The following is a 57671-nucleotide window of genomic DNA, read 5'->3' as shown; positions in this document are numbered from 1 at the left end:
GCGGCAAGATCCTGAACGTCCAGAAGTCGTCGGTCTCGGACATGCTCAAGAACGCCGAGTGCGGCGCGATCATCCAGGTCATAGGGGCCGGGTCGGGCCGCACGTTCGACATCGACGCCGCCCGCTACGGAAAGATCGTCCTGCTCGTCGACGCCGATGTGGACGGCGCCCACATCCGCTGCCTGCTGCTGACCCTCTTCCAGCGCTACATGCGTCCGATGGTCGAGGCGGGCCGGGTCTTCGCGGCCGTGCCGCCGCTGCACCGGATCGAGCTGGTCCAGCCCAAGAAGGGCCAGGACAAGTACGTCTACACCTACTCCGACAACGAGCTGCGCCAGACGCTGCTGGAGTACCAGCGCAAGAACATCCGCTACAAGGACGGCATCCAGCGCTACAAGGGTCTCGGTGAGATGGACGCCGACCAGCTGGCGGAGACCACGATGGACCCCCGCTTCCGCACGCTGCGCCGGATCAACATCGGCGACCTGGACTCGGCCGAGCAGGTCTTCGACCTGCTCATGGGCAATGAGGTGGCGCCCCGCAAGGAGTTCATCACCAGCTCGGCGGCGACCTTGGACCGCTCGCGCATCGACGCCTGATCCGCGGTCGGGCCGCCGCGCGGCCCGACCGGGCTCCCGCCACCGCTTCTCTTCGCTCCCTCGTCCGTCCATCACCTGATGGAGTGAAGAGAACCCGGACACCGGTGGCGAACCCTTCCTTCCGCACATCCTGGGCGGTACGCGGCCACTGAGGCGGCGGACAAGGAGAGCCCGGTGGACAAGCAAGAAGGGCGCGATGCCGGAACGATAATCCGGTACGACGATCCCTGGTACGAGGCCCTCGCCGCGGGCTGGGGCGAGGGCGAGGGCGAGACGGGGGAGGGCGGAGCGCAGGCGTCCGGCCCGCGCCCGGCCACCGCATCCGACGACGACGGCCGGCGCGACCCCCGCGCCGCCGACATCTACCTGGAGGTGCAGCGCAGCGCGGCCTTCCAGGAGGTCCGCAGCCGCTACCGGAGGTTCGTCGTCCCGGCCACCCTCGGCTTCTTCCTCTGGTACCTCGCCTACATCGTCGCGGCGACCGCCGCGCCGGGGCTGATGGCCCGACCCGTCGTGGGCGCCGTCAACGTCGCCCTGCTCGCCGGGCTCGGCCAGTTCCTCAGCACTTTCGTGCTCACCTGGGCCTACACGCGCCACGCGCGGCTGCGCCGGGACCGCGCGGCCCTCGACCTGCGCTGGACCGTCTTCGAACAGGAGCGGGGCCAGGCGCGCACCCGGGGGGCGCACCGGTGAGTACCGAACACCAGACGCTGGCCCTCATCCTGTGCAGCCTCTTCATCGCGGTCACCCTGGGCATCACCACCTGGGTCAGCCGCAACCGGCACGGCTCCGCGGAGGAGTTCTACGCGGGAGGGCGGCTGTTCTCCCCATTGGAGAACGGTTTCGCCATCGCCGGCGACTACATGTCCGCCGCGTCCTTCCTGGGCATTTCCGGCCTGATCGCCCTCTTCGGCTACGACGGCCTGCTCTACTCCGTCGGGTTCCTCGTGGCCTGGCTGGTGGTCCTGTTCCTGGTCGCCGAGCTGGTGCGCAACTGCGGCCGGTTCACCCTCGCCGACGTGGTCGCGGCCAGGATGAGCGAGCGGCCCGTCCGGATCGCCGCAGGCGTCTCCTCCGTCACCGTCTCGGTGCTCTACCTGGTCGCGCAGATGGTCGGCGCGGGCAGCCTGATCGGGCTGCTGCTCGGCAGTTCGAGCACCGGCGCCCGGACCCTGACCGTGATCGGCGTGGGCGCGCTGATGGTGATCTACGTGTCCTTCGGCGGCATGCGCGCCACCACCTGGATCCAGATCGTCAAGGCGGTGCTGCTGATGGGCGGGGCCGTCGCGCTCACGGTGCTCGTCCTGCTCCGCTTCCACGGCGACTTCAACCACCTGCTGACCAGCGCCGCCGCACGCAGCGGCCACGGCAAGGAGTTCCTGAACCCCGGACTCAAGTACGGCGGGGACTGGACCGCCCGCTTCGACTTCATCAGCCTCGGACTGGCGCTGGTCCTCGGCACGGCCGGGCTGCCGCACATCCTGTCGCGCTTCTACACCGTGCCGACCGCGCGGGCGGCCCGCCGCTCGGTGGTGTGGGCGATCGCGCTCATCGGGGGCTTCTACCTGATGACGATCGTGTTGGGGTTCGGTGCGGCCGCACTCTTGGGCCCGGACCAGGTGCGGGCCTCCAACGCCTCGGGGAACACGGCCGTTCCGCTGCTCGCGGCCCAGCTCGGCGGAGGGGCCGACTCCACCGGGGGCGCGGTGCTGTTCGCGATCGTCGCCGCCATCGCGTTCGCGACGATCCTCGCCGTGGTCGCCGGGATCACGCTGGCCTCCTCGGCCTCCGTCGCGCACGACCTGTACGCCTCGCTCAAGCGGCGCCACGCGCGGCAGCGCAGCGAAGTGACCGTGGCCAGGGCGGCGGCGGTGGGCATCGGGGCGGTGGCGATCGCCCTCGGGCTGCTCGCCCAGGACCTGAACGTGGCCTTCCTCGTGGGGCTGGCCTTCGCGGTCGCGGCTTCCGCGAACCTGCCGGTGCTGCTGTACTCGCTGTTCTGGCGGGACTTCACCACGAGGGGCGCCGTCTGGTCGGTGTACGGGGGGCTCGTCCCGGCCGTGCTGCTGGTGGTGCTCTCGCCGGTGGTCTCCGGCAGCCCCGACGCGCTCTTCCCGCACGTGAACTTCCAGTACTTCCCGCTGCAGAACCCCGGGATCGTCTCGATCCCGCTCGGCTTCCTGGCGGGCTGGCTGGGCACGGTCACCTCGGCCGAGGTCCCCGACGCGGCCCGGCACGCCGAGACCGAGGTCCGCTCGCTGACCGGCGCCGGAGCGGTGTGAGCGCCAGGGGGTGCACGCCCTAGGGGCGCGCGGTCGGGAGCCAGGTGTAGCGGTGTTCCGGGCGGCCGGTCTCCCCGTACCGCAGGGAGAGCCGGACGCGGTCGCTGCGTTCGAGGAGCTTGAGGTAGCGCTGCGCGGTCTGGCGGCTGATGCCCGCCAGGTCGGCGATCTGCTGGGTCGACAGGGGGCCGTCGGCGCTCCGCAGGACCTGGCGGACCAGGTCGGCGGTGGTGGGGGAGTGGCCCTTGGGGAGCTCGTTGGGCGTGGCGGCCCCGGCCAGGGCGCCGAAGATGCGGTCCACCTCGGCCTGCTCGGCCTCGCCGCCCCCGCCCAACGCGCGGCGCAGGGCCCCGTACGCCTCCAGCTTGGCGCGCAGCCCGGCGAAGGTGAACGGTTTCACCAGGTACTGGAGGGCGCCGAGGCGCATCGCGGCCTGGACCGTGGCGAGGTCGCGGGCGGCGGTCACCATGATCACATCGGTCTGGTGGCCGAGTCGGCGCAGCGAGCCGACCAGGTCGAGCCCGCTGCCGTCGGGCATGTAGTGGTCCAGTAGGAGCAGGTCCACCGGCCGGTCCGGCGGGCGGGCGGTGATGAACTCCAGCGCCTCGGCGGCCGAGTGGGCCCGCCCCGCGACCGTGAAACCGGGCACCTTGGCCACGTAGGCCGCGTTGATCCGGGCCACCCGGGGGTCGTCGTCCACGACCAGGACCTGGAGCGGGGAGCTGCTCATCGCAGGGCCTCCGGCAGTTCGACGGAGAATTCGGCCCCGCCGTCGGGCGCCTCACCGGCCCGCGCACTGCCGCCCTGGCGCTGCGCGAGACGGCGTACGAGCGCGAGCCCGAGCCCGCGCTCGCGGTGCCCGCTCGGCAGCTTCGTGGACCAGCCTTCGGTGAAGATCTCCTCGCGCCGCTCGGCGGGCACCCCGGGGCCGCTGTCGCGCACCCGCAGCACGGCGGTGCGGCCCCGGGCGCACAGTTCCACCTCGACCCGGGGATCGGCCGAGCCGACCGCCGCGTCCAGGGCGTTGTCGACGAGGTTGCCGACGATGGTGACGAGGCCGCCGGGGTCGACGAGCCGGTCGGGCAGGAGGGTGGCGGGGGCGAGGCGCAGCGCGACGCCGCGTTCGGCGGCGACGGTGGCCTTGCCCACCAGCAGTGCGGCGAGCAGGGGATCGTGGACCTTCTCGGTGACCTGCTCGGCGGTGCTGCGGTGCACGCCGACGACCTCGGTGAGGAACTCCGAGGCCTCCTCGTGCAGGCCCAGTTCGAGCAGGCCGAGGAGGGTGTGCAGCCGGTTGGCGTGTTCGTGGTCCTGGGCACGCAGGGCATCGATCAGGCCACGGGTGGAGTCCAGCTCGCGGCCCAGGTGTTCCACCTCGGTGCGGTCGCGCAGGGTGGCGACGGCGCCGCCGTCCTCGGTGGGCATGCGGTTGGCGAGCAGGACGCGGGAGCCCTGCACGGTGAGCAGGTCGCGCCCGGTGACCCGGCCCGCCAGGACATCGGTGGTCCGGCCGGGGCCGAGCAGCTCCTCCAGGGGGCGCCCGGCCGCGTCCGGGGCGCCGGGGGCGAGGCCGAGCAGCCGTGCGGCCTCGTCGTTGACCAGCCGGACGCGGCCCGTTCGGTCGAGGGCGACGACGCCCTCGCGGATGGAGTGCAGCATCGCCTCGCGCTCGGCGAGCAGCCCGGCGATATCGGAGAAGGCCAGGTCGCGGGTCTGCCGCTGGATCCGGCGGGAGAGCACGAAGGCGGCGAGGGCGCCCACCGCCAGCGCGCCGCCGGCGTAGGCGAGCAGGCCGGGGATGGCGCCGACCAGCCGGTCCCGGACGTTGTCGTAGGCGATGCCGACGGAGACGGCGCCGACGATCTCGCCGTCGGTCGCGAGCAGCGGGACCTTGCCGCGGGCGGATCGGCCGAGGGTGCCCTCGTCGATCTCCATGACCTCGCGGCCGGCCAGCGCGTCGGTGGGGTCGGTCGAGACGGGCAGCCCGATCAGTTCGGGGCTGGGGTGGGAACGGCGGATGCCCCGGAGGTCCACGACGACGACGTACTCGGCTCCGGTGGCCCGGCGGATGCGCTCGGCGATGGCCTGGACCCGACCTTCCGGGGCGGGCGGGCCGGACAGCAGGGCGGTGGGCAGGTCGGGGTCGGCGGCGGTGCTCTGCGCGATGGCCAGGGCGCGGCGCATGGCCTGGTCGTCGAGCTGGGAGCCGAGCGGGGCCAGGAAGAGGCCGGTGGCCAGAACGGCGACCCCGGCGGCTATCGCCAGCTGGGTCAGCAGGATCTGGGAGACCGCCCGTCGGGGGCGGCCGAAGCGCCGGGCGCTCGTCGCGCCCGTGGCGCTCGTGAGGTGGGACCGCATGAGTACGAACCGTAGGGCGGCTTCCGCTTTTTAGGAATTTCCATAGGGCACGCAAATTCCTTGCGCTGCTTGCGTGCTGCTTGCGCAAGTGTTTCAGCAGGAAAAGTGTGGTCGTGGCGGTAGACGACTGACCAAGGCTCTGCAATTCTCGCACCGCAGTACGCAAATTCCTATGTCACCTGGTTCAGAAAACTCATGTCGAGGGACGAGGACGTATGAGAAGGCACAGCTGGAGATGGCGGGCCCTGGCCGCCCTGATCAGCACGGCCCTGCTGATGCTGGGATGGCCGGCGCTGACCGCCACGGCCGCGGGCGGTCCGAACATCGCCGCGGGCAGGCCCGCATCCGCGAGCAGTACCAACGGCTCCCTCACGGCCGCCACCATCACGGACGGCAATCAGTCCACGTACTGGGAGAGCGCCGGCAGCGCCTTCCCGCAATGGGTGCAGACCGACCTCGGCGCCACCACGCGCGTCGATCACGTGGTGCTGAAGCTCCCCGCGGGCTGGGAGAACCGCAATCAGACCCTGTCCGTCCAGGGCAGCGCCGACGGCACCGGCTTCAACACGCTGGTCGGCTCGGCCACCTACACCTTCGGCCAGGGCAGCGGCAACACGGTGGCCATCGGCTTCCCGGCCGCCCAGACCCGGTTCGTCCGGATCGAGATCACCGCCAACACGGGCTGGCCGGCCGCCCAGCTCGCCGAGCTGGAGGTCCGGTCCCCCGGCGAGTCCTCGGACAACCTGGCCCTGGGCAAGACCCTGACCGCGAGCAGCAACACGCAGTCCTACGTCGCCTCCAACGCCAGCGACGGCAACCGCGCCAGCTACTGGGAGAGCGTCAACAACGCGATGCCGCAGTGGCTCCAGGCCGACCTGGGTGCCTCGCTGCGCGTGGACCGGGTGGTGCTGCGGCTGCCCGAGAACTGGGGGCCCCGCACCCAGACCCTGAAGATCCAGGGCAGCGCCAACGGGGCCGACTTCACCGACCTGACCGCCTCCAAGGCCTACGACTTCACCACGGTGGGCGGCAACACGGTGACCGTCACCTTCGACGCCGCCACCACCCGCTACCTCCGGGTCCTCATCTCGCTGAACAGCGTGCAGCCGGGCGGCCAGCTCTCCGAACTGGAGATCTACGGGCCCGGGTCCGGGGACACCCAGGCGCCGAGCGCCCCCACCGCACTGGCCTTCACCGAGCCCGCCACCGGCCAGGTCAAGCTCAGCTGGCAGGCCTCCACCGACAACGTCGGCGTCACCGGCTACGACGTCTACGCCAACAACCAGCTGCGCACCAGCGTGGCCGGCAACGTCACCACCTACACCGACACCCAGCCCACCGGCGCGAGCGTGACCTACTACGTCCGCGCCAAGGACGCCGCCGGGAACCAGTCCCCGAACAGCAACACCGTCACCCGCGCCGGTGACACCGGGGACACGCAGGCGCCGACCGCCCCGGGGTCCTTGTCCTTCACCGAGCCCGCTGCCGGGCAGGTCAAGCTCAGCTGGCAGGCCTCCACCGACAACGTCGGCGTCACCGGCTACGAGGTGTACGCGAACAACGCGCTGCGCACGATCGTCGCGGGCAACGTCACCACCTACACCGACACCCAGCCCACCAGCGCGAGCGTGACCTACTTCGTCCGTGCCAAGGACGCGGCGGGCAACCGGTCGGCGGACAGCAATTCCGTCACCCGCAACGGCACCGGCGGCGGCTCCAACCTCGCCGTCGGCAAGGAGATCGCCGGCTCCTCCGTGACCAACGCCTTCGTCGCGGAGAACGCCGACGACAACGACACCGCGACCTATTGGGAGGGCGCGGGCGGCGCCTACCCGAGCACCCTGACGGTCAAGCTCGGAGCCAACGCGGACCTGGACCGCCTCGTCCTCAAGGTCAACCCCGACAGCAGCTGGGGCACCCGCACCCAGCGCATCGAGGTGCTCGGCCGAGAACAGGGAGCGTCCGGCGTCACCAGCCTGGTCGCCGCCAAGGACTACGTCTTCAACCCGACCTCGGGCAACACCGTCACCATCGCGCTGAGCGCCCGCGTGGCGGACGTGCAGCTGCGCTTCACCGCCAACAGCGGGGCCGGGAACGGCCAGATCGCCGAGTTCCAGGTCATCGGCGTCCCCGCGCCCAACCCCGATCTGGTGATCACGGCGCTGGGCGCCGCCCCGGCCGCACCGGTCGAGTCGGACCCGGTGACCCTTTCCGCCACGGTCAAGAACAGCGGCCCGGCCGCGGCGGCCGCCACCGCGGTGACCTTCCAGCTGGGCGGCTCGAAGGCGGCCACCGCCAACGTCCCGGCCCTGGCCGCGGGCGCGCAGGCGAACGTCACCGTCTCCATCGGGCCGCGCGACGCCGGCAGCTACCCGCTGAGCGCGATCGTCGACGAGGCGAACACGGTCATCGAGCAGAACGACACGAACAACACCTTCACCGCCCCGCCGCTGGTGATCCGGCCGGTGGACAGCTCCGACCTGGTGGCCGCGGCCGTCAACTGGAGCCCGAGCGCGCCGGCCGTCGGTCAGAACGTCGACTTCTCGGTCACGGTGAAGAACCTGGGCACCGTGGCGGCCGCCGCCGGGTCGCACGGCATCACGCTCACCCTGCAGGACGCGAACGGCGCCACCGTCCGTACGCTGACCGGCTCCTTCAGCGGGGCCCTCGCGCCCGGCGCCTCCTCGGCCCCGGTCGCCCTCGGCGGCTGGACGGCGGCGAACGGCAAGTACACCGTCAAGGTGGTGCTCGCCGACGACGCCAACGAACTGCCGGTCAAGCGCGCCAACAACACCAGCACCAAGGCCTTCTTCGTCGGCCGCGGGGCGAACATGCCCTTCGACACCTACGAGGCCGAGGACGGCGTCGTCGGCGGCGGGGCGAGCGTGGTCGGCCCGAACCGCACCATCGGCGACATCGCGGGCGAGGCCTCCGGCCGCAAGGCGGTCAGCCTCGACGCGACGGGCGAGTACGTCGAATTCACCACCCGGGCGGCCACCAACACGCTGGTCACCCGCTTCTCCATCCCGGACGCCCCGGGTGGCGGCGGCATCGACGCCACCATCGACGTCTACGTGAACGGGACCTTGAAGAAGGCCCTCCCGCTGACCTCGAAGTACGCCTGGCTGTACGGCGCCGAGGCCTCCCCGGGGAACTCGCCCGGCGCCGGCGCCCCGCGGCACATCTACGACGAGGCCAACGTCCTGCTGGGCGAGACCGTTCCGGCGGGCAGCAGGATCCGCCTCCAGAAGGACGCGGCCAACACCTCCACCTACGCCATCGACTTCGTCAGCCTGGAGCAGGCCACGGCGATACCCAACCCGAACCCGGCGGCGTACGCCGTGCCGACCGGGTTCGGCCACCAGGACGTGCAGAACGCCCTGGACAAGGTCCGCATGGACACCACCGGCAAGCTTGTCGGCGTCTACCTGCCGCCCGGCGACTACGACACGGCCAGCAAGTTCCAGGTGTACGGCAAGGCCGTGCAGGTGGTCGGCGCGGGCCCGTGGTTCACCCGCTTCCACGCCCCCACCACGCAGGACAACACCGACATCGGCTGGCGGGCGGAGGGCACGGCCAAGGGATCCTCCTTCTCCGGCTTCGCCTACTTCGGCAACTACACCTCACGCATCGACGGCCCGGGCAAGGTCTTCGACTTCTCGAACGTCACCGACATCACCATCGACAACGTCTGGAACGAGCACACGGTGTGCCTCTACTGGGGCGCCAACACCGACCGGATCACGATCAAGAACTCCCGGATCCGGGACACCTACGCCGACGGCATCAACATGACCAACGGCAGCACGGACAACCTCGTCTCCAACAACGAGGCGCGCTCCACGGGCGACGACAGCTTCGCGCTCTTCTCCGCGATCGACGCGGGCGGCGCCGACATGAAGAACAACGTGTACGAGAACCTGACCACGCTCCTGACCTGGCGCGCGGCCGGAGTCGCGGTCTACGGCGGCTTCAACAACACCTTCCGCAACATCCTCATCGCCGACACCCTGGTCTACTCGGGCATCACGATCAGCTCGCTGGACTTCGGGTATCCCATGAACGGATTCGGCACCGACCCGACGACCTTCGAGAACATCTCGATCCTGCGCTCGGGCGGCCATTTCTGGGGAGCGCAGACCTTCCCGGGAATCTGGATCTTCTCCGCCTCGAAGGTGTTCCAGGGGATCCGGATCAACAACGTCGACATCGTCGATCCGACCTACAGCGGCATCATGTTCCAGACCCAGTACATCGGAGGCCAACCGGTCAATCCCATCAAGGACACGATCCTGCGGGACATCACCATCACGGGTGCCAAGAAGAGCGGCGACGCCTACGATGCCAAATCGGGCTTCGGGCTCTGGGCCAACGAGATGCCGGAAGCGGGCCAGGGGCCCGCGGTCGGTGACGTCGAGATCCACAACCTGAGGACGAGCGACAACGCCGTGGACGTGCGGAACACGACCTCGACGTTGAAGATCAACCAACTGCCGTAGAACGCGTGGGACGGCCCCGCCAAGAGGGCCGAAGGCTAGCGCAAGCGACTTGCGTCGCTTGCGCTAGTCTTGCGCTCATGACGCGACGACTTGCTCAGGTAGCGAAGAAGGTGGGAGTCAGCGAAGCCACGGTCAGCCGGGTGCTCAACGGCAAGCCGGGCGTCTCGGACGCGACCCGCCAGTCCGTGCTCACGGCCCTCGACGTCCTCGGCTACGAGCGGCCCACCCAGCTGCGCGGCGAGCGCGCCCGGCTGGTGGGCCTGGTCCTGCCCGAACTGCAGAACCCCATCTTCCCGGCCTTCGCCGAGGTGATCGGCGGAGCCCTGGCCCAGCAGGGTCTGACCCCGGTGCTCTGCACCCAGACCACGGGCGGGGTCTCCGAGGCGGACTACGTCGAGCTGCTGCTCCAGCAGCAGGTCTCCGGTGTGGTCTTCGCCGGCGGGCTCTTCGCCCAGGCCGACGCCCCGCACGAGCACTACCGGCTGCTGTCCGACCGCAAGGTCCCGGTGGTGCTCATCAACGCCTCCATCGAGGACCTCGGCTTCCCCTGCGTGGCCTGCGACGACGCCGTCGCGGTCGAGCAGGCCTGGCGCCACCTGGCCTCCCTGGGGCACGAGCGGATCGGCCTGGTGCTCGGGCCGCCCGACCACATGCCCTCGCTGCGCAAGCTCGTCGCCGCCCAGGCGGTCGCCGCGGCGGCCGGCACCGAACTGCCCGCCGCCCACGTCGAGCGGGCGCTGTTCTCCCTGGAGGGCGGCCACGCGGCCGCCTCCCGGCTGCTGGACCGGGGGGTCACCGGCATCATCTGCGCAAGCGATCCGCTGGCCCTGGGGGCCGTACGGGCGGCCCGCCGCCGGGGTCTGGACGTACCCCGGCAGGTCTCCGTGGTCGGCTACGACGACTCGGCCTTCATGAACTGCACCGAACCCCCGCTGACCACGGTCCGCCAGCCCATCGAGGCCATGGGCCGGGCCGCAGTGGAGCTGCTGACGGCGCAGATCCAGGGCGCCGCCGTCCAGCCCGGCGAGCTGCTCTTCGAGCCGGAACTGGTGGTGCGCGGCTCCACCGCCCAGGCCCCGCGCGACTAGCGCGCCCCTCCCCGGCGCAGATCGACAGGGCCCCCGTACGTCCACGTGACGTTCGGGGGCCCTTTTTTTGCGTCTGATGACGCACTCGATCCGGTCTGCCCTGTCAATGTATTACGAAATCTGCGCGAGATCTTGCGTTCATCTGTGGCTGGTGGTTGAGTGTGCCGCGCTCGCCCCCACGCACTCCTGCTCGATGCTCGAAGGGGTCCATCGATGAGAAGCAACACCCGCCGCACCGTCGCGGCAGCCCTCGTCTCCGCGCTCGCCGTCACCGCCCTCGCGGCCTGCGGTACGAGCGGCAGCGGCGACGGCAAGCCGGACAAGGCGGCGCCCGGCGCCCCCGCCGACGCCTCCGCGCCGCTCGACCCGAACACCAAGGTCGCCCTCACCATCGACTGCATGCCGCCCGCGGCGAAGGCGGCCGAGCTGAAGGAGTGGAAGGAGGACGTCGAGGCGTTCAAGAAGATCTACCCGAACGTCACGATCGACGGCCGTTCCACCCCCGGTCAGTGCCTGGAGCCCCCGCGGTTCACCGCGATGCTCAAGGCCAAGTCCCAGCCGGACGTGTTCTACACGTACTTCACGGACCTCAAGCAGGTGCTCGACAACAGCGGGGCCGAGGACATCTCGGCGTACGTCACGCCGAAGTCGGTCCCCGCCCTCGACACCATCGACAAGAACGTCATGAACGTCCTGAAGCAGGACGGCAAGCTCTACGGCCTGCCGACCAGCAACTACACCATGGGCCTGCTGATCAACCGCAAGCTCTTCACCCAGGCCGGGCTCAACCCCGACACCCCGCCGCGCACCTGGGACGAGGTCCGCGCGGCCGCCAAGAAGATCGCGGCGCTGGGCAACGGCACCGCCGGCTTCGGCGAGTACAGCGTGGAGAACACCGGCGGCTGGCACTACACCGCGACCCTGTACGGCATGGGCGGCGACGTCGTCGGGGCCGACGGCAAGGCCGCCTTCAACAACCCCACCGGGCGCCAGATCGTCGAGAACCTCAAGGCGATGCGCTGGGAGGACGACAGCATGGGCAAGACCCAGCTGCTCAAGTGGGGTGACCTGCAGAAGCAGATGGCCTCGGACAAGCTCGGCATGTTCCTCGCCGCCCCGGACGACATCACGTACATGGTCCAGCAGCTCGGCGCGAAGTACGACAACTTCGGGATGGGGCCGCTGCCCGGCGGCGCGTCCACGCTCTTCGGCGGCAACAGCTACATGATCAAGAAGGGCAGCTCGCCCGACAAGATCAAGGCGGCGATCGCCTGGCTGAACTTCAAGACCCTCACGGTCGGCAAGGGCCAGTTCGACTTCGCGCGCAGCAAGGCCGACGGCCTCCCGGTCGGCCTGCCGCAGCCCGCCTTCTTCGTCGGCGCCGCCAAGGAGCAGAGCGACGCGCTGAAGGCCGCGAGCGCCACGATGCCGGTCGCCAACTTCAAGTCCTTCCTGGACAACCCGGTGCCGCCCAAGGCCGAGCCGGCCAAGGCCCAAGAGGTCTACAAGGTGCTCGACAAGGTGATGTCGGGGGTCCTCACCAACAAGGACGCGGACCCCGCACAGCTGCTCGGCGACGCCGAGAAGGCGGTCGACCAGGTGCTGGCCAACCAGTAGGGCGCCGGGCGGGCCCGGGGCGCCTCCCCGGCCCGGTCCCGCCCGCCCCGCCCCGCCGTGTTCAGCCCTGCGACCCACCAAGGAGCGGCGATGTCGGCCCCCACCCTGCCCGGATCCCGAGAGGCCTTCGTCCGGGCGTTCAAGCGGAACGTCTCCGCCCACGGATTCCTGATCGGCGCGATCCTCTGTTTCGCCTTCTTCTCCTGGTACCCGATGGTCCGGGAGTTCGTCCTGGCCTTCCAGAAGACCGAGAACGGCGTCACCCGCTGGGCCGGCCTCGACAATTTCCGCTACGTCTTCAACGACCCGAATTTCTGGCAGGCGTGGCGCAACACCCTGCTGTTCACGGGACTCGCACTGATCCTCGGCTTCGTGGTCCCGTTCCTCGTCGCCGTCGTCCTCAACGAATTCCGCCACGCACAAGGGTTCTTGCGGCTGCTCGTCTACCTTCCGGTGATGATGCCGCCGGTCGCCTCGGTCCTGCTGTTCAAATACTTCTACGACCCGGGATACGGCCTCTTCAACCGGATCCTGGTCTTCCTCCACCTCCCCGCCCAGGACTGGCTCCAGTCCACCGACACCGCCATGCTCTCGGTGGTCCTCGCCGCCACCTGGATGAACATGGGCGGCGCGACGCTGATCTACCTCGCCGCCCTCCAGGGCATCCCGGGCGAGCTCTACGAGGCCGCCGAACTCGACGGCGCGGGGCTGCTCCGCAAGATCTGGCACATCACCATCCCGCAGACCAAGCTCATCCTCTCGCTGATGCTGCTCATGCAGATCATCGCGACCATGCAGGTCTTCGTGGAGCCGTTCCTGCTCACCGGCGGCGCCGGCCCCGAGGGGTCGACGACGACCGTGGTGGTCCTCATCTACCAGTACGCCTTCAACTTCAACCAGTACGGCGGCGCCGCGGCCCTGGGCCTGTGCCTGCTCGTCCTGCTCGCCGGCTTCTCCGCCGCCTACGTCCGGCTGAGCCGCGACAACGAGGACTGATGCGAGGACCGACGCGAGGACCGACCCGAGAACTGACCCGACCCGAGAACGGACCGGAGCCCGAAACATGGCAGAGCGCACGCTGATCTCGCCGGCCCAACTCGGCCGGACCCGGGGCAAGGTCCTCTACTGGACGGTCCTCGTCCTGGTCGTCGTCGGCTTCACCCTCGTCTTCCTCGGCCCCCTGTACTGGATGGTCGCGAACGGCCTCAAGAGCACCGAGGAGTTCGCCGAGGTCCCGCCCACCCTGGTGCCCGGCTCCCTGCACACCGCCAACTACACCAGCGCCTGGAAGGTCATGGACCTGGCCAAGCTGCTCTTCAACACCCTCTACTACGCCTTCGGCGCGCTGGCCTTCCAACTCGTCCTCGACGTCGCGGCCGCCTACTCGCTCTCGCGGCTGCGCCCCGTCTTCGGCAAGGCCGTCCTCGGGATGATGCTGGCGACCCTGATGATCCCGGCCACCGTGCTCGTCGTACCGCAGTACCTGACCGTCCTGGACATGCCCCTCATCCAACGGAACCTGCTCAACACGCCCTGGGTGATCTGGCTGCCGTCCGTCACGAACGCCTTCAACATCTTCCTGCTGAAGCGGTTCTTCGACTCGATCCCCCAAGAGATCCTCGACGCGGCCTCTATCGACGGGGCGAGCGCCCTGCGCACCCTGCGCTCCGTCGTCCTGCCGATGTCCCGGCCCATCCTCGGGGTCGTGTCCATCTTCGCGATCGTCGGCGTCTGGAAGGACTTCCTCTGGCCGATGCTCACCCTGCCGGACCCGGCCCTGCAGACGCTCAACGTCGGCATCTACTCGCTGTCGACGGGCGTGCCCGAGAACCACCTGATCGCGGCGCTCGCCATGGCTTCCGCGCCCACGCTCATCGTGTTCCTGATCTTCCAGCGCAACATCATGAGCGGCCTCACGGCGGGCTCCCTCAAGGGCTGACCACCCTTCTCCCGCCCCGTGCGAAAGGACCACCCCTCGTGGCCGACTTTCCCCTGCCCGCAGCCGCCGCCGACTGGTGGCGCACCGCGGCGATCTACCAGGTCTACCCGCGCAGCTTCGCCGACGGCGACGCGGACGGCACCGGCGACCTCGCGGGCGTCCGCGCCAAGCTGCCCTATCTCGCCGAACTGGGCGTCGACGCGCTGTGGTTCACGCCCTGGTACCTGTCGCCGCTCGCCGACGGCGGCTACGACGTGGCCGACTACCGCACCATCGACCCCGCCTTCGGCACCCTGGACGAAGCGGAGAAGCTCATCGCCGAGGCCACCGGCCTGGGCATCCGCACCATCGTCGACATCGTCCCGAACCACGTGTCCGACCAGCACGCGTGGTTCCGCGCCGCCCTCGCCGCCGGACCCGGCAGCCCGGAGCGCGAGCTCTTCCACTTCCGCCCCGGCCGCGGCGAGCACGGCGAACTGCCGCCGGGCGACTGGCCCTCGCAGTTCGCCGGGGCGACCTGGACGCAGGTACCGGACGGGGAGTGGTACCTGCACCTGTTCACGCCCGAGCAGCCCGACCTCAACTGGGCCCACCCCGCCGTCCGCCGCGAGCACGAGGACGTCCTGCGCTTCTGGTTCGAACGCGGCGTGGCGGGCGTACGGATCGACTCCGCGGCCCTGCTCGCCAAGGACCCGGCCCTGCCCGACCTGGCCGGCCGCCCCGGCGAGCCCTGGCCCGGCGAGACCCACCCCTACATCGACCGGGACGAGCTGCACGACATCTACCGCTCCTGGCGCGCCATCGCCGACGAGTTCGGCGCGATCTTCGTCGGCGAGGTCTGGTTGCCGGACTCCGAGCGCTTCGCCCGCTACCTGCGCCCCGACGAGCTGCACACCGCCTTCAACTTCTCCTTCCTCAGCTGCCCCTGGGACGCGGCGCGGCTGCGGAAGTCCATCGAGGAGACCCTCGCCGAACACGCGCCGGTCGGCGCCCCCGCCACCTGGGTGCTCTGCAACCACGACGTGACCCGCACGGTGACGCGCTACGGGCGCCACGACACCGGATTCGACTTCGCCGCCAAGGTCTTCGGCACCCCCACCGACCTGGCCCTCGGCACCCGCCGGGCGCGCGCGGCGGCCCTGCTGACCCTGGCCCTGCCGGGCGCTGTCTACGTCTACCAGGGCGAGGAACTCGGCCTGCCGGAAGCCGACGTCCCGCTCGACCGGATCCAGGACCCCATGCACTTCCGCTCCGGGGGCCGCGACCCCGGCCGGGACGGCTGCCGGGTGCCGCTGCCCTGGTCGGCCGAACCCTGGCGGACCCCGTGGCTGCCACAGCCGGAGCACTGGGCGACGTACGCCGCGGACCGGCAGGCCGGCGACCCGGAGTCGATGCTCAGCCTCTACCGGCTGGCCCTCGGCCTGCGTCGGGCGGCGCGCGGCTTCGGGGCGGGGTCGATGCGCTGGCTGCCCGCGCCGGAAGGCGTACTGGCCTTCGCCCGCCCCGACGGCCTGGTCTGCGCGGTCAACCTGTCCGACGCGCCGGTGCCACTGCCCGGCCACACCGAACTCCTGCTGGCCAGCGCCCCCTTGGACGGATCCGGGCTGCTCCCGCAGGACACGGCGGTCTGGCTGCGGACCTGACGCCACGGCCGGACCGCCGGTACCACCGGCCCCCACACCCCCCGCACCCCCCACACCCCCCGCACCCCCCGCACCTCCTCGTAGCCGCCCCTGTACGTCCCCACCCAGGGAGAGGTCCCGACATGAGCCCCACGAGCCGCACGACCCCACCGCGGGCCCGGCCGGTGAGCGCCGCCCTCCTCGCCGCCCTGGCCACCGCGGCCCTCGCCGCGACCGCCGCCCTGCCGGTCCTCACGTCCGCCGCCCCGGCCGCGGCGGCCACTCCCGCCGCCCTGTCGCCCTTGGACGTCCAGGGGCGCGGGGCCACCGTCCCCTTCACCGAGCAGGAGGCGGAGCGGGCCGCCACCAACGGGTCCGTGATCGGCCCCGACCGCACCTACACGACCCTGCCCGCAGAGGCCTCTGGCCGCAGCGCGGTCCGTCTGGACGCGGCGGGGGGGCGTACGTCGAGTTCACCCTGACCGGACCGGCCAACGCGATGAACGTCCGCTACTCCGTCCCGGACAACGCGGCCGGTACGGGCATCACGGCCCCCGTGGAGTTGAAGCTGGACGGGGCCAAGCTCAAGGACCTCGACTTCACCTCGAAGTACAGCTGGTACTACGGCAGTTATCCCTTCACCAACCAACCCGGCGAGAAGCCGCACCACTTCTACGAGGAGACCCGGACCCTCTTCGGCCGCACCCTCCCCGCGGGCGCCAAGGTCCGGCTCACGCTGGCACAGACCGCGGCCACCCCCTGGGCGGTGGTCGACCTCGCCGACTTCGAGCAGGTCGCCGAGCCGACGGCCCGTCCCGCGGGCTCGCTCTCGGTGACCGACTTCGGTGCCGACGCGGGCGGATCGGCCGATTCCACGGCCGCGTTCCAGCAGGCGGTGGACGCCGGAGCGGCCCAGTCGAAGGAGGTGTGGATCCCCCGGGGCACCTTCAAGCTCACCGACCACGTGGTCGTGGACCAGGTGACGCTGCGCGGCGCCGGTCCCTGGTACTCCGTCCTCACCGGCCGCAGCGCCACCGACCGGTCCCGCGCCGCCGGCATCTACGGCAAGTACGTGCGCGGCGGCGGGTACGGCGGACAGATACGCCCGTACGAGGACAACGGCCCCAGCCGCGGTGTCACGCTCAAGGACTTCGCGATCATCGGCGAGATCGCCGACCGCATCGACGACGACCAGGTCAACGCCATCGGCGGGGCGATGACGGACTCCGTGGTCGACAACGTCTGGATGCAGCGGACCAAGGTCGGGGCCTGGATGGACGGTCCGATGGACAACTTCCACATCAGGAACAGCCGGATCCTCGACCAGAGCGCGGACGGGGTGAACTTCCACTGGGGCGTCACCCGTTCCTCGGTGGAGAACACCTTCCTGCGCAACACCGGCGACGACGGGCTGGCCATGTGGGCCGACACCGTGGCGAACGTCGGGAACTCCTTCAGCCACAACACCGTGGTGGCCCCGATCCTGGCCAACAACATCGCGGTCTACGGCGGCAAGGACATCAGCGTCACCGACAACGTGGCCGCCGAGACCCTGTCCAACGGCGGCGGGCTGCACGTCGGCAACCGCTATCCCGGGGTCACCGCGGGGCAGGGCACCGATGTCCGGGGGACCTTCACACTCGCCCGCAACACCCTGATCAGGACCGGCAACACCGACTACGGGTGGAACTTCCCGATCGGCGCGCTCTGGTTCGACAGCCGCAACAGTTCCATCGACAAGGCCACGATCGACGTGACCGACAGCGACCTCCTGGACAGCTCCTACGCGGCGGTCCACTTCGTGTCCGGCACCACCAAGGGCGTCCGCCTCGACCACGTGAACATCGACGGGACGGGGACGTTCGCGCTCCAGTTCAACGACCCGGCCGAGCTGTCGATGACCAACGTCAGGGCCACCCGGATCGGCTTCGGCGAGCCCGTCTACAGCTGCCTGGGCGCGCAGTTGAAGCTCACCCAGGGCGCGGGGAACTCCGGCTGGAACGGGAAGCTGCCGAGCACCTACTGCGGGCCCTTCCCGCCCGCCCAAGACCAGCCGGGACCGGACCCGACGCCCACGCCGACGGCCCCCACCTCCACGCCGACGCCGACCCCGACTCCCACGCCCACTCCGACCCCGACTCCCACGCCCACGCCCACGCCGACCCCGACTCCCACTCCGACCGCGGACCCGACGCGCAACCTGCTGCGGGGCAGCCCGGTGGCCGAGACCTCGCACACCCAGGTCTACGACGCGGCCAAGGCCGTCGACGGCGACCCCGGCAGCTACTGGGAGAGCGCCAACAACGCCTTCCCGCAGTCACTGACCGCCGACCTCGCGGCCCCCGCGCAGGTCCGGCGCGTCGTGCTCAAGCTGCCGCCGCCCGCGGCCTGGGGGGCCCGTACCCAGACCCTGGCGGTGCTCGGCAGCGCCGACGGGACGGCCTTCACTACCCTGGTGGGCGCGCGGGACTACCGATTCGACCCGGCCTCGGGGAACCAGGTGACCATCACCCTGCCCGCGGGCGCGGACCTGCGTCGGCTGCGGGTGACGGTCACCGGCAACTCCGGCTGGCCGGCCGGTCAGATCAGCGAGTTCGAGGCCTACGCGGGCTGACCCCGACGCGCGCCGCGCCCCGGCACCGGGCCCCGCCCGTCACGGCATCGGCCGTGGCGGGCGGGGCCCGTGGTACAGCCCGCTCGGCCGCATCCGCAGCGGCCGCTCCTGGTACTCCTCCAACGCGTGCGCGATCCAACCGGCCGTGCGGGCCACCGCGAACACGCTCTCCCCGGCCTCCGCCGGCATCCCGCAGGACACCGTCAGGGCGGCCAGCGCCAGGTCCACGTTCGCGTGCAGGCCGGGGCGGCGGGCCGCCGTCGTGGCGACCACGTCCCGGGCGGCCGCGAGCGCCGGTCCGGCTTGCGGCAACGTCTCCAGGCGGGCGAACAGCGCCGTGGCCCGCGGGTCCTCGCCCCGGTAGAGCCGGTGACCGAGCCCCGGCACCCGCCGGCCGGCCCGCAGGTGGTCGGCCACGACGGGCGCGGCCCCGCCCCGCTCGACCACCTCCACCAGCATCCGGTGCGCGAGCCGCCCGGCCGCTCCGTGCAGCGGGCCTTCGAGCGCCCCGAGCCCCGCCGACACCACCGCGTACGGATGGGCCCGCGCCGAGGCGGCCACCCGCACCGCCAGGGTCGAGGCGGCCAGGTCGTGGTCGATGAGCAGGGCCAGCGCCAGATCGAGCACGTCCAGCGCCACCGGATCGGCCTCCCGCGCGGTCAGTCGGCTCCACAGCTGCCAGGCGAGCGGGCCGGTCCCGCGGTGCGCCCGCCCCACCACCGGCAGGGCGCCGACGAGCGTCGGGATCAGGCAGCGGGCCGAGCCGAGCACGGCCTCCTCGGACAGGTCGAAGCGCAGGGGGTCCGCCACGGCGGCGGCCGCCGCCGCCACCCGCAGCCGGTCCAGCGGACCGGCGTGCTCCGGCAGGGCCGCCACGGTCCGCCGTGCGGCGGCCAGCATCGGCGCCGGGGCCTCGAACCGGACCCCGTGCTGCAGGACGCCGGTCCAGAGCCACTCGGCGACCTCCTCGTAGGAGTGCCGGGCGGCCAGCTCGGTGGCGTCGACGCCGCGGTACCAGTAGCGGTCGTCCTCGATCAGGGTGATGGCGGTGCGGACGGCGAGTTCGCCGCCGGCGGTGGCCTGGGGGAGCGCCGCCTCGCGGCGGGTGCGGCGCGCCAACTCCTCGACCTCCTGCGCGGCGAAGCTGCTGCCGCGCCCCACGGGGTCGCGGCGGCTGGTGAGCTGGCCGCGGCTGACGTACGCGTACACCGTCGCGGGTTTCACCCCGAGCAGCTCGGCGGCCTGCCGGGTGGTGAGCCGTCGCTCTTCGCCCCAGTGCGCGTCGGGAGCATCGTGATCCATGGATCCCAGCCTACATATATTGATCCGATCAATATTGACAGTGATTCGATCCATCATGGATGGTCGATCCATGGACATCAACGTCAGCACTGCCGCAGGGGCCGCCACCGCGGCCGCGGCCACCCTCGCCCAGGTACCCCAGGTACCCCAGGTACCCCAGGTACCCCAGGTACCCCGCGGCCTCGCCGGGGTCGTCGTCACCGACACCGCCCTCGGTGACGTCCGGGGTCGCGAGGGCTTCTACCACTACCGCCAGTACTCGGCCGTCGACCTCGCCGCGAGCCGCACCTTCGAGGACGTCTGGCACCTGATGTTCCGCGGCGCCCTGCCGGACGCCGCCGGGCGCGCCGCCTTCACCGCCGAAATCGCCCCGCTGCGCCACCTCCCCGCCGACGTCCGGGACGCACTGCCCGCCCTCGCCCGGGCCACCGCGCTCTCCGGCCCCCTCGCGGGCCTGCGCACCGCGCTCTCCCTGCTCGGCGCGTCCGCGGGCCTGCGCCCGGTCTACGACCTCACCCCCGAGCGCCGGGCCGCCGACGCGCTGGCCGCCTGCGCGGCCGTACCCACCCTGCTCACGGCGCTGCACCGGCTCGGCCGAGGACGGGAGCCGGTGGAACCGCGCGACGACCTCCCGTACGCCGCCAACTACCTCTACATGCTGACGGGAGAGGAGCCCGATCCGGTCCGGGCCCGGGCGGTCGAGCGGTACCTGATCTCCACCGTCGACCACGGCTTCAACGCCTCGACCTTCACCGCCCGCGTCATCGCCTCCACCGGCGCCGACGTCGTGGCCTGCCTGACGGGTGCCATCGGGGCCCTCTCCGGCCCGCTGCACGGCGGCGCCCCCAGCCGCGCCCTCGACACGCTCGACGCGATCGGCACGGCCGACCGGATCGACCCGTGGATCCGCGAACGGGTCCTGGCGGGGGAGCGGATCATGGGTTTCGGTCACCCCGTCTACCGCACGGAGGACCCGCGTTCGCGGATGCTGCGCGAGATCGCCCGGCAGTTCGGCGGCCCGCTCGTCGACTTCGCCGTCGAGGTCGAGCGGCACGTCGAGGAGATCCTCGCGGAGCTGAAGCCCGGCCGCGAACTCCACACCAACGTCGAGTTCTACGCCGGCGTGGTCATGGAACTGTGCGGGCTGCCGCGCGAGATGTTCACCCCCACCTTCTGCGCCGCGCGCGTGGTCGGCTGGAGCGCGAACGTGCTGGAACAGGCGGCCGATTCGAAGATCATCCGGCCCGCCGCCCGCTACGTCGGACCGACCCCGCCGCAGCCGGTGCCCCCGCTCGACTGACGCGCACGCCCTACCATCGACCGGATGAGCACCAGCGAGACCCAGCAGAGCCGCCGACCCCGGCGGACCGGGCGGCCCATCCCCGTCGTCGTCCTCGCCGGATTCCTCGGATCCGGCAAGACCACCCTGCTCAACCACCTCCTCGCGCACCGCGGAGGTACTCGGATCGGGGTGGTCGTCAACGACTTCGGCTCCATCGAGATCGACGCGATGTCGGTCGCCGGGCAGGTCGGCGACTCGATGGTCTCCCTCGGCGGGGGCTGCCTGTGCTGCGCGGTGGACGGCAGTGAGCTGGACGCGTACCTCGCCAAGCTCGCCGATCCCGCCCACCGGATCGACGTGATCGTCATCGAGGCGAGCGGCCTGGCCGAGCCGCAGGAGCTGATCCGAATGCTGGTGGCCGGGGAGAACCCGGACGTCCGCTACGGCGGCATGGTCGAGGTGGTGGACGCCGCTGAGTTCGACGCGACGCGACGGCGCCACCCGGAGACCGACCGCCACCTCGCCGTGGCCGACCTCGTGGTGCTCAACAAGACCGACCGGGTCGACGCCGCCGAGCGCGCCCGGATCGAGTCCGTGCTCGGCGGGCTCTGCCCGGGGATCCCGCTGGTCGCGGCCGACCACGGCCGGATCGACCCCGAGCTGCTCTTCGACCGCCGCCCCTGGACCGAGACGCGCGGTCAGCTCTCCTTCGAGGACCTGCTCGGCCGGGCCGCGGAGGAGGACGGCGAGCACGGCACCCACGGTGACCACTGCGCGCACGCGCACACGCACTACGAGACGACCGAGTTCGTCACCGACGACGCGCTCTCGCCCCGCCGGTTCATCGACTTCCTCGACGCCCGCCCCGCCGGGCTCTACCGGATCAAGGGCTTCGTCCACTTCGGCGTACCGGGCCACGAGGAGAAGTACGAGGTCCACGCCGTCGGCCGGTTCCTGAGCTTCGCCCCGCTGCCCTGGGCCCGCGCCGAACCCCGGCGCACCCAGCTCGTCCTCATCGGCTCCGGCACCGACGGCCCCGCCCTGCTGAGCGGGCTGGAGGCCTGCCGCGAGAGCGCCCCGCAGGACGCCCCCGCGAGCAGCATGTGGGGCGTCCTGCGCTACGTCCGCCAGGACGCGGCCGACCCGATCGGCTGACCCGATCGGGCGGACCGCTGCCGAGGCACGACTACGGCGCCGCTACAGCACCGCTCCGGCCAGCGCGCTCACCGACGCCGGCAGCGGGGTGCCCGAACCGTCGCGGCGCGGGTCCGGCTCCGGCAGCGCGGCCAGCGCGCCGTTGGCCCCCGCCGCCCGGGCCGGGCTGCCGCCCGCCCAGGCCAGCACCAGCACGTCCTCGCCCTTGAGGAACCGCTGGCAGCGCACGCCACCGGTGGCGCGGCCCTTGCGCGGGTACTGGTCGAAGGGGGTGAGCTTGCCCGACTGCACCGAATCGTCCAGGGTGCCGTGCGAACCGGCCACCGTGAACACCACGCCCTCGGTGGCGGGGTCCACCGCCGAGAAGTGGATCACCTTGGCGTTGTCGGAGAGCTTGATGCCCGCCATGCCGCCCGCCGGGCGGCCCTGCGGACGGACCTGCCCCGCCGGGTACCGCAGCAGCTGGGCGTCGTCGGTGATGAAGACCAGGTCCTCCTCGCCCGTGCGCAGCTCGACCGCGCCGACGATCCGGTCGCCCTCCTTGAGGGTGATGACCTCCAGCTCGTCCTTGTTGGCCGGGTAGTCCGGCACGACCCGCTTGACCACGCCCTGTTCGGTGCCCAGGGCCAGGCCTTGCGAGGACTCGTCCAGCGAGGTCAGGCAGATCACGCTCTCGTCGGCCTCCAGCCCGGAGAGGAACTCCGCGACCGGGGCACCGCCCGCCAGGTTCGGCGCCGCGTGCGTGTCCGGCAGCTGCGGCAGGTCGATCACCGAGAGCCGGAGCAGCCGCCCGGACGAGGTGACCACGCCCACGTCGGCCCGTGCGGTCGCCGCGACCTGCGAGACGATCAGGTCGTGCTTGGAACGGGCCGCGCCCTCCTCGGCGACCGCCGTCGGGTCGCCGTTGGCCGTGCGGGCGAGCAGACCCGTCGAGGACAGCAGCACCCGGCACGGGTCGTCCGCGACCTCCAGCGGAACCGCCGTGACCGCCGAGCCCGCCGACTCCAGCAGCACCGTGCGCCGCTCGGTGCCGAACTTCTTCGCGACCGCCGCCAGTTCGTTGGAGACCAGCTTGCGCAGCTCGGTGTCCGAATCCAGGATCCCGGTCAGCTCGTCGATCTCGCCGTTGAGGCGGTCCTGCTCGCTCTCCAGCTCCAGCCGGTCGAACTTGGTGAGCCGGCGCAGCGGGGTGTCCAGGATGTACTGCGTCTGGATCTCGCTCAGCGAGAACCGCTCGATCAGCCGGGCCTTGGCCTGAGCCGAGTTCTCGCTGTCGCGGATGAGCCGGATGACCTCGTCGATGTCGATGAGGGCCACCAGCAGGCCCTCGACGAGGTGCAGCCGGTCGCGCCGCTTGGTGCGGCGGAACTCGCTGCGCCGGCGCACGACCTCGAAGCGGTGGTCGAGGTAGACCTCCAGCAGCTCCTTGAGGCCGAGGGTGAGCGGCTGACCGTCCACCAGCGCGACGTTGTTGATGCCGAAGGACTCCTCCATCGGCGTCAGCTTGTACAGCTGCTCCAGCACGGCCTCGGGGTGGAAGCCGTTCTTGATCTCGATGACCAGGCGCAGGCCGTGCGAGCGGTCCGTGAGGTCCTTCACATCGGCGATGCCCTGGAGCTTCTTCGAACCGACCAGGTCCTTGATCTTCGCGATGACCTTCTCGGGGCCGACCGAGAAGGGAAGTTCGGTGACGACCAGGCCCTTGCGGCGGGCCGTCACGTTGTCCACGGAGACCGTCGCGCGGATCCGGAAGGTGCCGCGCCCGTTCTCGTAGGCGTCCTTGATGCCGGACAGGCCCACGATCCGGCCGCCGGTCGGCAGGTCCGGACCCGGGACGAAGCGCATCAGCGCCTCCAGGTCCGCCTCCGGGTAGCGGATCAGGTGTCGGGCGGCGGCGATGACCTCGCCCACGTTGTGCGGGGGCATGTTGGTGGCCATGCCGACCGCGATCCCGGACGCGCCGTTGACCAGCAGGTTGGGGTACGCGGCCGGCAGTACCACCGGTTCGAGTTCCTGGCCGTCGTAGTTCGGGGTGAAGTCGACGGTGTCCTCGTCGATCGACTCCGTCATGAGCGAGGCGGCGTCGGCCATCTTGGACTCGGTGTACCGCATGGCGGCGGGCGGGTCGTCGTTGCCGAGGGAACCGAAGTTGCCGTGGCCGTCGACCAGCGGCAGGCGCATCGAGAAGGGCTGGGCCATGCGCACGAGGGCGTCGTAGATCGACGCGTCACCGTGCGGGTGGAGCTTGCCCATCACCTCGCCGACGACGCGGGCGCACTTCACGTACCCGCGATCGGGGCGCAGGCCCATCTCGTTCATCTGATAGACGATGCGGCGGTGCACCGGCTTCATGCCGTCCCGGGCGTCGGGCAGGGCGCGGGAGTAGATCACCGAGTACGCGTACTCGAGGAAGGAGCCCTGCATTTCGTCGACGACGTCGATGTCGAGGATCTTCTCCTCGAAATCCTCCGGCGGCGGGGTCTTCGTGCTGCGGCGGGCCATCGCTGCGCGGCTCCTTAACCATGTGATGGGTGCTGTGTCTGACGCGGACCATTGTGGCCCGAGGCTCCGACAACGCCGACTCCGACCCAGGAGTGACCCGGGAACTTCTCCAGGGGCCGACGCGCTTGCATACAGTGACAGGTCTGACGGAATTCTCTACATCGCGATCGAAGGGACCACATGCCCATGGGTCACACGGCCACAGCTCAGGCCGGCTCCGGCGGCCTGACAGCGACCGAGCACCGCCTGGCCAACGGCCTGCGCGTGGTGCTCTCCGAGGACCACCTGACCCCGGTCGCCGCGGTCTGCCTCTGGTACGACGTCGGTTCGCGTCACGAAGTCAAGGGCCGCACCGGGCTGGCTCACCTCTTCGAGCACCTGATGTTCCAGGGTTCGAAGAGCGTGTCCGGGAACGGCCACTTCGAACTGGTGCAGGGCGCGGGCGGTTCGCTCAACGGCACCACCAGCTTCGAGCGCACCAACTATTTCGAGACGATGCCGACCCACCAGCTCGAACTCGCGCTGTGGCTGGAGGCGGACCGGATGGGCTCGCTGCTGGCCGCCCTGGACGACGAGTCCATGGAGAACCAGCGCGACGTCGTCAAGAACGAGCGCCGCCAGCGCTACGACAACGTCCCCTACGGCACGGCGTTCGAGCGGCTGACCGCGCTCGCCTACCCCGAGGGCCACCCGTACCACCACACCCCGATCGGCTCGATGGCCGACCTGGACGCGGCCTCCCTGGAGGACGCGCGGACCTTCTTCCGCACCTACTACGCGCCCAACAACGCGGTGCTGTCGGTCGTCGGGGACATCGACCCCGAGCGGACGCTGGCCTGGGTCGAGAAGTACTTCGGCACCATCCCCGCGCACGACGGCAAGCAGCCGCCGCGCGACGGCTCGCTGCCCGACACCATGGGCGGCCAGCTGCGCGAGGAGATCGTCGAGCAGGTCCCGGCCCGCGCGCTGATGGCCGCCTACCGCCTCCCGCACGACGGCACCCGCGACTGCGACGCGGCCGACGTGGCCCTGACCATCCTGGGCGGCGGCGAGTCCTCCCGGCTGCACAACCGCCTGGTCCGCCGCGACCAGAGCGCCGTGGCGGCCGGATTCGGCATGCTGCGCCTGGCCGGCGCCCCCTCGCTCGGCTGGCTGGACGTCAAGACCTCCGGCGGGGTCGAGGTGCCCGACATCGAGGCCGCCGTCGACGAGGAGCTCGCGCGGTTCGCCGCCGAGGGCCCGACGGCCGAGGAGATGGAGCGCGCGCAGGCCCAGCTGGAGCGCGAATGGCTGGACCGGCTGAGCACGGTGGCCGGTCGCGCCGACGAACTGTGCCGCTTCGCGGTGCTCTTCGGCGACCCGCAGCTGGCGCTCACCGCCGTCGGCCGCGTCCTCGACATCACCGCCGAGGAGGTGCAGGCCGTGGCCGCGGCCCGACTGCGCCCGGACAACCGCGCGGTGCTCGTCTACGAGCCGCTCGCGGCCGAAGACGCCGAGGAAGCCGCCGAGAACGACGAGACCGAAGGGGCGGAGCAGTGAGCGACACCGCAGCCGTCACGATGACCTTCCACCCCCAGCCGCAGCCCGGCGAGGCCAGGCCGTGGGCCTTCCCGGCCCCCGAGCGCGGCGCGCTGGCCACCGGCCTGACCGTGCTGCGGTGCCACCGGCCCGGCCAGCAGGTGGTGGCCGTCGAGATCAACCTCGCGGCCCCGCTGGACGCCGAACCGGCCGGCCTGGACGGCGTGGCCACCCTCATGGCCCGCGCGCTTTCCGAGGGCACCGACAAGCACTCCGCCGAGGAGTTCGCGGCCGAGCTGGAGCGCTGCGGCGCCACCCTCGACGCGCACGCCGACCACCCCGGCATCCGGGTCTCCCTGGAGGTCCCGGCCTCCAGGCTGGCCAAGGCCCTGTCGCTGCTCGCCGAGGCGCTGCGCGCCCCCGCCTTCGCGGACAGCGAGGTCGACCGCCTGGTGCGCAACCGGCTCGACGAGATCCCGCACGAGCTGGCCAACCCGCAGCGCCGGGCCGCCAAGCAGCTCTCCCACGAGCTGTTCCCGGCCACGCTGCGGATGTCCCGCCCGCGCCAGGGCACCGAGGAGACGGTGGCCCGGATCGACTCGGCGGCCGTGCGCGCCTTCTACGAGGCCCACGTGCGCCCGGCGACGGCCACCGCTGTGGTCGTCGGCGACCTGACCGGCATCGACCTGGACGCCGTCCTGGCGGACACCCTGGGCACCTGGACGGGCACCGCCGCCGAGCCGCTCCCGGTGCCGGCGATCACCGCGGACGACACCGGCCGCGTGGTCATCGTGGACCGGCCGGGCGCGGTCCAGACGCAGCTGCTGATCGGGCGGATCGGCGGGGACCGGCACGACCGGGTCTGGGCGGCCCAGGTGCTCGGCACGTACTGCCTGGGCGGCACCCTGACCTCCCGTCTGGACAAGGTCCTGCGCGAGGAGAAGGGCTACACCTACGGCGTGCGCGCCTTCGGGCAGGTGCTGCGGTCCACCGCGGACGGCACCGGCGCGTCGATGCTCGCCATCAGCGGTTCGGTGGACACCCCGAACACCGGTCCCGCGCTGGACGACCTCTGGAAGGTGCTGCGCACCCTCGCCGAGGGCGGACTGACCGACGCCGAGCGTGACGTGGCGGTGCAGAACCTGGTGGGCGTGGCGCCGCTCAAGTTCGAGACGGCCGCGTCCGTCGCCGGCACCCTGGCCGACCAGGTCGAGCAGGAGCTGCCGGACGACTACCAGGCGCAGTTGTACGCGCGGCTGGCCGAGACGGGCACGGTGGAGGCCACCTCGGCCGTCGTCAACGCCTTCCCGGTGGACCGGCTCGTCACGGTGCTGGTCGGTGACGCCGCCCAGATCGAGGCGCCGGTGCGCGCGCTCGGCATCGGCGACGTGAGCGTCGTCGCCAACTGAGGTCGCACGGGCCTAACAGGCCGAAGGGGACGAACGGGACGTGAACTGACGGCGTCCCGCAAGGGGTTTCGGTGGCTCGTCCACCGGAACCCCTTTTGTCCCTTTGGTGGAGAGGTTGCTTCTATGTCGCGTGACGTAGGTAACAATGGGGCTCGTGTGTTTGGTGATTGCCTGATGATCCGCCTAGCGTCGGCCGTGCTGTCCGTCAGTTGTCACAGCCGCACTCGCGGCACCGGACAGCGATCGCCGAGTCCCCGTCAGGCGCGAGCCTGGGGAGCCGGGGACCCACAGTCCCTGGGGTGAATCGGACCACCTCGTAAGAGGGGGCCCGTAGGAGACCTTCCTGCTCCGAACCCGTCAGCTAACCCGGTAGGCGAGAGGGAAGGAAAGGATCAACCCCTTCATGGCGTTCGGCAGCAGTCGTGCCTCCTCCGGCAAGCACCGTGGTTCCAGCCGTCTGAGCCGGAAGACCGCAGGCGTCGCCGGTATAGCCGCCCTCGCCGCCACCGGCGTCGCGGCCTCGCTCGCTGCCCCGGCCTTCGCCGCGGACAACCACAGCAGCAGCATCCCCCAGGACTCCGGCATGAAGGCCGTCGTCGTCGCCGACGACCTCGCCGGCGACATCGAGGCGCAGGCCGACGCCCAGCGCAACGCCGCCGACACCGCCGCCCTCAAGGCGCAGGCCGAGGCCGAGGCCAAGACGAAGGCCGCCGAGGCCCGCCGCATGGCCGAGGCGAAGGCCAAGGCCGAGCGCGAGGCCAAGGAGCGCGCGGACCGTGAAGAGGAGCGCAAGCGCCTCAACACCTTCGTGATGCCGATCGAGGGCTCGTACGTCAGCACCCAGTACGGGGCGGGCGGCAGCATGTGGTCCTCCGGCAGCCACACGGGCATCGACTTCCACGCGGGCGTCGGCAACGTCGTCCGCGCCGTGGGTGCGGGCGTCATCGTCGAGGCCGGCAACGGCGGCGCGTACGGCAACAACATCGTCATCAAGCACAACGACGGTACGTACACCCAGTACGCGCACCTCTCCAGCCTCAGCGTCTCGGCCGGCGAGCAGGTCACCGCCGGGCAGCAGATCGGCCTGTCGGGCGACACCGGCAACGTCAGCGGCGCGCACCTGCACTTCGAGGCCCGTACCGGCCCGTCCTACGGCTCGGACATCAACCCGCTGACCTACCTGCGGGCCCGCGGCGTCGCGATCTGACCCCGCCCGCACAGCAGCTCCCCGAAGGCCCCGGCTCCCCGAGCCGGGGCCTTCGTGTCGTGCGGCGGCGCGCGCGACGGGGATCGTCCACCGGCCGCTCATTTCCGCCCGTCCTCGGAAAATATCGCGTGTTGCAATAGAGTCGCGAAATGGAATCTGCGGAAACGGTATTCGGTGGAGGTCCGGTCTTGCGAATTCCCGCGCACGCGGTATGTACGGCGATCCGCGACGACATCGTCTCCGGGGTCTTCGGCCCGGGCGCGCGGCTCACCGAGGAGCTGCTCGCCCGCCGCTACGGAGTCTCCCGCGTCCCCGTCCGCGAGGCCCTGCGCACCCTGGAGTCCGAGGGCTTCGTCACCACGCGCCGGCACGCGGGCGCCTGCGTCGCCGAGCCGACCGCGCAGGAGGCGGCCGACCTCCTGGAGGTCCGGACGCTGCTGGAGCCCCTCGCGGCGGCCCGGGCCGCCCGGCGGCGCAGCGAGGCGCACCTCAAGGTGCTGCGCGGGCTGGTCAGGTTGGGCCAGGAACGGGCCAGGAGGGGCCAGGGGGAGGATCTGCGGGCGCTCGGGGGGTGGTTCCACGAGACGCTCACCCAGGCTTCCGACAGCCCCGGGCTGATCGCGCTGCTGACCCAGATGCGGCACAAGATCACCTGGATGTACGCCGTGGACGCCCCGGCGCGGCCCGTGGACTCCTGGGCGGAGCACGGCGCGATCGTGGACGCGGTGGCGCGCGGCGACGCGGAGCGGGCGCGCGCGCTCACCGCGGCGCACGCCGGTCGGGCGGCGGGGGCGCACCGGCTGCGCGTGAGGACTTCGCAACCTGCCGTAAACACGGCGAGCAGCCGGCTTTAACAATTCCCGTATAGGAAGGACGGTGAGGATATTCCTGCGGTCGATTACGGCCCGCTATTTACGGTACGAGGAATTCCGCACCCTGCGAAAAAGCAGCGGAGCCGTGGCTCCCGGAATGCGGGGGCCACGGCTCCGCCGTGTGGGGTGCGTGGGGTCGGACCCGGGGGTCAGACGGTCTCGGGGAGCTCCTCGAGACCCTCGGCGACCAGCTTCGCCAGGCGGTCGAGCGCGGCGTCCGCACCCTCGGCGTCGGACGCGAGGATGATCTCCTCGCCGCCCTGGGCGCCCAGGCCCAGAACCGCGAGCATGGACGCGGCGTTGACCGGGTTGCCGTCGGCCTTGGAGATCGTCACCGGGACGCCGGAAGCGGTCGTCGCCCGGACGAAGATCGAGGCGGGACGAGCGTGCAGGCCCTCGGCCCAGCCGACGTTGACGCGGCGCTCTGCCATGGTGATGCCCTTCAGGTTCTTACGGTTGTCTAGACCAGTCTCTCACGGCACTCCGAATGCTCCGGCCGACCTTCGACCCCAATCAGCCTGCCGTTCGACCCTCCCCAGCTTGCCCTGATTCGCCCCGGCCCGCCTAATGCGCCGCGCGCACACGGCCCGGCCGATGAGCCCTCGGCGAACCCTCGGCGCACCCCCGTGTCGGCCCGCCCGCCGCCCGCCCCCCGTCCGTCCGGGACAGGCTCTAGGGTGGCCCCATGACCACCGCGTCGGACCCCTCGTACCCGGCCCACTGGGAAGCGGACGTCGTGCTGCGCGACGGCGGCACCGCCCGGATCCGGCCCATCACCACCGAGGACGCGGACCGCCTGGTCAGCTTCTACGAACAGGTCTCGGACGAGTCGAAGTACTACCGGTTCTTCGCCCCCCACCCCCGCCTGTCCGCCAAGGACGTGCACCGCTTCACCCACCACGACTACGTGGACCGGGTCGGCCTCGCGGCCACGATCGGCGGCGAGTTCATCGGGACCGTCCGCTTCGACCGGATCGGCTCCGACGGCCGCCCCGCCTCCGGGCCCGCCGACGAGGCCGAGGTCGCCTTCCTCGTCCAGGACGCCCACCAGGGCCGCGGCGTCGCCTCGGCCCTCCTCGAACACATCGGGGCGGTCGCGCGCGAGCGCGGGATCCGCCGCTTCGCCGCCGAGGTGCTGCCCGCCAACGTCAAGATGATCAAGGTCTTCAAAGAGGTCGGCTACGAGCAGAAGCGCTCCTTCGAGGACGGCTCGGTCCACCTCACCCTCGACCTCGAACCGACCGCGGAGTCCCTCGCCGTCCAGCGCGCCCGCGAGCAGCGCGCCGAGGCCCGCTCCGTCCAGCGCCTGCTCGCCCCCCGCTCCGTCGCCGTCGTCGGCGCCAGCCGCACCGGTACCGGCGTGGGCGCCGCCGCCCTGCGCAACCTCCGCGACAGCGGCTTCGACGGACCGCTCTACGCGATCAACCGGGCCGTGACCTCCGACACCCTGCTCGGCGTTCGGGCGCACCGCACCCTCGGCTCCATCGGCGAGCCCGTCGACCTCGCGGTGCTGGCGGTCCCCGCCGAACAGGTCCCCGAAGCGGTCGCGGACTGCGGCGAGCACGGAGTGCAGGGACTCGTGGTGCTCTCCGCGGGCTACGGCGAGAGCGGGCCCGTGGGGCTGGAGCGCCAGCGCGAACTGGTGCGCCAGGCACGCACCTACGGCATGCGGATCGTCGGCCCCAACGCCTTCGGCGTGATCAACACCGCGCCGGAGGTCCGGCTCAACGCCTCGCTGGCCCCCGCGCCGACCCCCGAGGTCGGCCGGATCGGCCTGTTCACCCAGTCCGGAGCCATCGGCATCGCCCTCCTCGCCGGGCTGCTGCGGCGCGGCGAGAGCCTGTCCTCCTTCGTCTCGGCGGGCAACCGGGCGGACGTCTCGGGCAACGACATCCTCCAGTACTGGTACGACGACCCGGCCACCGACGTCGCCCTGATGTACCTCGAAACCCTCGGCAACCCGCGCAAGTTCACCCGCATCGCCCGGCGCACGGCGGCCGTGAAGCCGGTGGTCGTGGCCAAGGGCGGCCGCCACAGCGGGGTCACCCCGGCGGGCCACGCGGTCCCCGGCACCCGGCTGCCCGACGCCACCGTCTCGGCGCTGCTGCGCCAGGCCGGGGTGATCCGGGTGGACACGGTGACCGAGCTGGTGGACGTGGGCCTGCTGCTCGGGTCGCAGCCGCTGCCGGGCGGGCCGCGGGTGGCGATCCTCGGGAACTCCGAATCGTTGGGCGTCCTGACGTACGACGCCTGCCTGACCGAGGGGCTGCGCCCGTGGCCCCAGCTGGACCTCACGACGGAGGCGACCCCGGAGGACTTCCGGGTGGCGCTGGTGGCGGCGCTGGCCGCCGACGCGAACGACGCGGTGATCGTCACCGCGATCCCGGCCGTCGGGCGCCAGGACCTGACGGACGGGCTCGCGGTGGCGATCCGGGAGGCGGTGCGGGAGGTTCCGGGCAAGCCGGTGGCCGTGGTGCACGTGGAGCTGGGGGCGTTGGCCGAGGCGTTGTCCGCGGCCACGAGCCTGCGGCCGGCGCCCCCGTCCGCCGCCCGCTCAACCGCCGCGGAGGCTGCCCCCCTCGCCTCGAACGCCGGCGGGGCTGACCCGTCCGCCTCGAACGCCGGCGGGGCTGACCCGTCCGCCTCAAACGCCGGCGGGGCTGACCCGTCCGCCTCAAACGCCGGCGGGGCTGGAATCGGCGCCGTGGGGGCTGGGGTCTTCGCCTCAAACGCCGGCGGGGCTGGATTCGGTGCTGCGGGGGTCGGAGTGGTCGGCGGGCAGGGGGGTCTTCAAGCCTCGCCGGCGTTTGAGGCGAAGACCTCAGCCCCCGCGGCGCTTGAGCGGGGCGGACTGGCCTCAGCCCCCGCGGCGCTTGAGCGGGGCCGGCCGGCCGCGGAGGGCAGGGGGCGGGTGCCCGCGTACCCGGCAGCCGAGCGCGCGGTGCGCGCACTCGCCGAGGCCGTCCGCTACGCGCACTGGCGCCGGGACACCGCCGACCCCGGCCGCGTGCCCGAGTTCGACGACATCGACGAGACCGGCGCGGCCGACCAGCTGGCCGACCTCCTCGCCAAGACCACGGGCGACGCCGCGCTGACCCTCTCCGACGACGCGGCCCGGGAGCTGCTCGCCCGTTACGGGATCCGCGTGCGGCCGACCCTCCCCGCGTCCACCCCCGACGCGGCCGCGGCCGCCGCCCGCGCGCTCGGCTACCCCGTCGTGCTCAAGACCACCGCCCCGCACCTGCGCCACCGCGCCGACCTGGGCGGCGTACGGCTGGACCTGACCACCGAGGCCGAGCTGCGCCGGTCCTACGCCGAGCTGACCGAGGCCCTCGGCAGCCCCGCCGAGCTGCTGCCGGTCGTCCAGGCCATGGCGCCGCGCGGGGTGGACACGGTCGTCCGGGCCGTCGTCGACCCCGGCGCGGGCGCCGTCCTCTCCTTCGGGCTGGCCGGGGTCGCCTCCGAACTCCTCGGCGACACCGCCCACCGCCTGGTCCCCGCGACCGACCGGGACGCCGCCGACCTGATCCGGTCGATCCGAACCGCCCCGCTCCTCTTCGGCTGGCGCGGCAGCGACCCCGTGGACACCGCTGCGCTCGAAGAACTGCTGCTGAGGCTGTCCCGGCTGGTCGACGACCACCCCGAGGTGGTCGGCGTCTCCCTGGAACCGGTCGTGGTCGCCACCGAGGGCCTCTCCGTCCTCAGCGCCACCCTCCGCATCGCCCGTCCCCCCGCCCGCACGGACCTCGGGCCGCGCACCCTCCCCAGTTACTAGGCCGTGTCGGCCAGCGGACCCGCCCGGGCAGGCCGAGGCGCCCCGTACGGGCCTTAGGATGGACCTCATGGCGAAATCCGGTACGACGACCCAGGGGCTGCGCGCGGCGATCGAGCGCAGCGGCTACTACCCGGCCCTCGTGGCCGAGGCGGTGGAGGCCGCCGTGGGCGGCGAGCCGATCTCGTCGTACCTGGTCCACCAGGAGACCACCTTCGACTCCAACGAGGTCCGTCGGCACGTCACCGTCCTCGTCCTGACCGGCAACCGGTTCATCGTGAGCCACACCGACGAGCAGGCCGCCGACGCCGGGTCCCCGTCCCCGTACGCGACCACCTCGACCGAGTCGGTCAAGGTCGCCGGGATCTCCTCCGTGGTGCTCAGCCGCGTCGTCGCCAACCCGGAGTCCTACACTCCGGGCACGCTGCCCCGCGAGGTCGTCCTGACCATCGGGTGGGGCGCGGTCTCCCGGATCGACCTGGAGCCCGCCGCCTGCGGCGACCCGAACTGCGACTCCGACCACGGCTACACCGGCAATTCCACCGCCGACGACCTCAGCCTGCGGGTCAGCGAGGCGGGTGACGGTCCCGAGGCCGTGCGCCAGACCCTCGCCTTCGCGCAGGCGCTCAGCGAGGCCACCGCGGCCACGACCACCCAGGCCGCCCGCTGATGACGTACTCCGCGCAGCAGAACTGGCAGGAGCCGGAGCTGCTGGACCTCTCCGGCGCGCCCGTTCCGCAGTACGGCAGCGGCTCGCTCGCCGATCTGCTGCCGACCCTGGCGGCCGGCCAGGGCGTTCCCGGGCTCACCGCGGGGATCGCCGAGCTGACCCCGGCCGACCGCAACTGTGTCTTCCTGATCGACGGGCTCGGCTGGGAGCAGATCAAGGCGCACCCCGCCGAGGCCCCCTTCCTGACCTCGCTCCTGGGCAGCTCGCGCGGTGGCACCGGCCGCCCGATCACCGCGGGCTTCCCGGCGACGACCGCGACCTCGCTGGCCTCCGTCGGCACCGGGCTGCCGCCCGCCGTGCACGGCCTGCCGGGCTACGCCGTGCGCAACCCGGCGACCGGCGAGCTGATGAACCAGCTGCGCTGGAAGCCCTGGACCCAGCCGAAGACCTGGCAGCCGTACCCGACCGTCTTCCAGCTGGCCGACGCCGCCGGGGTCGCCACCTCGCAGGTGTCCTCCCCGGACTTCCAGCACACCCCGCTCACCAAGATCGCGCTGAGCGGCGGCAGCTTCCACGGCCGGATCACCGGCGAGGACCGGATGGACCTCGCGGCTCTGCGCCTGGCCGCCGGCGACCGCTCGCTCGTCTACACGTACTACAGCGAACTGGACGGCGCCGGGCACCGCTTCGGAGTCGACTCCGACGCCTGGCGCGGCCAGCTGATGTACGTCGACCGGCTCGTCCAGCGCCTGGCCGAGCAGCTCCCGCCGCGCTCCGCGCTCTACGTCACCGCCGACCACGGGATGGTCGACATCCCCTTCGACGAGGACGCGCGCATCGACTACGACGAGGACTGGGAGCTGGGCGCGGGCGTGGCCCTGCTCGGCGGCGAGGGCCGCGCCCGGCACGTGTACGCCGTTCCGGGCGCGCAGGCCGACGTACTGACCGTGTGGCGCGAGGTGCTCGGCGACCGGTTCTGGATCGCGAGCCGTGAGGAGGCGCTGGAGCTGGGCTGGTTCGGCGCTCCCGGAGCCTGCGACGAGCGGGTGCTCGGGCGGATCGGGGACGTCGTCGCCGCGGCCCACGCGCAGGTCGCCATCACCGCGTCCCGGACCGAGCCGAACGAGTCCGCGCTCGCGGGCATGCACGGTTCGATGACCGCGGCCGAGCAGCTCGTCCCGCTGCTCGAAGTGCGTACGCCCTAGCGGTCCCGGCCACCCCGGCCGTCCTGCTGCGCCTCCCGCCTTCCGGCTCTCCCGCCCCCCTCGCCCTCCCGCTCTCGAAAGGTCCCGTACTTCGCATGCCCGAGCTGGCTTTTTTCTCCGGAACCATGGACTGCGGGAAGAGCACGCTGGCGCTCCAGATCGGGCACAACCGTTCGGCCCGGGGGCTCCAGGGCGTGATCTTCACGCGCGACGACCGCGCGGGCGAGGGCAAGCTGTCCTCCCGCCTCGGGCTGGTGACGGAAGCGGTCGAGGCCTCCGAGGGCATGGACCTGTACGCCTACGTGGTCGCCCAGCTCTCCAAGGGCGGCAAGGCGGACTACGTGATCGTGGACGAGGCCCAGTTCCTGGCGCCGGAGCAGATCGACCAGCTGGCCCGGATCGTCGACGACCTCGACATGGACGTCTTCGCCTTCGGCATCACCACGGACTTCCGGACCAAGCTGTTCCCCGGCTCGCAGCGGCTGATCGAGCTGGCGGACCGGGTCGAACAGCTCCAGGTGGAGGCCCTGTGCTGGTGCGGGGCGCGCGCCACGCACAACGCCCGCACGGTCGCCGGTGAGATGGTGGTCGAGGGAGCCCAGGTCGTCGTCGGGGACGTGAACCGCCCGGCCGAGGCGATCGGTTACGAAGTCCTCTGCCGCCGCCACCACCGCAAGCGCATGACCTCGGCCGCGGCCCACGCGGGCGCGCTCTCCCCGGACGTCCTCCCGGTCAACCAGGTCTGACGGTCCGTCGCGGCGGAGGGCGCAACGGAGCTCGCAGCGGAATCCTTGCCACGCGTTTCTGGTGCGCGACCGCCACCGGGGCCGCGTCGAGCCGGAACTCCAGGAAGAGCAGGATCCAGCCCCGCTCGCCGAGGCCGACCTATCATGCGGTGATCATCACGGCACGGGGGGCGGGGGACGCGTGAGCGCGTACGCGGGTGGACAGGGACAGGGACAGAGGCAGGGGCAAGGTAACGACGGCAGACCCGTTGGCGGGCGGCGGCGGGGGTGCGTCGGCTTCCTGCTGCTGCCGTTCCACCTTGCGGGGCGGGTCCACCGGCCCACCCGACCCGACCGGCTCGTGGACCAGGCCATCGAACGGGCCCAGATCGCCCGTTCGCTCATCGGGCTGTTCGCCACGTTCTGGCTGCTCTACTCCTACCCGGTCAAGGATTCGGCCAAGGGCCTGCTGGAGGAGCGGCTGGTCGAACTGATCATCAGCGCGGGCCTGTTGTTGGTGCTCGCCCCGCTCATGATCGGTGCGTTCGTGTGCTCCGCCCGGCCGCCCGGCCCGGCCTTCTACCGGCGCAGGCTGCGCGGGCCGCTGATCTCGCTGGGCGTGCTCCTCGCCAGCGCCCTGGTGTTCTGGGCCGGAGTGCTCCAACAGGGGCTGGTGAACACGATGTTCGGGGCCGGCGCGCTCGGCATGCTGCTGGCCCCGATCCTCGGGTTCCTCGCGCTCTTCTCCATCCCCTTCACCCTCGCGTCGGCCGCGCTCGCCGTGCACCACGCCTTCCGCACGGCAGACGTCCACGAAGTGCTGCCGCCGCTGATCTCACCCGTCCTGGTGTGGGGGCTGGCCGTCGTACAGGTCTTCGACGACGGGCCCGTCGACGCCCCGATCCCGGTCCGGATCCTCTTCCTGCTCGGGCCGCCGCTGTCGGTGACCGCCCTGTCCGGCTGGGAGTTGCGCCGCTTGCGGGTGCGGTACGGGATCACCCTGCGCGCCGCCCTGGGGAGGACCGCGCCCGGGGTCAGCTCGCGGACGCGCCCCGCCGGACGAGGCTGAAGACCGCGCCCTCCGGGTCCGCGACCAGCGCGAGCCGGCCGAGCGGTGCGTCGTGCGGTGCGTCGAGCACCCGGCCGCCCAGCTCCACCACCCGCAGCACTGCCGCGTCGGGGTCGGCGACCTCGAAGAAGGTCATCCAATGCGCGCCGCGCTCGTGGGGCAGCGCACGGCCGACGCCGTGCACCGAGGCGACCGGGCGTCCGTGCAGGTGCAGGGTCAGGCGGTCGAGGTCGGGTTCGTCCGCGGCCTCGCCGTCGTGACCGAAGACCGTCTCGTAGAACTTGCCGACGGTCAGCGTCTCCTGGGTGATCAGCTCGTTCCACATCGGCGTACCGGGGCCGCCGGCCGTCCCGGCGCCCATGTGGCCCTCGGCCTGCCAGATGCCGAAGATCGCGCCCGCCGGGTCCGAGCAGATCGCGACCCGGCCGGCGGCGCCCGCGTCGAGCGGCCCGACCGCGACGGTGCCGCCGCAGGCGCGGATGGCCTCCGCCGTCGCGTCGGCGTCGTCCGTGGCGAGGTACGTCGTCCAGGCCACCGGGAGCTGACGGTCCGGCGGCATCTCGCCCATGCCCGCCACCTCGTGGCCGTCCAGCAGCGCCCGGACGTACGGTCCGAGCTGCGCCGGTCCCGGGGCGTACTCCCAGCCGAACAGGTCGGCGTAGAAGTCCTCGGTGGTTCCGAGGCTGTGCACCATCAGGCTCACCCAGCACGGTGTGCCGGGAGTGCGCCGCGTCGCTCCCGCTGCCTCGGTCATGTCAGGTTTCTCCTCCGTCGTACCGCGCCCCGTGTCGGGGCTGATGTTTCCATCCGCGGCACGCTTGCGCGCCCCGACCGGGCCGCTTTTCCGGGTGCTGCGGCAGAGATGACCGAAACACCACGGCCCGTCGATGTCCGGCTTGTTACGTGGTCCGACCGGGTGGGGAGGAGGATGGCCCGCATGACTGTGAAGCCCGTGAACTCCGCGATCCTCTCCGCGTCCGCATTGATGGCCGAACTGGCGGGGGATCGGCCACCGGTCCTCCTCGACGTGCGGTGGCAGCTCGGTGGCCCCCGGCTGCGCGATGCCTACGCGTCCGGGCACCTGCCCGGTGCGGTGTACGTCGATCTCGATCAAGAACTCGCAGGTCCCGCGGGGTCGGGCGGGCGGCACCCGCTCCCGGACCCGGAGGCCTTCGGAGCGGTGATGCGGCGGGCCGGGGTCTCGGCCGGGACGCCGGTGGTCGTGTACGACGGAGGTCAGGGCTGGGCCGCCGCCCGTGCGTGGTGGCTGTTGCGCTGGACGGGTCACGGCGACGTCCGGGTGCTGGACGGGGGACTGGACGCGTGGACGGCGGCCGGGGGTGCGGTGACGGCCGAGGAGTCGGCGCCGATGGAGGGTGATTTCAAGCCAAACCCGGGTGCGGAGAGCGGGCCGGGGCTGCTGGACGCCGACGGGGCGGCGGCGCTGGCCAGGGCCGGAGTGCTGCTGGACGCGCGGGCGGGGGAGCGCTACCGGGGTGACGTCGAGCCGATCGACCGGGTCGGGGGGCACATTCCGGGGGCGCTGTCGGCGCCGACCTCGGAGAACGTGGGGCCGAACGGGCTGTTCCTGGAGCCGGATGCGTTGCGGGCGCGGTTCGCGGGGTTGGGCGCGGCCGAGGAGGGGGTGGCGGTCGGCGTGTACTGCGGGTCGGGGGTGTCCGGGGCGCACGAGGTGCTGGCGCTTGAGGTGGCGGGGATCGGGGCCGCGCTCTACGCCGGCAGCTGGTCGCAGTGGTCCGCGGACCCCGCCCGCCCGGTGGCCACGGGCCCGACCCCCCAGTAACCCCGCCGGGACCGGCGCCGTCCTGCCCCCGGCGGGGCTCGGTCGGGTGCGTCCCGGCTGCGCCGCGGACGCCGGCGGGGCCCGGTGAGCGCGCCCCGGGTGGGCGCTCGCGGTGCGGCCTGGCTGTGCGCCGTCCTGCCTCCGGCGGCGCCTCAATCGCCGGCGGGGCTTGATTCGGCGCGCCCCGGCTGCGCGTCGGCCCGCCTCGGGTGGGGCTCGATCGGGTGCGCCCCGGCTGTGCGCCGTCCTGCCTCCGGCGGCGCCTCAATCGCCGGCGGGGCTTGATTGGGTGCGGCCCGGCTGTGTGGCTCATGGGGACGAGGCTTGGTGGGCGCTGCCTCATCGTGGCGGGGCTTGGATGGGTCGGGGCCCGAGGGATCCTGGCCCATCAAGCCTCGCCGGCGTTTGAGGCGCCGCCGGTGGCCCGGCGTGCCGCGGGCGGCCGGGCCGCGAGGGGCTCCGGGCCCGGACGGTCGGGGTCCGTCCCAGCCCCGCCGGCGTTTGAGGCGCCGCCGGTGGCCCGGCGTGCCGCGGGCGGCCGGGCCGCGAGGGGCTCCGGGCCCGGACGGTCGGGGCTCGATCACCCCCCCGCCGCCGGAGGCTCGATGAGCCGCGGTCGGGGCCCATCGAGCCTCCGGCGGCGATTGAGGCGGGGGGCTACTCCTGCTTCTTGCGGCGGGTGCCGAAGACGATCTCGTCCCAGCTCGGGACGGCGGCGCGGCGGCCGGGCCGGACGCCGTCGGCCTCCGCCTGGCGGTCCGTCGTGCCCGTCAGCCGGTCCCGGTGCCCCGCCACGGTCCGCGGCATCAGGACGTCCGCGTACGCGGCCCCCGCACCCGTGCTCGCCGAGGCGGCGGGCGGTTGCTCCGTCACCGGCTCGTCCGGCTCCGGCGGTTCGACGGCGGACGGACGCTCCGGCACGACCAGGTCGCCCCGGAAGCTCGGCACCGCCTCCAACAGGCTGGTGAGCGAGTCCCGCTCCTCCTCCGGCTCCGGCGGGGGCGGCGGCGCGGGCCGCTCCAGCTGCCGGTCCAGGGCGCGGTCCAGCGGCCGGTCCCGCGGCAGCCGCGCGATCCTCGGCACGAAGGGGAAGCTCGGCTCCGGCGTCGCCGGCAGGTCGTCCGACTCGCCGATCAGCGAGCGGGCCTCGTCGTCCACGGCCACGACCAGGCGGCGCGGAGGATCGTAGGTCCAGCTCGCGGAGTGCGGTTCGGCCGCCACCCGGTAGACCAGCAGGACCTCCCAGGTGCCGTCGTCGCGGCGCCAGGAGTCCCACTGGACGGATTCCTTGTCGGCCCCGCGCAGCGTCAGCCGCTCCTGCACGGCCTCGCCGAGCTGGGGTCCGGTGTTCGTGTTCTCGCCGGGACGTCGCACGGAGGTCTTCCGGGCCCGCTCGGCCATGAACGCGCGCTCCGCGAGCACGGGGCCCTCGAAGCGGCGTACCCGGTCGACGGGGATGCCCGCGAGTTGAGCGACCTCCTCCGCGGAGGCACCGGCTCGTATCCGGGCCTGGATGTCGCGGGGGCGAAGGTGGCTCTCCACCTCGATCTCGATCTGGTTCAGGCGCGCGCGGTCGTTGCGCACGGCTGCCCGCAGCCGCTCATCGATCGGAAGGGTGTACTCCGTGCTGTCCGCAGCTTTGAGCACCAGTCGTGTGCCGTCATTGGAGACGGCCACGACACGCAGTTCGGGCATGGGGACCTCCCGGGTGGTGCCTGCCGACGTCACGTGCGTCGCTGCTTCCGCTAGTCGAGTGTGGCCTGCCCGGGTGCAGCCTGCCACAACCTTGCCGAGTTCATCCGGCGTGTCGGGCATGCGCCCTTGATCGCCGTTATGGCACGGTTACCTGTTGGCCACACACAGTGACCGGTCAGTCACTCTGCGCATCAGGAATCCGTGAGATTCCGTGGCATTGCCGGTTTCGAGCGCCGATTCTGCACCTGCCGGCCCCCTCTCCCGAGTCCGGACATCCGAAAGGAAGGACGGCCCCAGGGCTCGCCACAGTACTCCATTCGGGCCATGCGGGTGGACCGCCGCGCCGCCGAACTTGTCCAGGGCGGGGGGAGTTGAAAGGCCGTACTTCCGTACGTGCCTGGACCTCCGCGCGTTTTCAGGTGTCTTGCTTCACAGAATCACCAGAAATGGAACTATCCGTTTCGCTCAGGTGTCAGTAACTGCTGGAAGCACTGAAACGGACGGGGTCCGGGCACGCAGAGGATGGGGATGGGTCACAAGACGACGCGGGGCATGGAGACGCTGGAGTCGATCGGGGGTGTGGAGCCGCCGGAGAAGAAGAAGTTGGATCTGAGTGCGGCTCAGGTGGCGGGTTCCTCCCTGGCCACCGTCGCGGCCGCGCTCCTCGCGTCGCAGCTCGGCGTGTACGGGACGATCCTGGGCGCGGGCGTGGTCAGCGTGGTCGCCACCGCGGGCGGCCCGGTGATCGGCCATCTCTTCCGGCGCACCGGCGACCAGTTGCGCGAGACCGCCCGGCCCCGTGCCCGGCAGGTCCCCGTCCTGGACGGGGACGCCTACGGCGGGGCGGGCGACGGGCGCGGTCCCGGACCCGTGGGCGGAGCGGTCGGTGACGGCGACGCCACCACCGTGATGCCCGCGGCCGGACCGGGCGGGGTGCCCACCACCGTGATGCCGGCCGTCGGGCCCGCCGGCGCACCCACCACCGTCATGCCCGCCGTCGGCCCGGGGGCCCCGCCGGACGAGGAGTTCACCGGGGGGACCGTCCACGGCACCCGGGTCCGTGGCTGGAAGCGCACGGCGGTCGCCGCCGGCACCGCCTTCGCCATCTCGCTGGGCGGCATCGCGGCGTACGAGGCGCTCTCCGGCAACTCGGTCTCCGACCGGCCCCTGTACACCGCGGTGACCAGCGGCTCCGGGAGCGGCGACAAGAAGCAGGACGCGCCCGCGCCCCCGGACGGGCAGCGCAGCCCGGGCGCCGGGGAGCGCCGGCACGACGAGAGCCCCGGGGCCGGGAGTTCGCCGAGCCCGTCCCGGTCCCACGGGGGTCAGGGCCCCAGCCCCGACCCGAGCCCCTCGCACTCCACCGGCCCGTCGCCGAGCCCCGACCCCTCGCGGTCCAAGGACCCGACGCCGACCCCGACGCCCTCCAAGTCCACGCCGAGCCCGGAGAAGTCCACGCCGCGGGGCGGCACGGACGGGGCGAACCCCTCCTGACCCCGGGTCAGTCGCCCAGTACGCGCCGCAGGTAGTCGTTGGCGAACACCCGCTCCGGGTCCAGTCGGTCCCGGAGCGCGGTGAACTCCCCGAAGCGCGGGTAGACCCGCGAGAAGTACTCCGCGTCCCGCGTGTGCACCTTGCCCCAGTGCGGACGCCCGCCGTGCGCCGTGAAGATCTGCTCGGCGGCGGTGAAGTAGGCGTGGTAGGGCGTGCCCTTGTACATGTGCACCGCGATGTACGCGCTGTCGCGGCCCGAGGCGGTCGACAGGGGGATGTCGTCCGCCGGGGCCGTGCGCACCTCCACCGGGAAGCTGATCCGCAGACCGGAGCGGTCGACCATCGCCTTCAGCTCCCGCAGCGCCTCCACGACGCGCTCGCGCGGAAGGGCGTACTCCATCTCGACGAAGCGCACCCGGCGGGGGCTCGTGTACACCTTGTACGGGATGTCGGTGTAGGTGCGCGCCGACAGGGCGCGACTGGCGATCCGGGCGATGCCGGGTATCGCCGCGGGGACCGCGCGGCCCAGGGAGTTGACGGCCTGGAAGATCCCGTTGGAGAGCAACTCGTCCTCGACCCAGGCGCTGACCGCGCCGGGCGGGGCGGCGGGGCCCTGGCTGCGGTTGTTGCGCTTGGTGTTGCAGTTGCCGGTGTGCGGGAACCAGTAGAACTCGAAGTGCTCGTTCTCCGCGAAGTGCTGCTCGAACTCGGAGGTCACCCGGTCGAAGAGCATCGGCTCCTCGCGGGCCGTCAGGAAGAACAGCGGCTCCACGGCGAAGGTGAGCGAGGTGAGGACGCCCAGCGCGCCGATGCCGAGCCGGGCGGCGGCGAGTATCTCCGGATTCTCCTTCTCCGAGCAGGTCAGCAGGCGACCGTCCGCCGTGACCAGCTCCAGCGCGCGGATCTGCGCGGAGAGCGAGGCGGAGTCCCGGCCGGTGCCGTGGGTGCCGGTGCTGGTCGCCCCGGAGACGGTCTGCTCCATGATGTCGCCCATGTTGGTGAGCGAGAGGCCCTCCCGCGCCAGGGCGAGGTTGAGGTCCTTGAGGGCCGTGCCGGCCGCCACCGTGACCGTGCCGGCGGCCCGGTCGATCTCCCGGATCCCGGTCAGGGCCTGCGGGCGGATCAGGACGCCGTCGGTGGCGGCGGCCGAGGTGAAGGAGTGGCCGGTGCCGACCGCCTTCACCCGAAGGCCGTCCGAGGCGGCCCGGCGGACCGCCTCCTGGAGCTCCCCGACCGAGGTCGGGGTCACGACACGGGCGGGTGTCGCGCGGACGTTGCCCGCCCAGTTACGCCACGCTGCGGTCGGTACCGTGCTGCTGCCCGGCCCGCTCTTGCCTGCTGTCCGCGCCGTCGGTGTGTCCGCCATCGCTAGAGGGCTCCTCCCCTTGCGCCGGCCTCGTCAGCCGGCGGTAACCCGCGAACGCCACCGCCGCCGCGGCGCCCCCCGCCGCGATGGAGACGACGTAGCCGCTGCGCGCCCCGGAGGCGTCGATGACCCAGCCGGCCACGGAGGAGCCGACCGCGACACCGACCGCGAGTCCGGTGCTGATCCAGGTCATTCCCTCGGTCAGCTTCGCGCGCGGTACGTGCGCCTCGATCAGGGCCATCGTGGTGATCATCGTGGGAGCGATGGCGAGACCCGAAACGAAGAGCGCCACGGCCAGAAACGGAAGGTTCCCGGCCAGTAGGAGGGGGATCATACTCACGGCCATCGCACAAATGCCCAGCACCCACCTGCGTTCGGCCTTGCCCTTGAGGTGCAGCAGGCCGAAGGTGATGCCCGCGAGGCAGGAACCGAGCGCCCAGACGGCCAGGATCACGCTGGCGAGGGGCTTGTGCCCCCGCTCGTCCGCGAAGGCCAGGGTGGCCACGTCGATCGAACCGAAGATCGCCCCCGTCGCGACGAAGGTGCCCATCAGCACCTGGAGTCCGGGGGAGCGCAGGGCGGAGGTCCGGTCGGCGTGCTCGTCGTACGGGTGCGGCTCGGGCTCGGTGGCGCGCTGCGCCGTCAGCCACCACACGCCCACCAGCAGGCAGACCGCGGCGAGCAGCGGGCCCGCCTCCGGGAACCAGGTGGTGGACAGGCCGATGGCGATGATCGGGCCGAAGATGAAGCAGATCTCGTCGACCACGGACTCGAAGGAGTACGCGGTGTGCAGGCTCGGGGTGTCCCGGTAGATCACCGTCCAGCGGGCGCGGATCATCGAACCCACGCTCGGCACGCAGCCCGCGAGGGCGGAGAAGACGAAGAGGGTCCAGTCCGGCCAGCCGTTCGCCGCGGCCAGCAGCAGCCCGGTCACGGCGACGACCGCGAAGAGGGTGGCGGGGCGCAGCACCCGGCGCTGGCCGTGCCGGTCGACCAGTTTGGAGACCTGGGGTCCGACCGCGGCGGCGGAGAGGGCGAGGGTGCCGGTGAGCGCGCTTGCGAGCCCGTACCGCCCGGTGATCTCGGAGATCATCGTGAGGATGCCGACGCCCACCATGGACAGCGGCATCCTGCCTATGAAGCCGGCAGCGCTGAACCCCTTGCTGCCGGGGGCGGCGAAGATCGCGCGGTAGGGACTGGGCAAGGGGCCCTCCGTAAGGGACGTCGGTGGCCCATACAGGTTACGACCGTTGGTGCGGTACCCGCAGGGGGAATCAAAAGGGGCAACTTAGGCTGACCTTACCTGCGCGGTGCGGCGGGGCCGGCGGGCGAGGTCGTTTCCCGGGCGCCGAGGGCGGGTGGCAGGATTCGAGGCATGTCAGACCAGCACCCCGCCGCCGCCCGCCCCACCGGTACCGGGCCCGCGCCCGCCGGCCCCGCCGCGCCCTACGACGCCCTGCTGCTGCTGTCCTTCGGCGGCCCGGAGGGCCCGGACGACGTGGTGCCCTTCCTGGAGAACGTCACCCGCGGACGCGGCATCCCGCGCGAGCGGCTGAAGGAGGTCGGCAAGCACTACTTCGGCTTCGGCGGGGTCAGCCCGATCAACGGGCAGAACCGCGAGCTGCTCGACGCGCTGCGCGAGGACTTCGCCGAGCACGGACTGGACCTGCCGGTCTACTGGGGCAACCGGAACTGGGCGCCGTACCTGGATGACGTGCTGCATGAGATCGCCGTCGACGGGCGCCGCCGCGTCGCGGTGCTCGCCACCAGCGCGTACGCCTCGTACTCCGGGTGCCGGCAGTACCGCGAGAACCTCGCAGACGCGCTCGCCAAGGTCGAAGCGGAGGGCCTGGAGCGGCCCCGGGTGGACAAGCTGCGGCACTACTTCAACCACCCGGGCTTCGTGCAGCCCATGATCGACGGGGTGCTCGCCGCGCTGGAGTCGCTGCCGCCGCAGTCCCGCGCGGGCGCCCACCTGGCCTTCACCACCCACTCCATCCCGGACTCCGCCGCCGATGCCTCGGGCCCGGTCGCGGACCACACGCGGGACGGCGAGGGCGGCGCGTACGTCAAGCAGCACCTGGACGTCGCCCGCGTGATCGCGGACGCGGTCCGGGCCGTCACCGGGGTCGAGCGGCCCTGGCAGCTCGTCTACCAGTCGCGCAGCGGCGCCCCGCACACGCCCTGGCTGGAACCGGACATCTGCGACCACCTGGAGGCCCTCCACGGGGCCGGCGCCCCGGCGGTGGTGATGGTGCCCATCGGCTTCGTCTCCGACCACATGGAGGTCCTGTACGACCTCGACACGGAGGCCACCGCCAAGGCGGCGGAGCTGGGACTCCCGGTGGCCCGGTCGGCCACCGTGGGCGCCGATCCGCGCTTCGCGGCGGCCGTCCGCGAGCTGGTGCTGGAGCGGGCGGCGGCGGAGCGGGGCGAGCCGGTGGAGCGCTGCGCGCTCGGACTGCTCGGACCGAGCCACGACCTGTGCGCGGTGGGCTGCTGCCCGGCGCGCGCGCCCCGGCCCGCGGCCGCGGGCGCCGACAGTCCGTACGCGGACGCGTGAGGAGCCTGTTGTGACCGACCTCCTGCTCGACCTCGACGAACTGCTGGAGCTGGCCCTGGAGGCCGCCCGGCGCGCCGGCGCACTCCTGAAGGACGGCCGCCCGGCCGACCTGGCGGTGGCCGCGACCAAGTCCAGCCCGATCGACGTCGTCACCGAGATGGACATCGCGGCGGAGAAGCTGATCACCGGCCTCCTCGCGGAGCGCCGGCCCGCGGACGGGATCCTCGGCGAGGAGGGCGCGGACACGCCCGGCACCAGTGGGGTCCGGTGGGTCGTGGACCCGCTGGACGGCACCGTGAACTACCTCTACGGCCTGCCCAGCTGGGGGGTCTCGATCGCCGCCGAGTACCGGGGCGAGACCGTCGTGGGCGTGGTGGCGGCGCCGATGCGGGGCGAGACCTACCACGCGGTGCGGGGCGGCGGGGCCTGGACGGGCGGCGCCCGACTGTCGTGCCGGCCGGCCGCGCCGCTGGACCAGGCCCTGGTGGCGACCGGGTTCGCGTACGTCCAGACGCGGCGCGCGCACCAGGCGGAGGTGGCCCGGCAGATCGTGCCGCTGGTCCGGGACATCCGGCGGGCCGGGTCGGCCGCGCTGGACCTCTGCGACGTCGCCGCGGGGCGGCTCGACGCCTACTACGAGCGCGGGCTGAACCCCTGGGACCTGGCGGCGGGGGACCTGATCGCCCGCGAGGCGGGGGCCCTGACGGGCGGCCGCCCGGGGCAGCCGGCCTCCGGGGAACTGGTCGTGGCCGGATCGCCGGCCGTGTTCGCCTCGCTCCAGCCGCTGCTCGACGCGGCGGGGGCGTGGCACGACTGAACGCCGGCGACTGAGCCCCGCCGGCCGAACCGTGCCGACTGAACGCCGTCCGGCCCCGGCGCGGGGCGCGCCGGGGCCGGACGGGACGGTCGGAAGGGGGTGCGGGTCGAGGGCCGGGGCGGAGCCCCGGGCCGGTGGGCCGGGGGGTCGGTCAGGCGGCGGAGGCGGAGACCTGTACCTGCACGCCGTGTTCGGCGGCGAGGCGCTGGAGGTCTTCCAGCTCGGCCTGCTCGACTTCCGCGAGGAAGTCGTCGCCGGCCTCGCGGGCCTGCCTGAGGTCCGTCTGCGTGCTCCTGATGCGCTGCAGGAGACCCGCGGTGAATGCGTCCATGGGATACGCCCCTTCTTCGTGGGTCGGCGGCGGCGAGCACGAGGCGCGCCACTGGCATGGAGTGATCGGGGTGTGCTGACGTCCTCCCCGGCACCCTGGGCGCAGAAACCTCGTCAGGCCGGGGAATCCCCGGTCATCCCCCGCCGGAGCGGCTCAGGGGCGCCTTACAGCCGGTTTACGGCTGAAAGGGGCAGGATGGACGACGCAACACACGTGTGCCCTGAAGGGCTCGGAGGAAGGAAACGACGTGCGCGTACTCGTCGTCGAGGACGAGCAGCTGCTCGCCGATGCGGTGGCCACCGGACTGCGCCGCGAGGCCATGGCGGTGGACGTCGTGTACGACGGCGCGGCCGCCCTTGAGCGCGTCGGTGTGAACGACTACGACGTCGTGGTGCTGGACCGGGACCTCCCGCTCGTGCACGGCGACGACGTCTGCCGCAAGATCGTCGAGCTGGGCATGCCCACCCGGGTGCTCATGCTGACCGCCTCGGGCGACGTCAGCGACCGGGTCGAGGGCCTGGAACTGGGCGCCGACGACTACCTGCCCAAGCCGTTCGCGTTCGCGGAGCTGACCGCCCGGGTGCGCGCGCTGGGTCGGCGTACGACCGTCGCGCTGCCGCCCGTCCTGGAGCGGGCCGGCATCAAGCTGGACCCGAACCGGCGCGAGGTGTTCCGCGAGGGCAAGGAGGTGCAGCTGGCGCCGAAGGAGTTCGCGGTGCTGGAGGTCCTGATGCGCAGCGAGGGCACCGTGGTGTCCGCGGAGCAGCTGCTGGAGAAGGCCTGGGACGAGAACACCGATCCCTTCACCAACGTCGTGCGCGTGACCGTCATGACGCTGCGCCGCAAGCTCGGCGAGCCGCCTGTCATCGTGACCGTGCCGGGCTCCGGATACCGGATCTGATGAGGATGGCCTCGTCTCCGGCGCCGCCATCGGCGCCACCGAAACCGACCTGGGACCCCGGCCAGCCCGAGGGTCCCTTCCCTTGGCTCAGGCCGACGATCCGCATACGCCTCACGCTGCTCTACGGCGGCATGTTCCTGATCGCGGGCATCCTGCTGCTGTCGATCATCTACCTGCTGGCCGCCCAGGCCCTGCGGGAGGGCAACGGCCTCCCGTTCAAGATCGTGGGCGGGACGAAGGTCGAGGTCTCCAGCAGCACCTGTCCCGGCGTGCAGTCGATCGAGCAGTCGCTCGACCGCTTCAACCAGGTGATCACCGAGTGCGTCAACGTCCAGCGCAAGCACGCGCTGGACGACCTGCTCAGCCGTTCGCTCATGGCCCTGCTGGGCCTCAGCATCATCGCGTTCGCCTTCGGCTACGCGATGGCCGGCCGGGTGCTGTCGCCGCTCGGCAAGATCACCCGGACCGCGCGGCGCGTGGTCGGCTCGGACCTGACCCGGCGGATCGAGCTCGACGGGCCCGACGACGAGCTGAAGGAGCTGGCCGACACCTTCGACGAGATGCTCGACCGGTTGGAGCGGGCGTTCACCGCCCAGCAACGCTTCGTCGCCAACGCCTCGCACGAACTGAGGACCCCGCTCGCGATCAACCGGACCCTGCTGGAGGTGCACCTCTCCGATCCGGGAGCGCCGGTGGAGCTGCAACAGCTCGGCAGGACGCTGCTGGCCACCAACGAGCGCAGCGAGCAGCTCGTCGAGGGCCTGCTGCTGCTCGCCCGCAGCGACAACCAGATCATCGAGCGCAAGCCGGTGGACCTCGCGGAGGTCGCTTCCCGGGCCCTGGACCAGGCGCGCGTCGAGGCTGCGGGCAAGGGCGTGGAGATCCGCGGCGAGCGCGCGCTGGCGGTCGTACAGGGCAACGGCGTGCTCCTGGAGCGGATCGCCCTCAACCTGGTGCAGAACGCCGTCCGGTACAACGTGCCGGAGGGCGGCTGGGTCGAGGTCACCACCGAGGTGCAGCACGGCCAGGCGGTGCTCCTGGTATCGAACACGGGTCCCGTGGTTCCCGCGTACGAGATCGACAACCTCTTCGAGCCGTTCCGTCGGCTGCGCACCGAGCGCACGGGCAGCGACAAGGGGGTCGGACTCGGCCTTTCCATCGCGCGCTCGGTCGCCCGGGCGCACGGCGGCCGCATCCATGCGGAGCCGCGCGAGGGCGGTGGCCTCGTGATGCGTGTCACTTTGCCGATCTGAGACTTCATGCCCATGTTCGCTCTTGGCTGAATGGAAGAGCGGCCACGGGGGTGGTTTCTGTGTGATCGATCACAGTGCCGGGTGGGGGTCCCTGTACGTTCGGTGACCCCTGGGGCGGCCGGAAAGCCCGGGAAGTCCGGGTTTCCGGCCCCCCTGATGGCGGGAAATACACGGGGTGGCGCTTGTGCGCGGCGACCCCCGGACCGTGTACGGTCCCGGTCGTCATCCCAGCTGAACGCCGCCCATGGCGAGCAGCTGGGTGTCGATTGAGTAACAGACCTTGATGTGAGGCAAAATCTCCGCCTCAGGTCGGGCACAAGTCCGGCCTCTCGCGCGTTACGTGCGCTGAGACACCGCTAAATCCCAGAGGGGGAGAGCGAAAAATGGCAACGGACTACGACACCCCACGCAAGACGGACGACGACGTCGACAACGACAGCATCGAAGAGCTGAAGGCTCGTCGTAACGAGAAGTCGTCCTCGACCGTCGACGTCGACGACTTCGACGCTGCGGAGGGCATGGAGCTCCCCGGTGCGGACCTCTCCAACGAGGAGCTGGCCGTCCGGGTCCTGCCCAAGCAGGCCGACGAGTTCACCTGCACCAACTGCTTCCTGGTGCACCACCGCAGCCAGCTGGCGCGGGAGAAGAACGGCCAGCCGATCTGTCGCGACTGCGACTAGGAGCGTCGGCCGTGACGGGCTCGACGCCTTTTCGCAGGCTCCGCCTGCGAAAACAGCATGATGATCCGGTGGAAACGCACGAGGGAGCCACGGACCCGGCAACGGGTCCCGAAGCGCCCGGCGTGCCCGCCTTGCCCTCCGGGGCCGGAGGACTTGAGCCCTCGGCCACGGAGGCTGCCGAAGAGCCGCGGCGAGCCGCCACGGCCCGTCGGCTGCATGCCGTCAGGAACGGGGTGCGCAAGGGCGGTGAGGGAGTCAGGGCCGCGGCCCTCTTCATCACCGACCGGATCATCGAGAACGCCCCGCGCGTTCCGGTGCGGGACCTCGCGACACTGCGCGCGCAGTTCCCGGACCTGGGTCCCGATCAGCTTGCCGACAAGCTGATCGCGGGCGCCGCCAACGCCAGCTCGACCGTCGGCGCGGGGATCGGTGCGGCGGCGATGCTGCCCGTGCCGCCCGCCATGCCGGCGGAACTGGCCGCGGAGATCACCGGCGTCGCGGCGATCGAGTTCAAACTGATCGCCGAGCTCCACGAGGTCTACGGCCTGCGGCCGCCCGGCACGCTCAAGGAGCGCAGCCTCGGCTACCTCACGGCGTGGACGGAGGAGCGGGGCGTGGACCTCTCCCGGCCCACCACGCTCAATGCCGCCCTCGGCGGCCAGATGAAGCGCGAGCTGCGCCAGCAGATCATGAAGCGGATGGTGCGGAACCTGCCGAACCTCATGCCCTTCATGGTCGGTGCGGCCGTCGGCGCGGTGATGAACCGCCGCGACACCCGCAAACTCGCCGAGAAGGTCCGCAGTGACCTGCGGAGCCGTGCCGTGCCCTGGAGCGCGCTCGCGCAGCTGCCGCCCCTGGAGCAGCCCCTCCAGCCCCTTCCCGAGGCCACCAGGGCCGCCCTTGAGGGCCCTGGGGAACGACCGCACGGCTGAGGCGCCCGGGACCACCGGGATCCCCGTGCCGATCGAGGCGACCGAGGCGACCCGGTGGGTCGCGCCGGGCGGCCCCCGCCCCCTAGGAGCGGGCCGCTCGCAGGGCCGCCGCCAGTGCTTCCGGCTCCCGCGTCGAGACGTACACGTACGGCGTCGGGTCCGCGGGGTCGGTGACCTCCACGCGGACCGCCGTCGGCACGTAGCTGCGCATCAGCATGAAGGCGCGGTCATGGGCCTTGTACGTCCGCCAGGCGAGCGCCTCCTCGGCGTCCAGCACCTCGGGTTCGCCCAGGGCCGAGACCGGGATCCGCGCGTCCCCGATGCTCAGCGCACCGTTCACCACGCGGACGCGTGCGGACCCGTACGAGCTCACCCACGCCCCGGCCAGCGCCGTTCCGCCGACCAGCCCCGCCAACAGCGGCAGGGTGCCCAGTGGCAGCAACATCAGCGCGCACGACAGACCCAGCAATACGGAGATGGCCCACCAGGCGCGGGGGGCGGTCAGTCGTTCGTCGTGGTGCGCGGGGGAGAGCTGCATGTCTCCAAGCTTGGCACGGGGCGACCCGTGGCCGGTGGCGCGGGTAAGGTCTGCGCCTGTGAGTGGACGAAACACAGCGTTGACACCTCCCGCCGATGCCACGGCGCCGGTGCGGCACCCCGATGCCCCGGCACCCGGCGAGCTCCTCGGCGCGCACTACGAGCACTGTTTCGGCTGTGGCGGAGGGCAGCCCCACGGGCTCCACCTGGAGGCCAGGGCCGGCGAGGGCGTGCGGGTCACCGCCGAGTTCACCGTCAAGCCCGCCCACCAGGGCGCCCCGGGCCTGGCCCACGGCGGCGTGCTCGCCACGGCGCTCGACGAGACCCTCGGCTCCCTGAACTGGCTGCTGCGCGTGATCGCGGTGACCGGGCGGCTGGAGACCGACTTCGCGCGGCCCGTGCCCGTGGACACGGTGCTGTACCTGGAGGCCGAGGTCACGGCCGTCGCGGGACGGAAGATCTACTCCACGGCCGTCGGTCGGATAGGCGGCCCGCAGGGTCCGGTCGCGGTCCGTGCCGAGGCCCTGTTCATCGAGGTCAAGGTCGATCACTTCATCGACAACGGACGACCCGAGGAGATCCGGGCGGCGATGGCCGACCCGGACCAGGCCAAGCGCGCCCGCGCCTTCGAGGTGAACCCCTGATGTCCCAGAACTCCTTCGCGCCCGTCGACGTGCTGATCCGCCGCGTCGACCCCGAGGTGCCCCTGCCCGCCTACGGTCACCCCGGTGACGCGGGCTGCGACCTCGTCACCACGCAGGCCGCGGAACTGGCTCCCGGCGAGCGGGCCGTGCTGCCCACCGGCGTGTCCATCGCGCTGCCCGACGGCTACGCCGCCTTCGTGCACCCGCGCTCCGGGCTGGCCGCACGCTGCGGGCTCGCCCTCGTGAATGCCCCGGGGACGGTGGATGCCGGGTACCGTGGGGAAATCAAGGTGATCGTGGTCAATCTCGACCCGCGCGAGAGCGTACGGTTCGAGCGTTTCGACCGCATTGCCCAGCTGGTTGTCCAGCGGGTCGAGAGGGTGCGCTTCCACGAGGTGGCGGAACTTCCCGGCTCGGCGCGGGCCGAGGGGGGTTTCGGCTCCACCGGTGGTCATGCGGCTGTGGCCGGAACCGGCGCTGGTCAGCAGGGTGGGAATGGCTACGCTTCGGTCGTAACCGACCGGGAAGGACAGTGACGTGTTCGGACGTCGCAAGAAGAACGAATCCGTCAATGACGGGAGCGCGGCCGAGCAGGTCGACGGCATCGGGGCCGAGGGCCAGGACGTCGCCGACGACTCCGCCGCGAGCGAGCCGCGCAGGCTGAACCTGCCGCCGGCCCCGCGTCCGGACGGCCCCTGGGACGACTCCGAGGTCTCGGCTCCCGCCGAGGGCCGGGTCGACCTCGGCGGCATCCTCGTACCGGGTGTCGAGGGCATGGAACTGCGCGTCGAGGTCGCCGGGGACGCGATCGTCGCCGCGACCGTCGTGCTGCACGACAGCGCGGTGCAGCTGCAGGCCTTCGCGGCGCCCAAGAAGGAAGGCATCTGGGGCGAGGTCCGCGAGGAGATCGGCGCGGGCATCACCGCCCAGGGCGGCATCATCGACGAGGTCCAGGGCCCGCTGGGCTGGGAGCTGCGCGCGCAGGTCCCGGTTCCGCTGCCGGACGGCCAGACCGGCGCCCAGCTGGTCCGCTTCGTCGGCGTCGACGGTCCGCGCTGGTTCCTGCGCGGTGTGATTTCCGGCCAGGGCGCGGTGCGCCCCGAGGCCGCCGGGGTGCTGGAGCAGATCTTCCGCGACACCGTCGTGGTGCGCGGTGAGGGCCCGATGGCCCCGCGCGACCCGATCGTCCTGAAGCTGCCGAACGACGCCCAGATGGTGCCGGACGGCGTGCAGACGGAGGAGCAGGAGGGCTCGCGCTTCTCCGGCGGCATGGGCCAGCTGGAGCGCGGACCGGAGATCACCGAGGTCCGCTGAGCACCTGGCAGACGCGTTCACGGCCGTGGGCCGCACCCTTGCGGGGTGCGGCCCACGGCCGTTCCCGGGGCGGAGCGATCGCGTCAGGGATCCGTCAGGGATGGCCGTACGGGGGTTCATCTGCGCGTATTCGGTCGACTCGTCCCGGAGAATGAGCGCATGGGACGCGGCAAACTACGGATCTACCTCGGTGCGGCGCCCGGCGTGGGCAAGACCTACGCCATGCTGTCCGAGGGCCACCGACGGGTGGAACGGGGCACGGACTGCGTGGTGGGCTTCGTCGAGCACCACGGGCGCCCGCGCACCGAGGTGATGCTGCACGGCCTGGAGCAGACGCCGCGCCGCGAGGCGACGTACCGCGGGGCCGCCTTCACCGAGATGGACGTGGACGCGCTCCTCGCCCGCCGGCCGGCGATAGCCCTGGTGGACGAGCTGGCGCACACGAACGTGCCGGGCTCGCGCAACGCCAAGCGCTGGCAGGACGTCGAGGAGCTGCTCAAGGCGGGCATCGACGTGATCTCCACGGTGAACATCCAGCACCTGGAGTCCCTGGGCGACGTGGTCGAGGCGATCACCGGGGTCCGTCAGCGGGAGACCGTCCCCGACGAGGTGGTCCGGCGGGCGGACCAGATCGAACTGGTCGACATGTCCCCGCAGGCGCTGCGCCGCCGGATGGCGCACGGCAACGTCTACCAGCCCGACAAGGTCGACGCGGCCCTGTCCAACTACTTCCGGCCCGGCAACCTCACCGCCCTGCGCGAGCTGGCCCTCCTGTGGGTCGCGGACCGGGTCGACGAGTACCTCAACGAGTACCGGGGCGAGCACGGCATCCGCTCCACCTGGCAGGCGCGCGAGCGGATCGTCGTCGGCCTGACCGGCGGCCCGGAGGGGCGCACGCTGATCCGTCGGGCGGCCCGGATGGCGGCCAAGGGCTCCGGCAGCGAGATCATGGCCGTCTACATCGCCCGCAGCGACGGGCTGACCGCGGCCTCGCCCAAGGAGCTGGCGGTCCAGCGGACCCTGGTCGAGGACCTTGGCGGAACGTTTCACCATGTGATCGGCGATGACATCCCCGACGCCCTGCTGGAATTCGCCCGGGGGGTCAACGCCACGCAGATCGTCCTCGGCTCCAGCCGCCGCAAGGCCTGGCAGTACGTCTTCGGCCCCGGCGTCGGCGCCACCGTGGCCCGCGACTCCGGACCCGACCTCGACGTCCACATCGTCACCCACGAGGGGGTGGCCAAGGGGCGCGGGCTGCCCGTCGTGCGCTCCGCCGCCCGGCTCGGGCGGGGCAGGATCGTGGCGGGCTGGCTTGTCGGCATCCCCCTGCCCGGACTGCTCGCCCTGGTCCTCACGCACGTCGACTCCGACCCCGGCATCGCCAACGAGATGCTGCTCTTCCTCTCGCTGACGGTCGGGGCCGCGCTGCTCGGCGGGCTCTGGCCGGCGCTCGCCTCGGCGGCCTTCGGCTCCCTGCTGCTCAACTTCTACTTCGCCCCGCCGGTGCACCGGTTCACCGTCTCCGACCCCAAGAACATCGTGGCCATCGCCGTCTTCTTCGGGGTGGCCGTGTCCGTGGCCTCCGTGGTCGACCTGGCCGCCCGGCGCACCCACCAGGCGGCCCGGCTGCGCGCCGAGTCCGAGATCCTCTCCTTCCTGGCGGGCAGCGTCCTGCGCGGCGAGACCACCCTCGACGCCCTGCTGGAGCGGGTCCGGGAGACCTTCGCGATGGAGTCGGTGGCCCTGCTGGAACGCGCGGCCGACGTGGAACCCTGGACCCCCGCCGGGAGCGTCGGCCCCAACCCGGTGGCCCGCCCCGAGGACGCCGATGTGGACATGCCCATCGGCGACCACATGGCGCTGGCCCTGAGCGGGCGCGTGCTGCCCGCGGAGGACCGCCGGGTGCTGGGAGCCTTCGCCGCGCAGGCCGCCGTCGTACTGGACCGCCAGCGCCTGGTCGGCGAGGCCGAGGACGCCCGCCGGATGGCCGAGGGCAACCGGATCCGCACCGCCCTGCTCGCCGCCGTCAGCCACGACCTGCGCACCCCGCTCGCCTCGATCAAGGCCTCCGTGAGCTCGCTGCGCTCCGACGACGTGGAATGGTCCGAGGAGGACAGCGCCGAGCTGCTGGCCGGGATCGAGGAGGGCGCCGACCGGCTCGACCACCTCGTGGGCAACCTGCTCGACATGTCCCGGCTGCAGACCGGCACGGTCACCCCGCTGATCCGCGAGATCGACCTCGACGAGGTGGTCCCGATGGCGCTGGGCGGCGTACCGGAGGACAGCGTCGTGCTCGACGTGCCGGAGTCGCTGCCGATGGTCGCGGTGGATCCCGGACTGCTGGAACGGGCCGTCGCCAACGTCGTGGAGAACGCCGTCAAGTACAGCCCGGGAGGGGAACCGGTGACGGTCGCCGCGAGTTTCCTCGGTGACCGGGTCGAGGTCCGCGTGGTGGACCGGGGACCCGGCGTGCCCGACGAGGCCAAGGACAAGATCTTCGCGCCCTTCCAGCGCCACGGGGACGCCCCGCGGGGCGCCGGGGTGGGACTCGGCCTCGCCGTCGCCCGCGGTTTCGCCGAAGCCATGGGCGGCACGCTGGCGGCCGAGGACACCCCCGGCGGGGGACTGACGATGGTGCTCACCCTGCGCGCCGCAGGCGGGGGGCCGTCCCCCGCGGCCGAAGGCGTCATGCTCACACCCACGGACATGCGACAGACACCCACAGACGTACGACAGACGCCCACGGACATGCGACAGACGCCCACAGACGTGCGACAGAAGGCAGGACCCCAATGACCCGGGTGCTCGTGGTGGACGACGAGCCGCAGATCGTCCGAGCCCTCGTGATCAACCTCAGAGCGCGCAAGTACGAGGTCGACGCCGCCGCCGACGGGGCGCAGGCCCTGGAGCTGGCCGCGGCCCGCCACCCGGACGTGGTCGTGCTCGACCTGGGCCTGCCCGACATGGACGGGGTCGAGGTGATCCGCGGGCTGCGCGGCTGGACCCGGGTGCCCATCCTGGTGCTCTCCGCCCGGCACAGCTCCGACGAGAAGGTCGAGGCGCTGGACGCGGGCGCCGACGACTACGTCACCAAGCCCTTCGGCATGGACGAGCTGCTCGCCCGGCTGCGCGCCGCCGTCCGCCGGGCCGAACCCGGCGCCGGCGCGGGCGAGGACGAGGTGGTCGTGCGGACCGAGGGGTTCACCGTGGACCTGGCCGCGAAGAAGGCGGTGCGCGAGGGGCGCGACGTACGCCTGACCCCCACCGAGTGGCACCTGCTGGAGGTCCTGGTCCGCAACGGGGGCAAGCTGGTCAGCCAGAAGCAGCTGCTCCAGGAGGTCTGGGGGCCCTCGTACGGCACCGAGACGAACTACCTGCGGGTCTACATGGCGCAGCTGCGCCGCAAGCTGGAGGCCGACCCCTCGCACCCTCGGCACTTCATCACGGAACCGGGCATGGGATACCGCTTCGAGAGGTAGCCGACGCGCCGGTACGCTTCCTGTATGAGTGCTGAACCGCGTCCCGAGAAGCCCGCGAAACCGGCCAGGCCGGGGGGCCGGTTCCGCCGGATGATAGAGCGGCTTTCCACCTCCCAGGAGGAGCTGCATTCGGCGGAGCTGCAAGAGGACGCAGAAGCCGCGGGGTGCACGCGGATCTGCGACTGCCACGACCGCCAGATAGTCAAGGTCACCGGTACGCTGCGCACGGTCACGCTGCGGCCGAGGGCGGGCGTGCCGGCGCTGGAGGCGGAGCTGTTCGACGGCTCCGCCGCGCTGGACGTGGTCTGGCTCGGCCGTCGCTCGATCGTGGGTATCGAACCGGGCAGGCGCATGATCGCCTCCGGGCGGATCTCCATGAGCCATGGGCGCCGGGTCCTCTTCAACCCGAAGTACGAACTCCGACCGCTCGGACAGGAGCACTAGCCGGTGACGTCATTCGACAAACCGACCCATCAGCCGACGGGCCCGTCGCAGGAGGCGCGGGCGCGCCACGCGCGGGTGCCCGACGCGCAGCCGAGCGACGCTGAGCCGACC

The 57671-nt window shown here is 72.1% G+C and carries 48 protein-coding genes and 1 riboswitch (2 of these 49 cut by a window edge); of the genes, 37 read left to right on the top strand and 11 right to left on the bottom strand.

Features of this window, described 5'->3' with window-relative positions; genetic code table 11:
- The 3 genes from ACIBEA_RS17615 to ACIBEA_RS17605 form a co-directional block, all read left to right on the top strand.
- Positions 1-599, top strand: the final stretch of a protein-coding gene (locus ACIBEA_RS17615; protein WP_399261779.1) for a type IIA DNA topoisomerase subunit B. The gene continues 1522 nt to the left of window position 1, outside the view; 599 of the gene's 2121 nt are visible here — the last part of the coding sequence; its start codon lies beyond the left edge, outside the window; its stop codon occupies positions 597-599.
- A gap of 174 nt (positions 600-773) precedes the next feature.
- Complete coding sequence (locus tag ACIBEA_RS17610) at positions 774-1292, top strand: DUF485 domain-containing protein (RefSeq protein WP_399261777.1); 519 nt, start codon at positions 774-776, stop codon at positions 1290-1292.
- Positions 1289-2881: a cation acetate symporter gene (locus ACIBEA_RS17605; RefSeq protein ID WP_399261775.1), complete on the top strand. Its 1593-nt coding sequence runs from the start codon at positions 1289-1291 to the stop codon at positions 2879-2881. Before ACIBEA_RS17610 ends, ACIBEA_RS17605 begins: the two co-directional genes overlap by 4 nt.
- Positions 2882-2900: 19 nt before the next feature.
- Here the strand turns inward: ACIBEA_RS17605 and ACIBEA_RS17600 are convergent, their stop codons facing one another.
- On the bottom strand, positions 2901-3611 hold the full coding sequence (locus ACIBEA_RS17600; RefSeq protein WP_399261773.1) for a response regulator: 711 nt from the start codon (positions 3609-3611) through the stop codon (positions 2901-2903).
- A complete protein-coding gene (locus tag ACIBEA_RS17595) occupies positions 3608-5239 on the bottom strand; it encodes an ATP-binding protein (RefSeq protein ID WP_399261771.1) in 1632 nt (543 codons plus the stop codon). Before ACIBEA_RS17595 ends, ACIBEA_RS17600 begins: the two co-directional genes overlap by 4 nt.
- Positions 5240-5454: 215 nt before the next feature.
- Between ACIBEA_RS17595 and ACIBEA_RS17590 the strand changes: the two genes are divergently transcribed.
- The 8 genes from ACIBEA_RS17590 (at position 5455) to ACIBEA_RS17555 (ending at position 18618) form a co-directional block, all read left to right on the top strand.
- Positions 5455-9738 carry a discoidin domain-containing protein gene (locus ACIBEA_RS17590; RefSeq protein WP_399261769.1) on the top strand — a complete coding sequence of 1428 codons (4284 nt, stop codon included), beginning with the start codon at positions 5455-5457 and terminating at the stop codon, positions 9736-9738.
- Positions 9739-9815: 77 nt separating this feature from the next.
- Positions 9816-10826 carry a LacI family DNA-binding transcriptional regulator gene (locus ACIBEA_RS17585; protein ID WP_399261767.1) on the top strand — a complete coding sequence of 337 codons (1011 nt, stop codon included), beginning with the start codon at positions 9816-9818 and terminating at the stop codon, positions 10824-10826.
- Between the two features lie 213 nt (positions 10827-11039).
- The gene (locus ACIBEA_RS17580; protein ID WP_399261765.1) at positions 11040-12443 is read left to right on the top strand and encodes an ABC transporter substrate-binding protein; all 1404 of its coding nucleotides are present in this window, start codon (positions 11040-11042) and stop codon (positions 12441-12443) included.
- A 90-nt stretch (positions 12444-12533) separates the two neighbouring features.
- The gene (locus ACIBEA_RS17575; RefSeq protein ID WP_399261762.1) at positions 12534-13439 is read left to right on the top strand and encodes a carbohydrate ABC transporter permease; all 906 of its coding nucleotides are present in this window, start codon (positions 12534-12536) and stop codon (positions 13437-13439) included.
- A gap of 67 nt (positions 13440-13506) precedes the next feature.
- On the top strand, positions 13507-14382 hold the full coding sequence (locus ACIBEA_RS17570) for a carbohydrate ABC transporter permease (protein ID WP_399261760.1): 876 nt from the start codon (positions 13507-13509) through the stop codon (positions 14380-14382).
- 38 nt (positions 14383-14420) lie between these two features.
- Positions 14421-16025, top strand: coding sequence for a glycoside hydrolase family 13 protein (locus tag ACIBEA_RS17565; protein WP_399261758.1), 1605 nt, complete (start codon positions 14421-14423; stop codon positions 16023-16025).
- Positions 16026-16147: 122 nt separating this feature from the next.
- The gene (locus ACIBEA_RS17560; RefSeq protein ID WP_399261756.1) at positions 16148-16486 is read left to right on the top strand and encodes a hypothetical protein; all 339 of its coding nucleotides are present in this window, start codon (positions 16148-16150) and stop codon (positions 16484-16486) included.
- Positions 16487-16503: 17 nt separating this feature from the next.
- Positions 16504-18618 carry a discoidin domain-containing protein gene (locus tag ACIBEA_RS17555; protein ID WP_399261754.1) on the top strand — a complete coding sequence of 705 codons (2115 nt, stop codon included), beginning with the start codon at positions 16504-16506 and terminating at the stop codon, positions 18616-18618.
- Positions 18619-18657: 39 nt separating this feature from the next.
- On the opposite strand, the gene ACIBEA_RS17550 is transcribed toward ACIBEA_RS17555, so the two are convergent.
- Positions 18658-19920 carry a citrate synthase gene (locus ACIBEA_RS17550; protein WP_399261752.1) on the bottom strand — a complete coding sequence of 421 codons (1263 nt, stop codon included), beginning with the start codon at positions 19918-19920 and terminating at the stop codon, positions 18658-18660.
- A gap of 70 nt (positions 19921-19990) precedes the next feature.
- On the opposite strand from ACIBEA_RS17550, the gene ACIBEA_RS17545 reads away from it, so the two are divergent.
- Both ACIBEA_RS17545 and ACIBEA_RS17540 read left to right on the top strand, forming a co-directional pair.
- Positions 19991-21220 carry a citrate synthase/methylcitrate synthase gene (locus ACIBEA_RS17545; RefSeq protein WP_399261750.1) on the top strand — a complete coding sequence of 410 codons (1230 nt, stop codon included), beginning with the start codon at positions 19991-19993 and terminating at the stop codon, positions 21218-21220.
- 24 nt (positions 21221-21244) lie between these two features.
- Complete coding sequence (locus ACIBEA_RS17540; protein ID WP_399261748.1) at positions 21245-22357, top strand: CobW family GTP-binding protein; 1113 nt, start codon at positions 21245-21247, stop codon at positions 22355-22357.
- A gap of 42 nt (positions 22358-22399) precedes the next feature.
- Here the strand turns inward: ACIBEA_RS17540 and ACIBEA_RS17535 are convergent, their stop codons facing one another.
- Positions 22400-24859 carry a DNA topoisomerase (ATP-hydrolyzing) subunit A gene (locus ACIBEA_RS17535; protein ID WP_399261746.1) on the bottom strand — a complete coding sequence of 820 codons (2460 nt, stop codon included), beginning with the start codon at positions 24857-24859 and terminating at the stop codon, positions 22400-22402.
- Between the two features lie 186 nt (positions 24860-25045).
- Between ACIBEA_RS17535 and ACIBEA_RS17530 the strand changes: the two genes are divergently transcribed.
- The 4 genes from ACIBEA_RS17530 (at position 25046) to ACIBEA_RS17515 (ending at position 29847) form a co-directional block, all read left to right on the top strand.
- Positions 25046-26398: a M16 family metallopeptidase gene (locus tag ACIBEA_RS17530; protein WP_399261744.1), complete on the top strand. Its 1353-nt coding sequence runs from the start codon at positions 25046-25048 to the stop codon at positions 26396-26398.
- 20 nt (positions 26399-26418) lie between these two features.
- A complete protein-coding gene (locus ACIBEA_RS17525; RefSeq protein ID WP_399261951.1) occupies positions 26419-27786 on the top strand; it encodes a M16 family metallopeptidase in 1368 nt (455 codons plus the stop codon).
- A 234-nt stretch (positions 27787-28020) separates the two neighbouring features.
- Positions 28021-28177, top strand: a riboswitch (cyclic di-AMP (ydaO/yuaA leader).
- 12 nt (positions 28178-28189) lie between these two features.
- Entirely contained in the window at positions 28190-28993 is an 804-nt protein-coding gene (locus tag ACIBEA_RS17520; protein ID WP_399261742.1) for a M23 family metallopeptidase, read from the top strand.
- A 188-nt stretch (positions 28994-29181) separates the two neighbouring features.
- Positions 29182-29847, top strand: a complete 666-nt coding sequence (locus tag ACIBEA_RS17515; RefSeq protein WP_399261740.1) for a GntR family transcriptional regulator — start codon at positions 29182-29184, stop codon at positions 29845-29847.
- 167 nt (positions 29848-30014) lie between these two features.
- Here ACIBEA_RS17515 and ACIBEA_RS17510 read toward each other — a convergent pair whose 3' ends face one another.
- On the bottom strand, positions 30015-30296 hold the full coding sequence (locus ACIBEA_RS17510; protein WP_351049747.1) for an HPr family phosphocarrier protein: 282 nt from the start codon (positions 30294-30296) through the stop codon (positions 30015-30017).
- Positions 30297-30550: 254 nt separating this feature from the next.
- Here ACIBEA_RS17510 and ACIBEA_RS17505 point away from each other — a divergent pair, with 254 nt between their 5' ends.
- The 5 genes from ACIBEA_RS17505 (at position 30551) to ACIBEA_RS17485 (ending at position 37306) form a co-directional block, all read left to right on the top strand.
- The gene (locus ACIBEA_RS17505) at positions 30551-33640 is read left to right on the top strand and encodes a GNAT family N-acetyltransferase (protein ID WP_399261738.1); all 3090 of its coding nucleotides are present in this window, start codon (positions 30551-30553) and stop codon (positions 33638-33640) included.
- A 58-nt stretch (positions 33641-33698) separates the two neighbouring features.
- Complete coding sequence (locus ACIBEA_RS17500; RefSeq protein WP_354381428.1) at positions 33699-34307, top strand: DUF5998 family protein; 609 nt, start codon at positions 33699-33701, stop codon at positions 34305-34307.
- Complete coding sequence (locus ACIBEA_RS17495; protein WP_399261736.1) at positions 34307-35512, top strand: alkaline phosphatase family protein; 1206 nt, start codon at positions 34307-34309, stop codon at positions 35510-35512. Before ACIBEA_RS17500 ends, ACIBEA_RS17495 begins: the two co-directional genes overlap by 1 nt.
- A gap of 95 nt (positions 35513-35607) precedes the next feature.
- Complete coding sequence (locus ACIBEA_RS17490) at positions 35608-36258, top strand: thymidine kinase (RefSeq protein WP_399261735.1); 651 nt, start codon at positions 35608-35610, stop codon at positions 36256-36258.
- A gap of 340 nt (positions 36259-36598) precedes the next feature.
- Entirely contained in the window at positions 36599-37306 is a 708-nt protein-coding gene (locus ACIBEA_RS17485) for a hypothetical protein (RefSeq protein WP_399261733.1), read from the top strand.
- On the opposite strand, the gene ACIBEA_RS17480 is transcribed toward ACIBEA_RS17485, so the two are convergent.
- The gene (locus ACIBEA_RS17480) at positions 37272-38060 is read right to left on the bottom strand and encodes a VOC family protein (protein WP_399261731.1); all 789 of its coding nucleotides are present in this window, start codon (positions 38058-38060) and stop codon (positions 37272-37274) included. The genes ACIBEA_RS17485 and ACIBEA_RS17480 overlap by 35 nt on opposite strands.
- Before the next feature lie 183 nt (positions 38061-38243).
- Here ACIBEA_RS17480 and ACIBEA_RS17475 point away from each other — a divergent pair, with 183 nt between their 5' ends.
- Positions 38244-39110 carry a sulfurtransferase gene (locus ACIBEA_RS17475; protein ID WP_399261729.1) on the top strand — a complete coding sequence of 289 codons (867 nt, stop codon included), beginning with the start codon at positions 38244-38246 and terminating at the stop codon, positions 39108-39110.
- Positions 39111-39767: 657 nt separating this feature from the next.
- Here ACIBEA_RS17475 and sepH read toward each other — a convergent pair.
- On the bottom strand, positions 39768-40805 hold the full coding sequence (gene sepH / locus ACIBEA_RS17470; protein ID WP_399261727.1) for a septation protein SepH: 1038 nt from the start codon (positions 40803-40805) through the stop codon (positions 39768-39770).
- 528 nt (positions 40806-41333) lie between these two features.
- Here sepH and ACIBEA_RS17465 point away from each other — a divergent pair.
- On the top strand, positions 41334-42299 hold the full coding sequence (locus ACIBEA_RS17465) for a hypothetical protein (RefSeq protein ID WP_399261724.1): 966 nt from the start codon (positions 41334-41336) through the stop codon (positions 42297-42299).
- 7 nt (positions 42300-42306) lie between these two features.
- On the opposite strand, the gene ACIBEA_RS17460 is transcribed toward ACIBEA_RS17465, so the two are convergent.
- Both ACIBEA_RS17460 and ACIBEA_RS17455 read right to left on the bottom strand, forming a co-directional pair.
- Positions 42307-43665: a D-arabinono-1,4-lactone oxidase gene (locus ACIBEA_RS17460; protein WP_399261722.1), complete on the bottom strand. Its 1359-nt coding sequence runs from the start codon at positions 43663-43665 to the stop codon at positions 42307-42309.
- A complete protein-coding gene (locus ACIBEA_RS17455; RefSeq protein ID WP_399261721.1) occupies positions 43586-44869 on the bottom strand; it encodes an MFS transporter in 1284 nt (427 codons plus the stop codon). Before ACIBEA_RS17455 ends, ACIBEA_RS17460 begins: the two co-directional genes overlap by 80 nt.
- Before the next feature lie 171 nt (positions 44870-45040).
- Here ACIBEA_RS17455 and ACIBEA_RS17450 point away from each other — a divergent pair, with 171 nt between their 5' ends.
- Together ACIBEA_RS17450 and ACIBEA_RS17445 are read left to right on the top strand one after the other, a co-directional pair.
- Complete coding sequence (locus ACIBEA_RS17450) at positions 45041-46228, top strand: ferrochelatase (protein ID WP_399261719.1); 1188 nt, start codon at positions 45041-45043, stop codon at positions 46226-46228.
- A gap of 10 nt (positions 46229-46238) precedes the next feature.
- The gene (locus ACIBEA_RS17445; protein ID WP_399261717.1) at positions 46239-47045 is read left to right on the top strand and encodes an inositol monophosphatase family protein; all 807 of its coding nucleotides are present in this window, start codon (positions 46239-46241) and stop codon (positions 47043-47045) included.
- Positions 47046-47196: 151 nt separating this feature from the next.
- On the opposite strand, the gene ACIBEA_RS17440 is transcribed toward ACIBEA_RS17445, so the two are convergent.
- Positions 47197-47376: a hypothetical protein gene (locus tag ACIBEA_RS17440; protein WP_399261715.1), complete on the bottom strand. Its 180-nt coding sequence runs from the start codon at positions 47374-47376 to the stop codon at positions 47197-47199.
- A gap of 247 nt (positions 47377-47623) precedes the next feature.
- On the opposite strand from ACIBEA_RS17440, the gene ACIBEA_RS17435 reads away from it, so the two are divergent.
- From ACIBEA_RS17435 to ACIBEA_RS17420, 4 genes are all read left to right on the top strand, one after another.
- Positions 47624-48277 (top strand): response regulator transcription factor, encoded by a 654-nt coding sequence (locus ACIBEA_RS17435; protein WP_399261713.1) that lies wholly within the window; start codon positions 47624-47626, stop codon positions 48275-48277.
- 5 nt (positions 48278-48282) lie between these two features.
- On the top strand, positions 48283-49530 hold the full coding sequence (locus ACIBEA_RS17430; RefSeq protein ID WP_399261711.1) for a sensor histidine kinase: 1248 nt from the start codon (positions 48283-48285) through the stop codon (positions 49528-49530).
- 383 nt (positions 49531-49913) lie between these two features.
- Positions 49914-50210 (top strand): DUF4193 domain-containing protein, encoded by a 297-nt coding sequence (locus ACIBEA_RS17425; RefSeq protein ID WP_283449648.1) that lies wholly within the window; start codon positions 49914-49916, stop codon positions 50208-50210.
- A gap of 11 nt (positions 50211-50221) precedes the next feature.
- On the top strand, positions 50222-51142 hold the full coding sequence (locus tag ACIBEA_RS17420) for a hypothetical protein (RefSeq protein WP_399261709.1): 921 nt from the start codon (positions 50222-50224) through the stop codon (positions 51140-51142).
- Between the two features lie 82 nt (positions 51143-51224).
- On the opposite strand, the gene ACIBEA_RS17415 is transcribed toward ACIBEA_RS17420, so the two are convergent.
- Positions 51225-51680: a DUF3093 domain-containing protein gene (locus tag ACIBEA_RS17415; protein WP_399261707.1), complete on the bottom strand. Its 456-nt coding sequence runs from the start codon at positions 51678-51680 to the stop codon at positions 51225-51227.
- A gap of 58 nt (positions 51681-51738) precedes the next feature.
- On the opposite strand from ACIBEA_RS17415, the gene ACIBEA_RS17410 reads away from it, so the two are divergent.
- The 7 genes from ACIBEA_RS17410 to ACIBEA_RS17380 all read left to right on the top strand — a co-directional run.
- Complete coding sequence (locus ACIBEA_RS17410) at positions 51739-52323, top strand: PaaI family thioesterase (RefSeq protein WP_399261705.1); 585 nt, start codon at positions 51739-51741, stop codon at positions 52321-52323.
- Entirely contained in the window at positions 52323-52859 is a 537-nt protein-coding gene (gene dut / locus ACIBEA_RS17405; protein WP_399261703.1) for a dUTP diphosphatase, read from the top strand. Before ACIBEA_RS17410 ends, dut begins: the two co-directional genes overlap by 1 nt.
- Before the next feature lies 1 nt (position 52860).
- Entirely contained in the window at positions 52861-53637 is a 777-nt protein-coding gene (locus tag ACIBEA_RS17400) for a DUF3710 domain-containing protein (protein ID WP_399261701.1), read from the top strand.
- Between the two features lie 159 nt (positions 53638-53796).
- Positions 53797-56433, top strand: a complete 2637-nt coding sequence (locus ACIBEA_RS17395; protein WP_399261699.1) for an ATP-binding protein — start codon at positions 53797-53799, stop codon at positions 56431-56433.
- A complete protein-coding gene (locus tag ACIBEA_RS17390; RefSeq protein ID WP_399261697.1) occupies positions 56430-57116 on the top strand; it encodes a response regulator in 687 nt (228 codons plus the stop codon). The genes ACIBEA_RS17395 and ACIBEA_RS17390 overlap by 4 nt, the downstream gene beginning before the upstream one ends.
- Before the next feature lie 24 nt (positions 57117-57140).
- Positions 57141-57560: an OB-fold nucleic acid binding domain-containing protein gene (locus ACIBEA_RS17385; protein WP_330333123.1), complete on the top strand. Its 420-nt coding sequence runs from the start codon at positions 57141-57143 to the stop codon at positions 57558-57560.
- 3 nt (positions 57561-57563) lie between these two features.
- A protein-coding gene (locus tag ACIBEA_RS17380) for a DUF3159 domain-containing protein (RefSeq protein WP_399261695.1) crosses the window boundary here: on the top strand, positions 57564-57671 show its 5' end (the start). 705 nt of this gene lie beyond the right edge of the window; the window shows 108 of its 813 coding nt (coding positions 1-108); it begins with the start codon at positions 57564-57566; its stop codon lies beyond the right edge, outside the window.

Origin of the sequence: Streptomyces sp. NPDC051555, assembly GCF_044454405.1 — a bacterium.
GTDB lineage: Bacteria > Actinomycetota > Actinomycetes > Streptomycetales > Streptomycetaceae > Streptomyces.
The sequence above is the reverse complement of the archived record's forward strand: the minus strand, read 5'-3'. Positions and strand labels throughout refer to the sequence as shown.

Coding starts and splice junctions, on each gene's coding strand:
- ACIBEA_RS17570 (WP_399261760.1), top strand. CDS start 13,507: ATGGCAGAGCGCACGCTGATCTCGCCGGCCCAACTCGGCCGGACCCGG.
- ACIBEA_RS17415 (WP_399261707.1), bottom strand. CDS start 51,680: ATGCAGCTCTCCCCCGCGCACCACGACGAACGACTGACCGCCCCCCGC.
- ACIBEA_RS17585 (WP_399261767.1), top strand. CDS start 9,816: ATGACGCGACGACTTGCTCAGGTAGCGAAGAAGGTGGGAGTCAGCGAA.
- ACIBEA_RS17395 (WP_399261699.1), top strand. CDS start 53,797: ATGGGACGCGGCAAACTACGGATCTACCTCGGTGCGGCGCCCGGCGTG.
- ACIBEA_RS17390 (WP_399261697.1), top strand. CDS start 56,430: ATGACCCGGGTGCTCGTGGTGGACGACGAGCCGCAGATCGTCCGAGCC.
- ACIBEA_RS17590 (WP_399261769.1), top strand. CDS start 5,455: ATGAGAAGGCACAGCTGGAGATGGCGGGCCCTGGCCGCCCTGATCAGC.
- ACIBEA_RS17440 (WP_399261715.1), bottom strand. CDS start 47,376: ATGGACGCATTCACCGCGGGTCTCCTGCAGCGCATCAGGAGCACGCAG.
- ACIBEA_RS17425 (WP_283449648.1), top strand. CDS start 49,914: ATGGCAACGGACTACGACACCCCACGCAAGACGGACGACGACGTCGAC.
- ACIBEA_RS17430 (WP_399261711.1), top strand. CDS start 48,283: ATGGCCTCGTCTCCGGCGCCGCCATCGGCGCCACCGAAACCGACCTGG.
- ACIBEA_RS17385 (WP_330333123.1), top strand. CDS start 57,141: ATGAGTGCTGAACCGCGTCCCGAGAAGCCCGCGAAACCGGCCAGGCCG.
- ACIBEA_RS17460 (WP_399261722.1), bottom strand. CDS start 43,665: ATGGCGGACACACCGACGGCGCGGACAGCAGGCAAGAGCGGGCCGGGC.
- ACIBEA_RS17505 (WP_399261738.1), top strand. CDS start 30,551: ATGACCACCGCGTCGGACCCCTCGTACCCGGCCCACTGGGAAGCGGAC.
- ACIBEA_RS17545 (WP_399261750.1), top strand. CDS start 19,991: ATGGACATCAACGTCAGCACTGCCGCAGGGGCCGCCACCGCGGCCGCG.
- ACIBEA_RS17600 (WP_399261773.1), bottom strand. CDS start 3,611: ATGAGCAGCTCCCCGCTCCAGGTCCTGGTCGTGGACGACGACCCCCGG.
- ACIBEA_RS17580 (WP_399261765.1), top strand. CDS start 11,040: ATGAGAAGCAACACCCGCCGCACCGTCGCGGCAGCCCTCGTCTCCGCG.
- ACIBEA_RS17480 (WP_399261731.1), bottom strand. CDS start 38,060: ATGACCGAGGCAGCGGGAGCGACGCGGCGCACTCCCGGCACACCGTGC.
- ACIBEA_RS17495 (WP_399261736.1), top strand. CDS start 34,307: ATGACGTACTCCGCGCAGCAGAACTGGCAGGAGCCGGAGCTGCTGGAC.
- ACIBEA_RS17595 (WP_399261771.1), bottom strand. CDS start 5,239: ATGCGGTCCCACCTCACGAGCGCCACGGGCGCGACGAGCGCCCGGCGC.
- ACIBEA_RS17520 (WP_399261742.1), top strand. CDS start 28,190: ATGGCGTTCGGCAGCAGTCGTGCCTCCTCCGGCAAGCACCGTGGTTCC.
- ACIBEA_RS17490 (WP_399261735.1), top strand. CDS start 35,608: ATGCCCGAGCTGGCTTTTTTCTCCGGAACCATGGACTGCGGGAAGAGC.
- ACIBEA_RS17540 (WP_399261748.1), top strand. CDS start 21,245: ATGAGCACCAGCGAGACCCAGCAGAGCCGCCGACCCCGGCGGACCGGG.
- dut (WP_399261703.1), top strand. CDS start 52,323: ATGTCCCAGAACTCCTTCGCGCCCGTCGACGTGCTGATCCGCCGCGTC.
- ACIBEA_RS17560 (WP_399261756.1), top strand. CDS start 16,148: ATGAGCCCCACGAGCCGCACGACCCCACCGCGGGCCCGGCCGGTGAGC.
- ACIBEA_RS17510 (WP_351049747.1), bottom strand. CDS start 30,296: ATGGCAGAGCGCCGCGTCAACGTCGGCTGGGCCGAGGGCCTGCACGCT.
- ACIBEA_RS17575 (WP_399261762.1), top strand. CDS start 12,534: ATGTCGGCCCCCACCCTGCCCGGATCCCGAGAGGCCTTCGTCCGGGCG.
- ACIBEA_RS17475 (WP_399261729.1), top strand. CDS start 38,244: ATGACTGTGAAGCCCGTGAACTCCGCGATCCTCTCCGCGTCCGCATTG.
- ACIBEA_RS17555 (WP_399261754.1), top strand. CDS start 16,504: ATGAACGTCCGCTACTCCGTCCCGGACAACGCGGCCGGTACGGGCATC.
- ACIBEA_RS17450 (WP_399261719.1), top strand. CDS start 45,041: ATGTCAGACCAGCACCCCGCCGCCGCCCGCCCCACCGGTACCGGGCCC.
- ACIBEA_RS17530 (WP_399261744.1), top strand. CDS start 25,046: ATGGGTCACACGGCCACAGCTCAGGCCGGCTCCGGCGGCCTGACAGCG.
- ACIBEA_RS17465 (WP_399261724.1), top strand. CDS start 41,334: ATGGGTCACAAGACGACGCGGGGCATGGAGACGCTGGAGTCGATCGGG.
- ACIBEA_RS17535 (WP_399261746.1), bottom strand. CDS start 24,859: ATGGCCCGCCGCAGCACGAAGACCCCGCCGCCGGAGGATTTCGAGGAG.
- ACIBEA_RS17500 (WP_354381428.1), top strand. CDS start 33,699: ATGGACCTCATGGCGAAATCCGGTACGACGACCCAGGGGCTGCGCGCG.
- sepH (WP_399261727.1), bottom strand. CDS start 40,805: ATGCCCGAACTGCGTGTCGTGGCCGTCTCCAATGACGGCACACGACTG.
- ACIBEA_RS17525 (WP_399261951.1), top strand. CDS start 26,419: ATGACCTTCCACCCCCAGCCGCAGCCCGGCGAGGCCAGGCCGTGGGCC.
- ACIBEA_RS17550 (WP_399261752.1), bottom strand. CDS start 19,920: ATGGATCACGATGCTCCCGACGCGCACTGGGGCGAAGAGCGACGGCTC.